Consider the following 57671-nt stretch of genomic DNA (forward strand, 5'->3'; position numbering starts at 1 on the left):
TCTGCATACCCGAAACTTGCAGCCGCTTATCCGTCAGGCGTGATCCCTGATATGCGTGGCTGGACGATTAAGGGCAAACCTGCCAGTGGTCGGGCCGTATTGTCTCAGGAACAGGACGGCATTAAATCGCATACCCACAGCGCCAGCGCATCCAGTACGGATTTGGGGACGAAAACCACATCGTCGTTTGATTACGGCACTAAATCCACGAATAACACTGGTGCGCATACCCATAGTTTAAGTGGCAGCACGAATGCAGCTGGTAATCACAGCCATAGAGATGGCCGTCGATTTAACCCCAGTGTTTTTAAAGATACTTATCAATATGGTTATACAAGCTCAGGTCAAAATACCTGGGGTGTACAAGGCTCAGTAGGTATGTCTACGGGGTGGTTAGCGAATACCAGTACAGATGGTAATCATAGCCATTCACTGTCCGGCACAGCAGCATCTGCAGGTGCACACGCGCATACTGTCGGTATTGGTGCTCATACGCACTCCGTTGCGATTGGTTCACATGGACACACCATCACCGTTAACGCTGCTGGTAACGCGGAAAACACCGTCAAAAACATCGCATTTAACTATATTGTGAGGCTTGCATGATTACGCTCATTCTTTCTGCACCAGTAACAGAAATGGCTGAAGCATTTAAGCGGGTATTCGCAAATGCAGATAATGTGAATATTGTCGGAAAGCCATTTGAAACAATCAGGGAATTTGACTGCATGGTAAGTGCGGCAAACAGTTTCGGCCTGATGGATGGCGGTGTTGATGCCGCCATTACCGCATTCTTCGGTACTCAGTTACAGTCCCGCGTTCAGAATCATATTCTTCGTGAATATCTCGGCGAGCAGCCTGTAGGTTCTGCATTTGTTATTGAAACGGGGCATAATCATCATCCCTGGCTGGTACATGCGCCAACAATGCGTGTTCCGCTGACAATTGACGGAACAGACGCTGTATATAACGCAACCTGGGCCGCTCTGCTTGCCATCTTTCAGCACAATAAACACGCAACGACAGACAGGAAAATAAAAACGGTGGTATTCCCTGCAATGGGAGCCGGATGTGGTCAGGTGCCGTTTGAAAGTGTTGCCCGGCAGATGAAGCAGGCATGGGATAACTTTAATAAAAAAACAGAATCAATTAACTGGGAATACGCACAATCCCGCCAGTCGGCAGTATTTGGCACATATGCATACTGTCCGGGTAATTCTGTTTGCCGTTATGCGGATACTAAATATATTGGATGCGGCGATTATCGGACGTATTGCTCACGTTCCGGGCAGGTCTGTATTAACCCTGAACATCAGGCTGATGATGTACTGATACAACATCAGGCTAATAACCGGTTTCGCCCTGGTTCGCATATACACCGGATTAATCCAGAAAATCCCGTAGGTAATGTCATCTCTGGCGCACATAGCCACGGAAGTAGCATCGTTATTGGTGCTCACACCCATACGCTCAATAAACAATATTCTGTCTCTGATATTAAGTAGAGGTGAACATGGATTTCAGAATGAGTGAACAACCACGGACTATAACAATTTATAATCTGCTGGCCGGAACTAATGAATTTATTGGTGAAGGTGACGCATACATTCCGCCTCATACAGGTCTGCCAGCAAACAGTACCAATATTTCACCGCCAGATATTCCGGCTGGCTTCGTGGCTGTTTTCAACAGTGATGAGGCATCGTGGCATCTTGTTGAAGACCATCGGGGTAAAACAGTTTATGACGTGGTATCAGGGGACGCGTTATTTATTTCTGAACTCGGTCCGTTACCGGAAAATGTTACCTGGTTATCGCCGGAAGGGGAATATCAGAAGTGGAACGGCACAGCCTGGGTGAAAGATGCAGAAGCAGAAAAACTATTCCGGATCCGGGAAGCGGAAGAAACAAAAAACAGCTTGATGCAGGTAGCCAGTGAGCATATAGCGCCGCTTCAGGATGCTGTAGATCTGGAGATCGCAACGGAGGAAGAAAACTCGTTGCTGGAAGCCTGGAAGAAGTATCGGGTGTTGCTGAACCGTGTTGATACATCAACTGCACCTGATATTGAGTGGCCGGAAGAACCAGACACAATGTAAGCGAAAAAGAAAAACCGCAGACACGACGTATGCAGGACGTGCTGCGGTTGGCTGGTGAACTTTCGATAGTGCGAGTATTGAATGATTTCCAGCCGTTACCGATTTTACGTGTTTATTAGTGAACAAACCACTCGTCAGCAGACTCCCAGGTATCTTTCAGAGTCTCCTGAACAAATGTTTTTGCAGAATCTTTATCTGCGGTGCGTGTAACAGAAAGCCCATCGTTGCTGGTGGCTTTTACGATCACCTCTACATCGTCATAACGTTTACTGATGCGTCGGGTTAATTCTTCCTTTAACGCATCCACAGCACCGTTTGGCATTTTAGTCATTTTTTCTTTGGCTATGCAGATCTCAATACGCATAAAAGTCCCTCTATACTGTGTTTGTATACAGTATTATTTTTAACTGTATGGATAAACAGTGTCAAGAGGTCTTATTTCTGCTCCTTTGGAGCTCTTCAAAACGATTATGTAAAGATTTCGGATACAGTTCGGTATATACCTGCCATAGCACGTTTAATGAACGATGCCCTGTAACCTGAGCGACTTCCTCAATACTAAAACCAGCCTCAAATAAGCGACTTGCCCCTTCTCTACGCAAATCATGGTATCGCAGATCTTTAATACCTAATTTGCTTCTTACCCTCTGAAATCCTGCAGTAACAGAAGTGCTGTTATATGGAAAAATGAATTCCGATTTTTTGGGCTGTCGTTGGACGATATCCCAGGCTTCCCCAAGCAAGGCTACTTTCATGTGGTTGCCTTCCTTTTTGCGTGGATCTTTCCTGTCTCTTACGAGTATAGATTTTTGTTCCTGGTCGAGATCTTCCCATCGTAACCGGCATACTTCTCCGATCCGCATACAGGACCACACAGAAAATTTGAGGATATCAACGAACGGAATTTTTGAGCATTTATGAGTAGATCGTTGTTGAAGGCCTTCAATGAGCATGTCCAGTTCATCAGATGCTGGTCTACGATTACGACGGTTTGATTTACCAATCAAACCAAGTTTAAGTAGATATGGGCGAGCGCTTTTCGCTGGGTTTGATGTGTAATTAATTCCATATACAGGTTTGGCAGCATCCAGAACACTGCCAAGATAACTAACATCGTGGCTAACTGTAGCTGGACCTGCACCAGCGTTGTTTCTTAGCCTGCAATGTTCAATTACGTCATTTTCTGTCAGTTCAGATAGTTTGATCGCGGAGATGTCACTATCCATAAGCAGTTCCAGCACATATCTTTTAGTACGGCCTGCTTTACCTCCGGCATTTGGGTCATTTAAATATTTGTGTAGTAAGTCACGGACTGTAAGTCCGTCGACTGCATTTGATGATGGAATGCCATATAGATCTAATTCCATCACTTTCTGTGTGCCCCATGTTTTGGCATGAGCATGTTTAGGGAATGTTTTGCTTTCCCTGTAAGTGATAACACCTTTTTCTTTGATAATCACATTACAGCGATAGCGTGGTGTGCCATCGGATTTTAGTCGTTTCTCTATGTTATAGTACGCCATTACACGACCTCGTTATTTCGGGTTCCCATAAAACGTGGGAACCTGTGCGGGAACCTAACGCGAGAAAAATAGCCTGAAATGTTCAAAAATGCACGATAATCATGAAACACAAAAAATTAATCAAACCAGCGTGATGCCTGAAAAAACTGGTGTTTACTGGAATTCTCGGTTTAGCATTGCTCCTATGCTCGACTGGACGGACAGGCACTGCCGTTATTTCCTGCGTCTGCTTTCCCGCAATACGTTGCTGTATACAGAAATGGTGACCACAGGGGCGATTATTCACGGTAAAGGTGATTACCTGGCGTACAGTGAAGAAGAACATCCGGTAGCGTTGCAACTGGGCGGTAGCGATCCGGCGGCGCTGGCGCAGTGTGCGAAGCTGGCAGAAACGCGCGGATATGATGAGATCAACCTGAATGTCGGCTGCCCGTCTGACCGGGTACAGAACGGCATGTTTGGTGCGTGCCTGATGGGCAATGCGCAGCTGGTTGCCGACTGCGTGAAAGCGATGCGCGATGTCGTATCGATTCCGGTGACGGTGAAAACGCGTATTGGCATTGACGACCTGGACAGCTATGAATTTCTCTGCGATTTCATCAACACCGTTTCCGGTAAAGGCGAGTGTGAGATGTTCATCATCCACGCACGTAAAGCCTGGCTTTCTGGGTTAAGCCCGAAAGAAAACCGTGAAATCCCGCCGCTCGATTATCCGCGCGTTTATCAACTGAAGCGTGACTTTCCGCATCTGACGATGTCGATTAACGGTGGCATCAAGTCGCTGGAAGAGGCTAAAGCACATTTGCAACATATGGATGGCGTGATGGTCGGGCGCGAAGCGTATCAGAATCCAGGCATTCTGGCGGCGGTAGACCGAGAGATCTTTGGTTCTTCGGATACCGATGCCGATCCGGTGGCGGTGGTGCGTGCCATGTATCCGTACATTGAGCGTGAACTCAGCCAGGGGACGTATCTCGGCCATATTACCCGGCATATGCTGGGCTTGTTCCAGGGTATTCCTGGCGCGCGGCAGTGGCGGCGTTATTTAAGTGAAAATGCCCATAAAGCGGGTGCTGACATTAACGTGCTGGAACACGCGCTCAAACTGGTGGCAGATAAGCGTTAACTTTTCACCAAAAAGTAGTCAAATTGACCACGCCCTGCGCACCGTCGCGGGGCGTTTTGCTGTTAAATCAATAGATTATTTTTGGCATGATTCTTGTAATGCCAGCAAGAGATTTCATATTTGGGAGAGCATCATGCTGGAACTACTTTTTGTGATTGGCTTTTTTGTCATGCTGATGGTCACCGGCGTTTCGTTGCTGGGTATTATCGCTGCGCTGGTTGTGGCGACGGCCATTATGTTCCTCGGCGGTATGCTGGCATTGATGATTAAGTTGCTGCCGTGGCTGTTATTGGCGATTGCGGTGGTGTGGGTTATTAAGGCGATTAAAGCACCAAAAGTGCCGAAATATCAGCGCTATGACCGTTGGCGTTACTAAGGGATTGTGCGGACGATCACAACCTAAGGTTTTATCCTTAGAACAAAATAGGAATTGATAATCAAATCTGTCACTATTGCGCCTCTAACAGATTCATCGTGCTGTACCCTACATACAGCCGAACTATAAAAAGAAAGGGCTTCCCAAGTGGAAGCCCTATTTCTTTTATGGAATCAACAGGCTGGAGCCTTGCGTCGCCCGGCTTTCCAGAATCGCATGCGCACGCTGTGCATCCTTAAGCGGATATTTCTGCTGCTCGGTGACATCGACCTTAATCACACCGCTGGCAATCAAAGAGAACAGTTCATTACTGGCCTCGGTTAATTCCTCCCGCGTGGTGATATAGCCTTGCAGGGAAGGGCGTGTCACATACAACGAGCCTTTCTGATTGAGAATGCCTAAGTTCACACCGGTAACCGCACCTGATGAGTTGCCAAAACTGACCATTAAGCCGCGGCGTTGCAGGCAATCCAGCGACCGTTCCCAGGTGTCTCTGCCCACGGAATCGTACACCACGCGCACTTTCTTGCCACCGGTGATCTCTTTTAACCGCTCGACCAGATTCTCTTCGCGATAGTTAATAACCTGCCATGCGCCCGCTTTTAGCGCACTCTGCGCTTTTTGCGCGGTTCCCACGGTGCCGATAAGTTTCGCCCCAAGGGCTTTTGCCCACTGGCAGGCAATTAAGCCAACGCCGCCAGCCGCTGCGTGGAACAGGAACTGCTCATCAGGTTTAATTTCATAGGTTTTGCGCAGCAGATAATAAACCGTTAAGCCTTTCAGGAATGATGCCGCCGCTTGCTCAAAAGAAATTGCCGCGGGCAGAATCGCCGCTTTATCGGCATTGACGTTATGCACAGAGCTGTAAGCGCCTAATGCCGACTGTGCATAGACTACGCGATCGCCTGCCTTAATATGCTTTACACCACTGCCGACTTTACTCACGATGCCTGCCGCTTCGGTACCTAATCCGCTGGGTAGCGATGGCGGCGGATAAAGGCCGCTGCGGATATACGTGTCGATAAAATTGATGCCGATGGCTTTATTTTCGACCTGGATTTCATTTTCCGCCGGATCGGCAGGAGTGAACTCTACGGCTTGAAGTACTTCCGGGCCACCGTGCTTAAGAAATTCAATTCGTGTTGCCATGTGTCCTCCAGAACGTATCGTCAGGGTCTGCTTCATATGGTAAAGTTTCGACCCATTCTTTATCTCGGTAACTCCATTCACTATGGCAGGAAATAAACCCTTCAACAAACAGCAGGCTGAACCCCGCGAACGCGATCCACAAGTTGCCGGGCTGAAAGTGCCTCCGCACTCGATCGAAGCGGAGCAGTCGGTGTTGGGCGGTTTAATGCTGGATAACGAACGCTGGGACGATGTAGCCGAGCGTGTGGTGGCAGACGATTTTTACACCCGCCCACACCGTCATATCTTTACCGAAATGGCGCGTTTGCAGGAAAGCGGTAGTCCTATCGATCTGATTACCCTTGCGGAATCGCTGGAACGTCAGGGACAACTCGACAGCGTTGGTGGTTTTGCTTACCTGGCAGAGTTGTCAAAAAATACGCCAAGTGCGGCGAACATCAGTGCCTATGCGGACATCGTGCGTGAACGTGCCGTTGTCCGTGAGATGATCTCGGTTGCGAATGAGATTGCCGAAGCCGGTTTTGATCCACAGGGGCGAACCAGCGAAGATCTATTGGACCTGGCTGAATCCCGCGTCTTTAAAATTGCCGAAAGCCGTGCAAACAAAGACGAAGGGCCGAAGAACATCGCCGATGTGCTCGACGCAACCGTGGCGCGTATTGAGCAGTTGTTTCAGCAGCCACACGATGGCGTTACCGGGGTAAACACCGGTTATGACGATCTCAACAAAAAAACCGCTGGTTTGCAGCCGTCGGATTTGATCATCGTCGCAGCGCGTCCGTCGATGGGTAAAACGACATTTGCGATGAACCTCGTCGAAAACGCGGCGATGTTGCAAGATAAACCGGTACTTATCTTCTCTCTTGAGATGCCATCAGAACAGATTATGATGCGTTCTCTGGCGTCGCTGTCGCGTGTTGACCAGACTAAAATCCGTACCGGGCAGCTGGATGATGAAGACTGGGCGCGTATTTCCGGCACCATGGGTATTTTGCTCGAAAAACGCAATATCTATATTGATGATTCCTCCGGCCTGACACCAACGGAAGTGCGCTCCCGCGCGCGGCGAATTGCCCGCGAACATGGCGGCATTGGGCTTATCATGATCGACTACCTGCAACTGATGCGCGTACCGGCGCTTTCCGATAACCGTACGCTGGAAATTGCAGAAATCTCCCGCTCGCTGAAAGCACTGGCGAAAGAACTGAACGTGCCGGTGGTGGCGCTGTCCCAGTTGAACCGTTCTCTGGAACAACGTGCCGACAAACGCCCGGTCAACTCCGACCTGCGTGAATCTGGTTCTATCGAGCAGGATGCGGACTTGATCATGTTTATCTATCGTGATGAGGTGTATCACGAAAACAGTGATTTAAAAGGCATCGCGGAAATTATTATCGGTAAACAACGTAACGGCCCAATCGGGACGGTACGCCTGACCTTTAACGGTCAATGGTCGCGCTTCGACAACTATGCGGGGCCGCAGTACGACGACGAATAATAATTATTTTATGAATTAGGTAATTAAAGCAAACACTTATCAAGGAACACAAATGCAAGCGGCAACTGTTGTGATTAACCGCCGCGCTCTGCGACACAACCTGCAACGTCTTCGTGAACTGGCACCTGCCAGTAAAATGGTTGCGGTGGTGAAAGCGAACGCTTATGGTCACGGTCTTCTTGAGACCGCGCGAACGCTCCCCGATGCTGACGCCTTTGGCGTAGCCCGTCTCGAAGAAGCTCTGCGACTGCGTGCGGGGGGAATCACCAAACCTGTACTGTTACTCGAAGGCTTTTTTGATGCCAGAGATCTACCGACGATTTCTGCGCAACATTTTCATACCGCCGTGCATAACGAAGAACAGCTTGCTGCGCTGGAAGAGGCCAGCCTGGACGAGCCGGTTACCGTCTGGATGAAACTCGATACCGGTATGCACCGTCTGGGCGTAAGGCCGGAACAGGCTGAGACGTTTTATCATCGCCTGACCCAGTGCAAAAACGTTCGTCAGCCGGTGAATATCGTCAGCCATTTTGCGCGCGCGGATGAACCAAAATGTGGCGCAACCGAGAAACAACTCGCTATCTTTAATACCTTTTGTGAAGGCAAACCAGGTCAACGTTCCATTGCCGCGTCGGGTGGCATTCTGCTGTGGCCACAGTCGCATTTTGACTGGGTGCGCCCGGGCATCATTCTTTATGGCGTCTCGCCGCTGGAAGATCGCTCCACCGGTGCCGATTTTGGCTGTCAGCCAGTGATGTCACTAACCTCCAGCCTGATTGCCGTGCGTGAGCATAAAGCCGGAGAGCCTGTCGGTTATGGTGGAACCTGGGTAAGCGAACGTAATACCCGTCTTGGCGTAGTCGCTATGGGTTATGGCGATGGTTATCCGCGCGCCGCGCCGTCCGGTACGCCAGTGCTGGTGAACGGTCGCGAAGTGCCGATTGTCGGGCGAGTCGCGATGGATATGATCTGCGTCGACTTAGGTCCACAGGCGCAGGATAAAGCTGGGGACCCGGTCATTTTATGGGGCGAAGGTTTGCCCGTAGAACGTATCGCTGAAATGACGAAAGTGAGCGCTTACGAACTTATCACGCGCCTGACTTCAAGGGTCGCGATGAAATACGTGGATTAATCGTTCTGTAATATCTGATTATCTGTGCCGGATGTGGTATGAATGCCTATCCGGCTAATAAAATCTTACTAATTCAATAAATTGATATTATTTCATGCTGTTATAAAGGTCGTGCCTCTGGCGAATGTGCGTTTGTCATTGGTCACTTTTTGTTGCTAATTGTCGTTCACCCCTGAACATCCTCTCGATCTTCCCCACCTTCCGGTTTATTGTGGTTTAACCACCTGCCCGTAAACCTGGAGAACCATCGCGTGTTTCAAAAAGTTGACGCCTACGCTGGCGACCCGATTCTTACGCTTATGGAGCGTTTCAAAGAAGACCCTCGCAGCGACAAAGTGAATTTAAGTATCGGTCTGTACTACAACGAAGACGGAATTATTCCCCAACTGAAAGCCGTGGCGGATGCGGAAGCGCGCCTGAATGCGCAGCCTCATGGCGCTTCGCTTTATTTACCGATGGAAGGGCTTAATAGCTATCGCCATGCCATTGCGCCGCTGCTGTTTGGTGCGGACCATCCGGTACTGCAACAACAGCGCGTAGCAACCATTCAAACCCTTGGCGGCTCAGGGGCATTGAAAGTGGGCGCAGATTTCCTGAAACGCTACTTCCCGGAATCAGGCGTCTGGGTCAGCGATCCCACCTGGGAAAACCACTTAGCAATATTCGCCGGGGCTGGATTCGAAGTGAGTACTTACCCCTGGTATGACGAAGCGACTAACGGCGTGCGCTTTAATGACCTGTTGGCGACGCTAAAAACATTACCTGCCCGCAGTATTGTGTTGCTGCACCCATGTTGCCACAACCCAACGGGTGCCGATCTCACTAATGACCAGTGGGATGCGGTGATTGAAATTCTCAAAGCCCGCGAGCTTATCCCATTCCTCGATATTGCCTATCAAGGATTTGGTGCCGGTATGGAAGAAGATGCCTACGCCATTCGCGCCATTGCCAGCGCTGGATTACCCGCTCTGGTGAGCAATTCGTTCTCGAAAATTTTCTCCCTTTACGGCGAGCGCGTCGGCGGACTTTCTGTGCTGTGTGAAGATGCCGAAGCCGCAGGCCGCGTACTGGGGCAATTGAAAGCAACAGTTCGCCGCAACTACTCCAGCCCGCCGAATTTTGGTGCGCAGGTGGTGGCTGCGGTGCTGAATGACGAGGCATTGAAAGCCAGCTGGCTGGCGGAAGTAGAAGAGATGCGTACTCGCATTCTGGCGATGCGTCAGGAACTGGTGAAGGTATTGAGCACAGAAATGCCAGAACGCAATTTCGATTATCTGCTTAATCAGCGCGGTATGTTCAGTTATACCGGTTTAAGTGCCGCTCAGGTTGACCGACTACGTGAAGAATTTGGTGTCTATCTCATCGCCAGCGGTCGCATGTGTGTCGCCGGGTTAAATACGGCAAATGTACAACGTGTGGCAAAGGCGTTTGCTGCGGTGATGTAATGTCGTTGGCAGGCGGATGAACAGCCGCCTGCTCAATCATCAATAAGTGGGTATACGTATTTTTTCGGCTAATCGTACAAAGGAATGGGTTCTGATAATCGATATTTCCTACTGAGAAAATAGAAGTTTTTATATCCGAATATTTTTACACGATAGAGAGCCATTAAGTTATTAAATACAACAAACATAGTCTGATCGCATGTGATCCTGCTCCCTTTCTTAACAAAAGCCGTAGATAACCCTTTTATTCCCTGGCAGCTGGCGTTATGGTCAGATGGTTTTTGCAACAAATCTCATAATAAAACGTTTCAATAGACTGACTATTTAGGGAAAAATATGCGCAAGATCACACAGGCTTTGAGTGCCGTTTGCTTATTGTTCGCTCTAAACAGTTCCGCTGTTGCCCTTGCCTCGTCACCTTCACCGCTTAATCCTGGTACTAACGTTGCCAGACTTGCAGAGCAGGCTCCTGTTCATTGGGTTTCAGTCACACAAATAGAAAATAGCCTCGCAGGACGTCCGCCAATGGCGGTGGGGTTTGATATCGATGACACGGTACTTTTTTCCAGTCCGGGGTTCTGGCGCGGCAAAAAAACCTTCTCGCCAGAAAGCGAAGATTATCTGAAAAATCCTGTGTTCTGGGAAAAAATGAACAATGGCTGGGATGAATTCAGCATTCCAAAAGAGGTCGCTCGCCAGCTGATTGATATGCATGTACGCCGCGGTGACGCGATCTTCTTTGTGACTGGTCGTAGCCCGACCAAAACAGAAACGGTGTCAAAAACGCTGGCGGATAATTTTCACATTCCTGCCACCAACATGAATCCGGTAATTTTTGCAGGCGATAAACCAGGTCAAAATACAAAATCGCAATGGCTACAGGATAAAAATATCCGAATTTTTTATGGCGATTCCGATAACGATATTACCGCCGCACGCGAAGTCGGCGCTCGTGTTATCCGCATTCTGCGCGCCTCCAACTCTACCTACAAACCCTTGCCACAAGCGGGTGCGTTTGGTGAAGAGGTGATCGTCAATTCAGAATACTGACAGAGCGGGAGAGCGTGACACTCTCCCGAATGCTGTTTTTTTAATCACACCTTTATCCTTTCGCTGTCTTGCTGCAAACTGATTAAGAGAGTTTTATCAAGGAGCAGCACATGTGGTATCAAAAGACGCTCACGCTTAGCGCCAAATCTCGTGGATTTCATCTGGTAACGGATGAAATACTGCATCAGCTGGCTGATATGCCGCGCGTTAACATCGGTTTACTGCATCTGTTGCTGCAACATACCTCCGCCTCTCTGACACTTAATGAGAACTGCGATCCCACCGTACGCCACGACATGGAGCGTTTTTTCCTCCGTACCGTTCCCGATAACGGAAATTATGAGCATGACTATGAGGGAGCAGACGATATGCCTTCTCATATCAAATCCTCAATGCTGGGAACATCGCTTGTATTGCCGGTGCATAAAGGGCGTATTCAGACCGGCACCTGGCAAGGCATCTGGCTGGGGGAACATCGCATCCACGGCGGATCGCGTCGCATCATCGCGACACTACAAGGGGAGTAAAAAATGACCATTTCGGAGTTGCTACAATATTGCATGGCAAAACCAGGCGCAGAACAGAGCGTGCATAACGACTGGAAAGCGACGCAGATCAAAGTGGAAGATGTACTGTTTGCGATGGTGAAAGAAGTAGAAAATCGCCCAGCTGTTTCGCTGAAAACCAGCCCGGAGCTGGCGGAGCTGCTACGTCAGCAGCACAGCGATGTGCGTCCAAGCCGCCATCTGAATAAAGCGCACTGGAGCACCGTGTATCTCGACGGTTCGCTGCCAGATTCGCAAATCTATTATCTGGTGGATGCGTCTTATCAGCAGGCGGTGAATTTACTGCCGGAAGAAAAACGTAAATTGCTGGTGCAACTCTGAAAGAAAAAGGCCGCTCAGAAAGCGGCCTTTGCGATTACAGCATCGGCTTAAGGAAGCGTGCCGTGTGTGATGCTGCGCACTCCGCGACGGTTTCTGGTGTACCGGAGACGAGGATCTCGCCGCCGCCACTGCCGCCTTCCGGTCCCAGGTCGACAATCCAGTCAGCGGTTTTGATCACGTCGAGATTGTGCTCAATCACCACAATGGTGTTGCCCTGATCGCGCAGTTTATGCAGTACGTCGAGCAGTTGCTGAATATCGGCGAAGTGCAGACCGGTGGTCGGCTCATCAAGAATATACAGCGTCTGCCCGGTGCCGCGTTTTGACAGCTCACGCGCCAGCTTCACGCGCTGGGCTTCACCACCAGAAAGTGTGGTTGCGGACTGCCCCAGGCGAATGTACGTCAGACCAACGTCCATCAACGTTTGCAGCTTACGCGCCAGAGTTGGCACCGCATCAAAGAACTCACGCGCCTCTTCGATGGTCATATCCAGCACTTCGTGGATGGTTTTGCCTTTGTACTTAATCTCCAGCGTTTCACGGTTATAGCGTTTACCTTTGCACTGGTCGCACGGTACGTAAATGTCCGGCAGGAAGTGCATCTCCACTTTGATCACGCCGTCGCCCTGACAGGCTTCGCAGCGTCCGCCACGGACGTTAAAGCTGAAACGTCCTGGCGTATAACCGCGCGCACGGGATTCCGGTACGCCCGCAAACAGTTCGCGCACAGGCGTAAACACGCCGGTATAGGTCGCCGGGTTAGAACGCGGAGTACGACCAATTGGGCTTTGGTCGATATCGATCACTTTATCGAAATGCTCCAGCCCCTGAATATCGCGATAAGGTGCCGGTTCGGCGATGGTCGCACCATTCAACTGGCGTTGGGCAATCGGGAACAGTGTGTCGTTAATCAGCGTCGATTTACCGGAACCTGAAACCCCTGTGATGCAGGTAAACAGACCGACTGGCAGCGTCAGCGTCACGTCTTTCAGGTTATTACCACGTGCGCCTGTCAGCTTCAGCACTTTTTCCGGATTCGCCGGAACGCGTTTCTTCGGCACTTCAATCTTGCGTTTGCCGCTCATGTACTGCCCGGTTAACGACTCAGGCACCGCCATAATCGCTTCCAGGGGACCTTCCGCGACTACTTCACCGCCGTGTACACCTGCGCCCGGGCCAATGTCGATCACATGGTCAGCGGCGCGAATTGCGTCTTCGTCGTGCTCCACCACAATCACGGTATTACCAAGATCGCGCAGATGGATAAGCGTACCCAACAGGCGCTCGTTATCGCGCTGGTGCAGGCCTATAGACGGCTCGTCCAGTACATACATCACGCCAACCAGGCCCGCACCAATCTGGCTCGCCAGACGAATACGCTGGGCTTCACCGCCAGAAAGCGTTTCTGCCGAGCGGGAAAGTGTCAGGTAATTCAGGCCGACGTTAACGAGGAATTTCAGGCGATCACCAATCTCTTTAAGAATTTTTTCCGCAATCTTCGCCCGCTGACCTGCGAGTTTGAGATTGGTGAAGAATTCCATCGCATGCCCAATGCTCATGTCGGAGATTGCAGGCAGCGGCGTATTCTCGACATACACGTGGCGCGCTTCCCGACGCAGACGCGTCCCTTCGCAGCTGGCGCACGGGCGATTGCTGATAAACTTGGCTAATTCTTCACGTACCGCACTGGATTCCGTCTCTTTATAACGGCGCTCCATATTGTGCAGCACGCCTTCGAACGGATGACGACGAATGGAGGTATCGCCACGATCGTTCATGTATTTGAATTCAATGTTTTCTTTGCCAGAACCGTACAACACCACTTTATGCACATTCGCGCTCAGGCTGCCCCACGGCGCTTCGACGTCGAACTTATAGTGATCTGCCAGCGATTTCAGCATCTGGAAGTAATAGAAGTTGCGGCGATCCCAGCCTCGGATCGCACCGCCAGCCAGCGATAGTTCCGGGTTTTGGATCACGCGATCAGGATCGAAATATTGCTGTACGCCAAGGCCGTCACAGGTCGGGCAGGCACCCGCCGGGTTGTTAAACGAAAACAGGCGTGGTTCCAGTTCACGCATACTGTAGCCGCAAATTGGGCAGGCGAAGTTGGCGGAAAATAGCAGCTCTTCCGCTTTTGGATCGTCCATATCGGCAACTACCGCGGTACCACCGGAAAGCTCTAGCGCGGTTTCAAACGACTCTGCCAGACGTTGGGTGAGATCGTCACGCACCTTGAAGCGATCAACCACCACTTCAATGGTATGTTTCTTTTGCAGTTCCAGTTTCGGCGGATCGGAAAGATCGCAGACTTCGCCATCAATACGAGCACGGATGTAACCCTGGCTTGCCAGATTTTCCAGCGTTTTGGTGTGTTCGCCTTTGCGCTCTTTAATGATTGGCGCGAGCAGCATCAGACGCTTGCCTTCCGGCTGCGACAGCACGTTATCCACCATCTGGCTGACGGTTTGCGCCGCCAGCGGTACATCGTGGTCCGGGCAGCGCGGCTCACCGACGCGGGCGAACAACAAACGCAAATAGTCGTGGATTTCGGTGATTGTCCCCACCGTAGAACGCGGGTTATGAGACGTCGATTTCTGCTCAATCGAGATGGCAGGAGAAAGCCCTTCAATATGATCGACGTCCGGCTTTTCCATCAGTGACAGAAACTGCCGCGCGTAGGCGGAAAGGGATTCAACGTAACGGCGCTGCCCTTCGGCATATAAGGTGTCGAAAGCGAGCGAGGATTTGCCAGAACCCGAAAGCCCGGTCACGACAATGAGCTTGTCGCGGGGGATAACGAGGTTGATGTTTTTGAGATTATGGGTGCGGGCGCCCCGAACTTCGATCTTATCCATTCACCTTTCCCGGATTAAACGCTTTTTTGCCCGGTGGCATGGTGCTACCGGCGATCACAAACGGTTAATTATGACACAAATTGACCTGAATGAATATACAGTATTGGAATGCATTACCCGGAGTGTTGTGTAACAATGTCTGGCCAGGTTTGTTTCCCTGAACCGAGGTCACAACATAGTAAAAGCGCTATTGGTAATGGTACAATCGCGCGTTTACACTTATTCAGAACGATTTTTTTTCAGGAGACACGAACATGGCCAGCAGAGGCGTAAACAAGGTTATTCTCGTTGGTAATCTGGGTCAGGACCCGGAAGTACGCTACATGCCAAATGGTGGCGCAGTTGCCAACATTACGCTGGCTACTTCCGAATCCTGGCGTGATAAAGCGACCGGCGAGATGAAAGAGCAGACTGAATGGCACCGCGTTGTGCTGTTCGGCAAACTGGCAGAAGTGGCCAGCGAATATCTGCGTAAAGGTTCTCAGGTTTATATCGAAGGTCAGCTGCGTACCCGCAAATGGACCGATCAATCCGGTCAAGATCGCTACACCACTGAAGTTGTGGTAAACGTTGGCGGCACCATGCAGATGCTGGGCGGCCGTCAGGGCGGTGGCGCACCTGCAGGTGGCAATATCGGTGGTGGTCAGCCGCAGGGCGGTTGGGGTCAGCCTCAGCAGCCGCAGGGTGGTAATCAGTTCAGCGGCGGCGCGCAGTCTCGCCCGCAGCAGTCCGCTCCGGCAGCGCCGTCTAACGAGCCGCCGATGGACTTTGATGACGACATTCCGTTCTGATTTGTCATTAAACCAATAGGTTATATTGTTTTAAGGTGGATGATTAAAGCATCTGCCAGCCATAAAAAAAGAAGCCTCCGTTATGGAGGCTTCTACATATCAAGTCAAAATCATTGGCCATTGTGGCGGTGTCTGATTCATCTCTTCTATCATCACCGACTCGATGTTGTGCCAGATGGCGGTGATGTCCGCCATTGTGATGCCAAGCAACCCCATTGCGAACCAACAGGCGGAAACCACGCCCAGACCGCTGCTGATCACTGCAAGCCCGACATAATCAGACCGACGAAAACGGATGTTGAGCGTGCTGGCCAGAAACATCATTACGGCACTAAGAAGTTGCCAGCGAAGAAGAACCACGCCAGTGGTGAGGGTAGCCATCAAACAATTCCTCTGAAAAGAGCCGATGCCCTGGACAGCGCGGCGTTGTTCACGGGAGGCGTGATACAATCTGGCTATCGCGGGGCTTGCAGAACACAAAAAAGAAACACTCTGTTTGTTTCATTAATTTTGTGAACTATATCACAATTGATTGTTTGTTAGCCAGATTAGGCCGTGACTTTTATTGCCGTACAGATTATGTGTTTTTTCAGCGGCATTAAGGGCATATCTTCCCGCCGCCTCTGCATTCCTGTAGGAAATTAATTTTGAATATCAATGAATTATTTTTATTCAGGTGACGATTAAAAAGGTATCAATTTCAAATCAGGCAAAAGTGCTATTTATACCGTAAGATTTATCTAAAGACGTCGATAACCAGGGTTCTCGCCTTGCAATGACCGGGTATAAACAGGCAGGAAATTGATAGCAATGAGTCATCATGCACGACACCAATTACTGGCGTTGCCGGGCATTATCTTTTTAGTTCTCTTTCCCATCATTCTGTCGCTATGGATTGCCTTCCTTTGGGCAAAATCAGAAGTGAATAGTCAGCTCCAAACTTTTGCTCAGCTGGCGCTGGATAAATCCGAGCTGGTCATTCGCCAGGCAGATTTAGTGAGCGATGCAGCAGAACGCTATCAGGGGCAAGTTTGCACTCCGGCCCATCAAAAGCGAATGTTGAATATTATTCGTGGCTATCTTTATATTAATGAATTGATCTATGCCCGTGATAACCATTTTTTATGCTCATCGCTGATAGCGCCTGTAAACGGTTATACGATTGCACCGGCCGATTATAAGCGTGAACCTAACGTTTCTATCTATTATTACCGCGATACGCCTTTTTTCTCTGGCTATAAAATGACCTATATGCAGCGGGGAAATTATGTGGCGGTCATCAACCCTCTATTCTGGAGTGAAGTGATGTCTGATGATCCGACATTGCAATGGGGTGTGTATGATACGGTAACGAAAACCTTTTTCTCGTTAAGCAACGAGGCCTCGGCAGCAACGTTTTCTCCGCTGATTCATTTGAATGATTTAACCGTACAAAGAAATGGCTATTTATATGCGACAGTTTATTCGACAAAACGCCCAATTGCAGCCATTGTTGCGACTTCATATCAACGTCTTATAGCGCATTTTTATAATCATCTTATTTTTGCGTTACCCGCCGGTATTTTGGGGAGTCTTGTTCTGTTATTACTCTGGCTACGTATTCGACAAAACTATTTGTCTCCCAAACGCAAATTGCAACGCGCCCTCGAAAAACATCAACTTTGCCTTTATTACCAGCCAATAATCGATATCAAAACAGAAAAATGTATCGGCGCTGAAGCATTGTTACGTTGGCCTGGTGAGCAGGGGCAAGTAATGAATCCGGCAGAGTTTATTCCGCTGGCAGAAAAGGAGGGAATGATCGGACAGGTAACTGATTATGTTATTGATAATGTCTTCCGCGATCTGGGCGCGTACCTGGCAACACATGCCGATCGCTATGTTTCTATTAACCTGTCGGCCTCCGATTTTCATACGTCACGGTTGATAGCGCGAACCAATCAGAAAACAGAGCAATACGCGGTGCGTCCACAGCAAATTAAATTTGAAGTGACTGAACATGCATTTCTTGATGTCGACAAAATGACACCAATTATTCTGGCTTTCCGCCAGGCTGGTTACGAAGTGGCAATTGATGATTTTGGTATTGGCTACTCTAACTTGCATAACCTTAAATCATTGAATGTCGATATTTTGAAAATCGATAAATCGTTTGTTGAGACGCTGACCACCCATAAAACCAGTCATTTGATTGCGGAACACATCATCGAGCTGGCGCACAGTCTGGGGTTAAAAACGATCGCTGAAGGCGTCGAAACTAAGGAGCAGGTTAACTGGCTGCGCAAACGCGGCGTGCGTTATTGCCAGGGATGGTTCTTTGCGAAGGCGATGCCGCCGCAGGTGTTTATGCAATGGATGGAGCAATTACCCGCGCGGGGGGTAACGCGCGGGCAATAAAACTACAGGCGGTGGCGATAATCGCTGGGAGTGCGATCAAACTGCCGACGGAAAACGCGGGAGAAGGTCTGCTGCGAGACATAACCCAGGTCCATTGCGATATCAAAAATCGGACGCTCGGTGGTGCGCAACTCAACGGCGGCCAGTAACAGGCGGCGTTGGCGAATGTAATCACCAAGTGTCTGATGCGTCACCGTGCGGAACATCCGCTGTAAGTACCACTTTGAATAGCCTGATTTTTTTGCGACGACATCAATGTTAAGCGGCTGGTCAATATGCTCGTCAATCCATGCGATAAGATCCTGAATAATTTTCTGATGGGACATAAATCTGCCTCTTTTCAGTGTTCAGTTCGTTAATTCATCTGTTGGGAAGTATAATTCCTCAAGTTAACTTGAGGTAAAGCGATTTATGGAAAAGAAATTACCCCGCATTAAAGCGCTGCTAACCCCCGGCGAAGTGGCAAAACGCAGCGGTGTGGCGGTATCGGCGCTGCATTTCTATGAAAGCAAAGGGTTGATTAGCAGTATCCGTAATAGTGGCAATCAGCGGCGATATAAACGTGATGTGTTGCGATATGTCGCAATCATCAAAATTGCTCAGCGTATTGGCATTCCGCTGGCGACCATTCGTGAAGCGTTTGGCGTGTTGCCCGAAGGGCATACATTAAGTGCGAAAGAGTGGAAACAGCTTTCGTCCCAATGGCGAGAAGAGTTGGATCGGCGCATTCATACCTTAGTGGCGCTGCGTGACGAACTGGACGGATGTATTGGTTGTGGCTGCCTTTCGCGCAGTGATTGCCCATTGCGTAACCCGGGCGACCGCTTAGGAGAAGAAGGCACAGGCGCACGCTTGCTGGAAGATGAACAAAACTAAAGCGCCACAAGGGCGCTTTAGTTTGTTTTCCGGTCTTTGTCTTTCTCTCTATCCCGCTGGTACACAGGAGGGTTTCCCCCGACGTCAACACACCTCATTCGAGCACGTGGTGGAGGTTCCGGTTGGTGTTGATGCTTTAATTGTATGTCACCGGCGTTTCTTCGCCAGTGTAAAAGGACGCTTTTTAGCCGCAATATTTTTGTCATCTCAGACGATTTTTTATCGCAATCCTGAACGGTATGCGGCTCGATAACGCTGCAATCTTGCGCATCGACGATAACGTTTGCGCATCAATTGCCTGGTTTTTCATCGTCAAGACCATAAAAGAGAAAAAAGCAGCAAACTTCGGTTGAAAAAGCCGCTATGATCGCCGGATAATCGTTTGCTTTTTTTTACCATCCGTTTTGTATGCGCGGAGCTAAACGTTTGCTTTTTTGCGACGCACCAAATTGTCGCAAACCTGGAGCAGGAAGATAACGTTTCGCTGGCAGGGGAATGTCCGCCACGCATCTTGACGAAAATTAAACTCTCAGGGGATGTTTTCTTATGTCTACGCCATCAGCGCGTACCGGCGGTTCACTCGACGCCTGGTTTAAAATTTCACAACGTGGAAGCTCTGTCCGTCAGGAAGTGGTTGCCGGGTTAACAACGTTTCTGGCGATGGTCTACTCGGTTATCGTCGTTCCAGGCATGTTGGGTAAAGCGGGCTTTCCGCCAGCGGCAGTTTTCGTTGCAACCTGTCTGGTTGCTGGACTCGGTTCTATCGTGATGGGGCTGTGGGCTAATCTGCCGCTGGCGATTGGTTGCGCTATCTCCCTGACGGCGTTTACCGCATTCAGCCTGGTACTGGGGCAACATATTAGTGTACCTGTCGCGCTGGGTGCCGTGTTCCTGATGGGTGTATTGTTTACGGTAATTTCTGCCACGGGTATTCGTAGCTGGATTTTGCGCAACTTGCCGCACGGTGTGGCGCACGGCACGGGGATCGGTATCGGTCTGTTCCTGCTGCTGATTGCTGCTAATGGTGTCGGTCTGGTGATTAAAAACCCGCTTGATGGTCTGCCTGTTGCGCTGGGTGATTTCGCGACCTTCCCGGTGATTATGTCACTGGTAGGTCTGGCTGTGATCATCGGCTTGGAAAAACTGAAAGTCCCCGGTGGCATTCTGCTGACCATTATCGGTATCTCAATTGTCGGTTTGATCTTCGATCCTAACGTCCACTTCTCTGGCGTTTTCGCCATGCCTTCATTGAGCGATGAAAACGGCAATTCACTGATTGGCAGCCTGGACATTATGGGCGCGCTGAACCCTGTGGTTCTGCCGAGCGTGCTGGCACTGGTGATGACTGCTGTTTTCGATGCCACCGGAACCATCCGGGCCGTCGCGGGCCAGGCAAACCTGCTGGATAAAGACGGGCAAATTATCGACGGCGGGAAAGCACTGACCACCGACTCCATGAGCAGTGTTTTCTCTGGTCTGGTGGGGGCAGCTCCGGCAGCGGTATACATCGAGTCTGCGGCGGGTACAGCGGCGGGCGGAAAAACCGGTCTGACGGCTATCACCGTTGGCGTGTTGTTCCTGCTGATTCTGTTCCTCTCTCCACTCTCTTACCTCGTTCCGGGTTACGCAACGGCTCCGGCGCTGATGTACGTTGGCCTGCTGATGCTGAGTAATGTGGCGAAAATTGACTTTGCTGATTTTGTTGATGCGATGGCGGGTCTGGTAACAGCAGTATTCATCGTACTGACCTGTAACATCGTAACGGGTATTATGATCGGCTTCGCGACTCTGGTGATTGGTCGTCTGGTTTCCGGAGAATGGCGCAAGTTGAACATCGGTACGGTCGTCATTGCCGTGGCGCTGGTGACCTTCTATGCGGGCGGCTGGGCTATCTAAGCTTTAATAAGATTCTGAAAACGGGTGGCAATGGCTGCCCGTTTTTATTTTCTCCGCACATTGTGTGAGCTTTTGCGATATTCTGAAAAAATGAGAATTCAGGCATAACGCCTTTCTCAGATCATAAAAAAACATCGCAAACAGGGAACGCATGGAAATCTTCTTCACCATACTGATAATGACCCTCGTGGTCTCGCTGTCCGGGGTGGTCACTCGTGTCATGCCCTTTCAGATCCCGCTTCCGCTTATGCAAATCGCCATCGGTGCGCTACTGGCGTGGCCGACGTTTGGTTTGCATGTGGAGTTTGATCCTGAACTCTTTTTAGTCTTGTTTATCCCGCCGTTGCTGTTCGCAGATGGCTGGAAAACGCCGACCCGTGAATTTCTCGAACATGGTCGGGAGATTTTCGGCCTCGCGCTGGCGCTGGTGGTGGTCACCGTGGTTGGCATTGGCTTCCTTATTTACTGGGTGGTGCCGGGCATTCCGCTGATTCCCGCCTTTGCGCTGGCGGCGGTGCTTTCTCCGACCGATGCTGTGGCGCTTTCCGGTATTGTTGGCGAAGGGCGCATCCCGAAAAAAATCATGGGTATTTTGCAGGGCGAAGCGTTGATGAATGACGCCTCCGGCCTGGTGTCATTAAAGTTTGCTGTGGCAGTGGCGATGGGGACGATGATCTTCACCGTCGGCGGTGCAACGGTGGAATTTATGAAAGTGGCAATAGGCGGTATTCTCGCCGGTTTTGTGGTGAGCTGGCTGTATGGTCGTTCGCTGCGATTCCTCAGCCGCTGGGGCGGTGATGAACCCGCGACGCAGATTGTACTGCTGTTCCTGCTGCCATTCGCTTCTTATCTGATTGCCGAACATATTGGCGTTTCCGGTATTCTTGCTGCGGTTGCCGCCGGGATGACCATCACCCGCTCCGGTGTAATGCGCCGTGCGCCGCTGGCGATGCGCCTGCGCGCAAACAGCACCTGGGCGATGCTGGAATTTGTCTTCAACGGCATGGTATTCCTGCTGTTAGGTCTGCAGTTGCCGGGTATTCTGGAGACGTCGCTGATGGCGGCAGAAATCGACCCTAACGTCGAAATCTGGATGCTGTTTACCGATATCATTCTGATTTATGCGGCGCTGATGCTGGTCCGTTTTGGCTGGCTGTGGACGATGAAAAAGTTCAGCAACCGTTTTCTGAAGAAGAAGCCGATGGAGTTTGGTTCGTGGACCACACGAGAAATCCTGATTGCGTCTTTTGCCGGGGTGCGTGGGGCGATCACACTAGCCGGTGTGCTCTCTATCCCGCTGCTCTTGCCGGATGGCAACGTCTTCCCGGCGCGCTATGAGTTGGTGTTCCTTGCGGCTGGCGTCATTCTCTTTTCGCTGTTTGTCGGCGTGGTGATGTTGCCCATTCTGCTACAACACATTGAAGTCGCGGACCATTCGCAACAATTGAAAGAGGAACGTATTGCGCGAGCGGCAACGGCAGAAGTGGCGATTGTGGCGATCCAGAAAATGGAGGAGCGTCTGGCGGCGGATACCGAAGAGAATATCGATAACCAGCTGCTCACGGAGGTCAGTTCTCGCGTCATTGGTAACCTGCGTCGTCGCGCCGATGGACGTAACGACGTTGAAAGTTCCGTGCAGGAAGAGAATCTGGAGCGTCGCTTCCGTCTGGCAGCATTGCGTTCTGAACGAGCTGAACTTTACCACCTGCGCGCCACGCGGGAGATCAGTAACGAAACGCTGCAAAAATTATTGCACGATCTCGATTTGCTTGAAGCGTTGTTGATTGAGGAAAATCAGTAAGCCGAAAGCGACGTAACCAGGCCCGAGGTAATCTGAAAAAGGTGCAATCTTTTGCACCTTTTTCAGATTACCTCGGGCTAACATTCATGATTCTAAAATAAATAAGTCAGAAGTCCGTGAGTATCTCTCTTTTAAAGTCAATTCATTGGCTATTCTTCGGCTTAATCTCAATCTGCGTATTGCATAGTATCTTCAGTGGTATTCATAGACACTTCCTGAATATTATGCTCAGTTTGTGACATGCCAGTATGAGTGGCACAATCCTCTTCAAAGAGTTGCTGTAGTGTTATCAGGATATCACTATTAATGGGAATATTATCCTCCCCACGGAGAATGGATATGCCCATTCCCTGGACGATAGCCTCATCGAAATTAACCCGATAGAAACGGGTATTAAACATCCAGGCTTTTGTTAAAATAGAACAGTTGAAATGGCAATTGCTTAAATTGGCATTATTAAAATTAGCATTAGCCATATTAGAATCGGTACATATAACCATTTCGAGGAACGTATTTGTCAGCCGCGTAAAAAAGAGTTTGCTATTAATTAAGTTTATATTCTGGAGGATTGCTTTGTTCAGGTTGACGCGAGAAAGATTAGCATGTTCAAAGTTAATTAAATCGAGTTTAGAGAAACTAAGGTCGGCTCTAAATAAATTAACATAAGGCGCTATTACTTTATAAATATTCACCTCAGCCATGTACGCCATATAAAAATTTGAATGGTCAAGGAAGGTATTTTTAATTTTAGCTCTAATCATTGTTGCATTGAAGAATTCAACATGCATAGCGGAGCATGCATTTAGAGTTCCGTCAGTCATTTTTATCTGAGCGAAATTTGAGTCATCGAGAATACAATTATCAAAAATTATTTTTTCCATTATGGCGAAATTAAAATTCGCTTGATACATATTACAGCCCTGGAAAATAGCATTTTGTAGTCTGCAACCTGCAAAATCCGAATTGGATAAATCTTCATCTTTAATCCTGATACCTTTCAGGCTAAGGTGTGAAAAATCGTAACCACCATTTACTGTCTGTGGGATTTCGATAGTATTATTATGGACAGTAACATTATTTATAAAATACACTACCTTAATTGACACTTCCTTATCTTTATTAAGGTAAACTCTTCTCGTAATTCTATCGTCATATTTATTACTTGCATATAAAGCTATATCTATAAAATATTTATGAATTTTCCTGTCAGTTTCTTTAGTGATTTTTCCTGATGGTAAAGTATCATAAGTTCTTTTCATTTTCTGAATCAAGCCTATCACTTTTTCATGATCATCCATTTTGAAAAGAGAGAGGGCTTTATTGTCAATTAACGTGTCTTTATGATGTTTGCTATAATTATCTGATTTTGTTTTCTTTGTATGTGATGGACTTGTGACAGAGTGGTTATCGTTAATCAGGCAAAGAGGGAAAAACATATTATTTAAACCATTATAGCGCATAAAATATCCTTATAATTAACAAGAAAGAAAAGGCATATTCTCTGCATTATCATTTTCTACGACTGTCAAAAATCGCTCATTTTTTATTGAGTTTATTTGTTTAATATTATGGGAAAAGATGATGCATATTGGAGAGGAAGAGTATTCCCCGATCAAGCGACCGGGGAAGGGTAGAGATTAATGCGCGCGGCCTTGCTCAACGCCAAAGCCGGTCTGGGAGCGGATAAACTGTGCACGGAACAGTTCACGCTCGCGCGCACCTTCCGCTGAATTATCCGTTGCCGAGAAGAACCAGATGCCGAGGAATGCCACACTGATAGAGAACAGCGCCGGGTATTCGTACGGGAAGATGGCTTTTTCGTGACCGAGGATCTGTACCCAAATGGTAGGGCCGAGAATCATCAGTACCACTGCGGTAATCAGCCCCAGCCAGCCTCCCATCATCGCGCCACGGGTGGTCAGTTTCGACCAGTACATGGAAAGCAGAATGATCGGGAAGTTACAGCTCGCCGCGATGGCAAACGCCAGGCCCACCATAAAGGCGATGTTCTGATTCTCAAACAGCACGCCGAGGATAATCGCAATCACGCCCAAAATCAGGACGGTGATTTTCGAGACTCGCAGTTCTTCACGCTCGGTTGCGCCTTTTTTGAAGACGTTAGCGTACAGGTCATGCGAAACCGCGGAAGCACCCGCCAGCGTCAGTCCCGCAACCACCGCAAGAATGGTGGCGAAAGCAACCGCTGAAATAAAGCCGAGGAACAGGTTACCGCCCACGGCATTGGCCAGGTGAACTGCCGCCATGTTGTTACCACCAATCAGATGGCCCGCCGCGTCTTTATATTCCGGATTCGCACCGACCAGCATGATTGCGCCAAAGCCGATAATAAAGGTCAGGATATAGAAGTAACCCATAAATCCGGTGGCGTAGAACACGCTCTTACGCGCTTCGCGGGCATCGCTGACCGTAAAGAAGCGCATCAGAATATGCGGCAAGCCCGCCGTACCAAACATCAGCCCCAGACCCAGCGACAGCGCAGAGATTGGATCTTTCACCAGTCCGCCCGGCTTCATGATATCGACACCTTTCGGGTGTACCGCCATCGCTTCGCTGAACAGATTGTTGAAGCTAAAGCCGACGTGTTTCATCACCATAAAGGCCATAAAGCTGGCACCAAACAGTAACAGCACAGCTTTGATAATCTGTACCCAGGTGGTCGCCAGCATGCCGCCGAACAGGACGTACATCATCATCAGCACGCCGACCAGCACTACCGCAATGTGATAGTTAAGGCCAAACAGCAGCTCGATGAGTTTACCAGCCCCCACCATCTGGGCGATAAGGTAAAGCGCCACCACCACCAGAGAACCACAGGCCGAAAGAATACGGATTGGCCCCTGTTTCAGGCGGTAAGAGGCTACATCGGCAAAGGTGTAGCGACCGAGGTTACGCAGACGTTCGGCAATCAGGAACAGAATGATCGGCCAGCCCACCAGGAAGCCCAGCGAGTAAATTAAACCATCATAGCCGGAGGTAAACACCAGCGCGGAGATACCCAAAAATGAGGCGGCAGACATATAGTCCCCGGCAATCGCCAGCCCGTTCTGGAAACCGGTGATATTGCCGCCTGCGGTGTAGTAGTCATTACGCGAACGTACGCGTTTTGACGCCCAGTAGGTAATGCCGAGCGTAAACACGACGAAAATCAGGAACATAATAATTGCCTGCCAGTTCGTTGGCTGGCGCTCTACGGCCCCGCTAATAGCATCCGCGGCGTTAGCTGCGAAAGGGAGTGTGGCGGCAAGCGCCGTCAGAACTCTTTTCATGATGCTTGTACCTCATGCAGGACTTCATTATTAAGACGGTCGAATTCGCCGTTCGCCCGCCAGATGTAGATACCAGTGAGAACAAAGGAGATCACAATTACTCCAACACCAATCGGAATACCGCGTGTGACGCTGGTGTTCGGATTCAGCGGAGTGCCCAGCCAGCCGGGCGCGAAGGCGATCAGTAAAATAAAGCCGATATAAACTGCCAGCATAATAATCGACAGGATGGTGGCAAACCGTTGCCGTTTTTCGACTAACTCCCTGAAATGCGCATTGTCTTCTATCCGCTGATAAATAGTGCCATTCATCACAGATTCTCCAGAGGTAATGTAGGGATTGTTTTAATTCCCGCGCCCTTATGGGAGCGGGTTAACGCCCAGGTAACCCTCGCCGAATGTAGGCTGGATAAGGCGTTATACGCCGCATCCGGCAATCAATGCCTGATGCGACGCTGTCGCGTCTTATCAGGCCTACAAATCGTTTCCGACTTGTTGCCCGGCTCGCATCCGGCAATTGAGAGTTACGAGGGCATCGCGATAGCCTGCTTCTCTTCAAGCAGCTTCTCGACAACGCCAGGATCGGCAAGCGTCGAGGTATCGCCCAGGTTGCTGGTATCGCCCGCCGCTATTTTGCGCAGAATACGGCGCATAATTTTGCCGGAGCGGGTTTTTGGCAGGGAGTCGGTCCAGTGCAGCACGTCTGGCGTTGCCAGCGGGCCAATCTCTTTACGCACCCAGTTGCGGACTTCTGCGTACAGTTCTGGTGACGGTTCCTCCCCGTGATTAAGCGTGACGTAGGCGTAGATCGCCTGACCTTTAATATTGTGCGGAATACCGACGACAGCGGCTTCGGCAATCTTCGGATGTGCCACCAGCGCCGACTCAATCTCCGCTGTTCCCAGACGATGACCGGAGACGTTCAGCACGTCGTCCACACGCCCGGTGATCCAGTAATAGCCATCTTCATCACGTCGCGCGCCGTCGCCGCTGAAATACATATTTTTGAAGGTGGAGAAGTAGGTCTGTTCAAAGCGTTCGTGATCGCCAAACAATGTACGCGCCTGACCAGGCCAGGAGTCGGTGATCACCAGGCTGCCTTCGGTAGCCCCTTCCAGCGGGTTACCTTCGTTATCGACCAGCGCCGGTTGCACGCCGAAGAACGGACGCGTTGCGGAACCTGCTTTTAGCTCGGTAGCACCAGGCAGTGGTGTGATCATGAAACCGCCGGTTTCGGTCTGCCACCAGGTATCGACCACCGGACATTTCTCGTTGCCGATCTTCTTCCAGTACCACTCCCACGCTTCCGGGTTGATTGGCTCGCCTACGGAACCGAGAATGCGCAGCGACGAACGGTCAGTGCCTTCGATCGCTTTATCGCCTTCTGCCATCAGCGCGCGGATCGCCGTGGGCGCGGTATAGAGAATATTGACCTGATGCTTGTCCACCACCTGGGCCATACGGGCAGGCGTCGGCCAGTTCGGTACGCCTTCAAACATCAACGTGGTCGCGCCGCAGGCCAGCGGGCCATACAGCAAATAACTGTGTCCGGTAACCCAGCCCACATCGGCGGTGCACCAGTAGATATCGCCAGGATGATAATCAAAGACATATTTAAAGGTCAGCGCCGCGTACACCAGATAACCGCCGGTAGTGTGCAGCACGCCTTTCGGCTTACCGGTAGAACCGGAGGTATAGAGAATAAACAGCGGATCTTCGGCGTTCATCTCTTGCGCCTGGTGCTGATCGCTCGCTTGCTCAATCAGATCGTGCCACCACAGATCGCGCCCTTCCTGCCAGTCAATTTTTCCGCCAGTACGCTTCAGTACCACCACATGCTCAACGCTAGTGACATTCGGATTTTTTAGCGCGTCATCGACGTTTTTCTTCAGCGGAATACTGCGCCCAGCGCGCACACCTTCGTCAGAAGTGATCACCAACCGTGAGTTGGAATCGATAATGCGTCCGGCAACGGCCTCTGGTGAGAAGCCGCCGAAAATCACCGAATGCACCGCGCCAATGCGGGCGCAGGCCAGCATTGCGACCGCAGCTTCCGGCACCATCGGCATATAAATCGCCACTACATCACCTTTTTTAATGCCCAGCTCGAGCAGGGTATTGGCAAAGCGGCAAACATCGCGATGCAGCTCTTTATAGCTGATATGTTTGCTCTGGCTGGCGTCGTCGCCTTCCCAGATGATGGCGGTGCGATCGCCGTTTTCTTGCAGATGGCGGTCAAGGCAGTTCGCCGCCAGATTCAGCGTGCCGTCCTCGTACCATTTAATGGACACATTACCCGGGGCAAAGGAGGTGTTTTTCACCTTCTGGTACGGTTTGATCCAGTCGAGAATTTTTCCCTGTTCGCCCCAGAAGGTATCTGGTGCGTTAATAGATTGTTGATACATCGCCTCGTACTGCTGAGGGTTTATCAGGCAACGGTCTGCGATGTTGGCAGGAATGGTGTGTTTGTGAATTTGACTCATGCTTTTGTTCTCCTTGTAGGATGTTAATAATATGTGGCATAAGCGTTAAATGTAGGGGTATTGGCAGTTTTGTTTAGTATTTGGGCGACAGATCACGCAAAAGTAGAATTGTGCAAATAAACGGCAGGGTAATTTTTGAAGGTCAGCAACAAAAGTTGATTAATTCTTTGAGGAACATGCAGTTATGCATGCCGTTGAAAAAGAGGAAAATACTGACTAACTCTAAAGTGGTATTTTACATGCACTTACAATTGATTAAAGACAACATTCACAGTGTGGTTATTTGTTACACATAGGAGCGAGCAATGTCATGGCAGTGTAGGTGCGGTTACTGTCGTGAAAAACAATAAAAACCGCCATTGCAACAATGGCGCAATTCGGATGAAGCCCCTATGACAAGGATAAAAATAAACGCACGCCGTATCTTCAGCTTATTGATTCCTTTTTTCTTTTTCACTTCTGTTCACGCTGAACAAACGGCTGCTCCCGCAAAACCTGTAACTGTGGAAGCGAAGAATGAAACCTTTGCCCCGCAGCATCCCGATCAATATCTCTCCTGGAAAGCCACCTCGGAACAGTCAGAGCGTGTTGACGCCCTGGCGGAAGATCCACGACTGGTGATTCTGTGGGCGGGGTATCCTTTCTCGCGCGATTACAACAAGCCGCGCGGACATGCCTTTGCGGTAACCGATGTTCGTGAAACCCTGCGTACCGGTGCGCCGAAAAACGCTGAAGATGGTCCGCTACCGATGGCATGCTGGAGTTGTAAAAGCCCGGATGTGGCGCGTCTGATCCAGAAAGACGGCGAAGATGGCTACTTCCACGGTAAATGGGCGCGTGGCGGCCCGGAAATCGTCAACAACTTAGGTTGTGCCGACTGCCATAACACCGCCTCACCAGAGTTCGCCAAAGGCAAACCGGAATTAACCCTTTCCCGTCCGTATGCGGCTCGCGCGATGGAAGCCATTGGTAAACCTTTTGAGAAAGCCGGACGCTTCGACCAGCAATCGATGGTTTGCGGTCAGTGCCATGTGGAATATTACTTCGACGGCAAAAACAAAGCCGTTAAATTCCCGTGGGATGATGGTATGAAAGTCGAAAATATGGAGCAGTATTACGACAAAATTGCCTTCTCTGACTGGACTAACTCCCTGTCGAAAACACCAATGCTGAAAGCGCAGCACCCGGAATATGAAACCTGGACAGCGGGCATTCACGGTAAAAACAACGTGACCTGTATCGACTGCCATATGCCAAAAGTGCAGAACGCCGAAGGCAAACTCTACACCGACCATAAAATTGGTAATCCGTTTGATAACTTCGCCCAGACTTGTGCCAACTGCCATACCCAGGACAAAGCTGCCTTGCAAAAAGTGGTCGCGGAACGTAAGCAGTCGATTAACGACCTGAAAATCAAGGTTGAAGATCAACTGGTTCACGCTCACTTCGAAGCGAAAGCGGCGCTGGACGCAGGCGCGACAGAAGCCGAAATGAAGCCCATTCAGGACGATATTCGTCATGCCCAGTGGCGTTGGGATCTGGCGATCGCTTCCCACGGCATTCATATGCACGCACCGGAAGAAGGTCTGAGGATGCTCGGTACGGCGATGGATAAAGCGGCGGATGCGCGCACCAAACTGGCGCGCCTGCTGGCGACCAAAGGCATCACCCATGAAATCCAGATCCCGGATATCTCAACCAAAGAGAAAGCCCAGCAGGCCATTGGCCTGAACATGGAACAAATCAAGGCTGAGAAGCAGGACTTTATCAAAACGGTGATCCCGCAGTGGGAAGAGCAGGCACGTAAAAACGGTCTGTTAAGCCAATAACCCCGTTCCGCCTCGCAAGGGGCGGAAAACACAATGGAGTGAATATGAGCGTATTACGTTCGTTATTAACTGCCGGGGTGCTGGCGTCGGGCCTGTTGTGGAGCCTGAACGGAATTACCGCTACCCCTGCGTCGCAGGCATCTGGTGATCGCTACGAAGTTACCCAGCAGCGTAACCCGGATGCCGCCTGTCTGGACTGTCATAAACCAGATACCGAAGGTATGCATGGCAAACATGCTTCCGTTATCAACCCGAATAACAAACTGCCGGTCACCTGCACCAACTGTCACGGCCAGCCATCACCGCAACACCGCGAAGGGGTGAAAGATGTGATGCGCTTTAACGAGCCGATGTACAAGGTTGGAGAGCAGAACAGCGTCTGTATGTCCTGCCATCTGCCGGAACAGTTGCAAAAAGCGTTCTGGCCGCACGATGTCCACGTAACCAAAGTGGCGTGCGCCAGCTGCCATTCCCTGCATCCACAGCAAGATACGATGCAGACGTTAAGTGACAAAGGACGGATTAAGATTTGCGTCGATTGCCACAGCGATCAGCGCACCAATCCGAACTTTAACCCGGCGTCTGTTCCGTTGCTTAAGGAGCAGCCATGACCTGGTCTCGTCGCCAGTTTCTCACCGGCGTCGGCGTGCTGGCAGCCGTCAGCGGCACCGCAGGACGCGTGGTGGCGAAAACGTTGAATATCAATGGGGTGCGTTACGGCATGGTGCATGACGAGTCGTTATGCATCGGCTGTACTGCCTGTATGGATGCTTGTCGGGAAGCGAACAATGTGCCGGAAGGCGTCTCGCGCCTGACAATTATTCGTAGCGAGCCGCAGGGCGAATTTCCTGATGTGAAATATCGCTTCTTTCGTAAGTCTTGCCAGCACTGCGACCATGCACCGTGCGTTGACGTCTGCCCAACGGGTGCGTCTTTTCGCGATGCTGCCAGCGGGATTGTCGATGTTAACCCGGATCTCTGCGTCGGTTGTCAGTACTGCATCGCCGCCTGTCCGTACCGCGTGCGCTTTATCCATCCGGTCACGAAGACGGCGGACAAATGCGATTTCTGCCGTAAGACCAATTTGCAGGCCGGTAAGTTGCCCGCGTGCGTTGAGGCTTGCCCAACGAAGGCGCTGACGTTTGGCAATCTGGACGATCCCAACAGTGAGATTTCGCAACTGCTACGCCAGAAGCCCACTTACCGTTACAAGCTGGCGCTGGGAACCAAACCGAAGCTGTACCGCGTACCGTTTAAATACGGGGAGGTGAGCCAATGACGCAGACTTCCGCATTTCATTTTGAATCGCTGGTGTGGGACTGGCCGATTGCCATCTATCTGTTTTTGATTGGTATTTCTGCCGGTCTGGTGACACTGGCCGTGCTGTTACGTCGCTTCTACCCGCAGGCGGGTGGTGCAGACAGTACGTTGCTGCGAACCACGCTGATTGTCGGGCCTGGCGCGGTGATCCTCGGTCTGTTGATTCTCGTCTTCCACCTGACAAGACCGTGGACCTTCTGGAAGCTGATGTTCCATTACAGTTTTACCTCGGTGATGTCGATGGGGGTGATGCTGTTTCAGCTCTACATGGTGGTGCTGGTGTTGTGGCTGGCGAAAATCTTTGAACATGATTTGCTTGCCCTGCAACAACGCTGGTTGCCGAAGCTGGGAATTGTGCAAAAGGTTCTGAGCCTGCTGACGCCCGTTCACCGCGGATTGGAAACGCTGATGTTGGTGCTGGCGGTGTTGCTGGGGGCTTATACCGGCTTTCTGCTGTCTGCGCTGAAATCATATCCGTTCCTCAATAATCCGATTTTACCGGTGCTGTTCCTCTTCTCCGGCATTTCGTCCGGTGCGGCGGTGGCGTTGATCGCTATGGCGATACGCCAGCGCAGTAATCCGCACTCCACGGAAGCGCACTTTGTTCACCGTATGGAAATCCCTGTGGTATGGGGCGAAATCTTCCTGCTGGTGGCGTTTTTTGTTGGACTGGCGCTGGGCGATGACGGCAAAGTGCGTGCGCTGGTGGCAGCATTGGGCGGTGGTTTCTGGACGTGGTGGTTCTGGCTTGGTGTCGCCGGGCTGGGGCTGATTGTGCCAATGTTGCTCAAACCGTGGGTGAATCGTAGTTCCGGCATTACTGCCGTGCTGGCGGCGTGTGGAGCCAGCCTGGTCGGGGTGTTGATGCTGCGCTTTTTCATTCTCTACGCCGGGCAGTTAACGGTGGCGTAAGCCAGAACAGAGGTGGTTTCTGGACGTATTCCTTCCTGAAGTCGGTTTTCTGGCGTTGTTGTTAAGTCTCGGGGTCAACGTGTTGACCCCGTTGACGGCCTTCGCGGGAGTGCGGTTGCGCTGGCTTGCCATGATGCGACTCACTTGCATCGGCATTCTGGCGCAGTTCGCGCTCCTGCTGCTCGCCTTTGGCGTACTGACGTATTGTTTTCTCATCAGCGATTTCTCGGTCATTTATGTCGCCCAACATAGCTACAGCCTGCTGTCGTGGGAACTCAAACTGGCGGCAGTGTGGGGAGGGCATGAAGGTTCGTTGCTACTTTGGGTGCTACTCCTTTCCGCGTGGAGTGCGCTGTTTGCCTGGCATTATCGGCAGCAAACCGATCCGCTATTTCCGCTGACATTAGCCGTTTTATCTCTCATGCTCGCCGCACTGTTGCTGTTTGTGGTGCTGTGGTCCGATCCGTTTGCGCGGATATTTCCGCCAGCAATCGAAGGCCGCGATCTCAATCCGATGCTGCAACATCCCGGTCTTATATTCCATCCGCCGCTGCTTTACCTTGGCTATGGCGGTTTGATGGTAGCGGCGAGCGTGGCGCTGGCGAGTCTACTGCGCGGCGAATTTGATGGTGTCAGCGCCCGAATTTGCTGGCGTTGGGCACTACCTGGCTGGAGCGCATTAACGGCGGGGATCATCCTTGGTTCCTGGTGGGCCTATTGCGAACTGGGCTGGGGCGGCTGGTGGTTCTGGGACCCGGTGGAAAACGCCTCTTTATTACCCTGGCTTTCTGCCACTGCGCTGCTGCACAGTTTGTCCCTGACACGCCAGCGGGGGATTTTCCGCCACTGGTCGCTGTTACTGGCGATAGTTACTCTGATGCTGTCATTGCTGGGCACCTTAATTGTCCGTTCTGGCATTCTGGTTTCGGTTCATGCGTTCGCGCTGGATAACGTCCGCGCCGTGCCGTTGTTCAGCCTGTTTGCACTGATTAGCCTTGCGTCTCTGGCTCTGTATGGCTGGCGAGCGCGGGACGGTGGCCCGGCGGTGCGTTGTTCGGGGTTATCGCGGGAAATGTTAATCCTCGCTACGCTGTTGCTGTTTTGCGCAGTGCTACTGATCGTGCTGGTGGGAACGCTTTATCCGATGATTTACGGCCTGCTGGGCTGGGGACGCCTCTCCGTTGGTGCGCCATATTTTAACCGCGCAACGTTACCGTTTGGTCTGTTGATGCTGGTGGTGATTGTGCTGGCGACGTTTGTCTCTGGCAAACGCGTGCAGCTTCCGGCGCTGCTGGCGCATGCGGGTGTGCTGTTATTTGCCGCGGGGATCGTGGTTTCAAGCGTCAGCCGTCAGGAGATCAGCCTGAATTTACAGCCGGGTCAGCAGGTGACGCTGGCAGGATATACCTTCCGTTTTGAGCGCCTCGATCTGCAAGCCAAAGGTAATTACACCAGCGAAAAAGCGATAGTGGCGCTGTTTGACCATCAGCAACGCATTGGTGAACTGACGCCGGAGCGGCGTTTTTACGAAGCACGTCGTCAGCAAATGATGGAACCGGCAATTCGCTGGAACGGCATCCATGACTGGTATGCGGTCATGGGCGAGAAAACCGGAGCGGATCGTTACGCTTTTCGTTTGTATGTACAACGCGGTGTGCGCTGGATCTGGGGGGGAGGATTGTTGATGATTGCGGGCGCATTGTTAAGCGGATGGCGGGGGAGGAAGCGCGATGAATAAAGGGCTTCTCACGCTACTGCTGTTATTTACCTGTTTTGCGCGCGCTCAGGTTGTAGACACCTGGCAATTCGCCAATCCGCAACAACAGGAACAGGCGTTAACTATTGCCAGCCAGTTACGCTGCCCGCAGTGCCAGAATCAGAACTTACTGGAATCCAATGCGCCGGTGGCAGTCAGTATGCGCCATCAGGTTTACAGCATGGTGGCGGAGGGGAAAAGTGAAGTCGAAATCATTGGCTGGATGACCGAACGCTACGGAGATTTTGTTCGCTATAACCCACCGTTAACCGGTCAGACGCTGGTGTTGTGGGCGCTGCCAGTGGTGTTGTTACTGCTGATGGCACTGATCCTCTGGCGGGTAAGGGCGAAGCGATGAAACAGCCTCAAATACCGGTGAAAATGCTGACAACACTCACGATATTAATGGTATTTCTCTGTATCGGCAGTTATCTGTTAAGCCCAAAATGGCAGGCGGTACGTGCGGAGTATCAGCGTCAGCGCGATCCGCTACATCAGTTTGCCAGCCAGCAAACCCCGGAAGCGCAGCTTCAGGCATTGCAGGATAAAATCCGCGCTAATCCACAAAACAGCGAACAATGGGCGTTACTGGGCGAGTATTATCTGTGGCAAAACGATTACAGCAATTCGCTGCTGGCGTACCGTCAGGCGTTGCAACTACGTGGTGAGAACGCTGAACTGTATGCGGCGCTGGCGACGGTACTTTATTACCAGGCCAGCCAGCATATGACCGCCCAGACTCGCGCAATGATCGACAAAGCCCTCGCGCTGGACTCTAACGAAATCACCGCTCTGATGCTGCTGGCTTCCGATGCGTTTATGCAGGCGAATTACGCGCAAGCCATCGAACTATGGCAAAAAGTGATGGATCTCAACTCACCCCGGATCAACCGGACACAGCTGGTCGAGTCGATTAATTTGGCGAAACTGTTGCAGCGGAGATCAGATTAATCATCTGGTGATGAAGATTATGTTATTGAGCTGCATAAAAAATAATCGAATGAACATATGCCCAAAATAATCACTAATCAGTATTATTGCAGGTTAAACAAATAAAAATCTTTCCATAACAAATGGTTATTCATTAATCCTACCATAAACTCGCGTTATTATGCATTAATGCAGCGAAAAGCTCTGTTGTTAAAGGGTTGCGCAACATACCGCGCAAATGATACTGATTATAAGCGTTAAAAAAATCTACAAACCAACGCAACACAATTCATGCCCTGGCAGTATGTCACGTTCTCGCGTTTCTGAACGGGAACGGCGCTCCATTGAGGAAGTTATTCTGATGAAAAATATAAAATTCAGCCTGGCCTGGCAGATTTTGTTTGCTATGGTGCTGGGCATTCTCCTGGGAAGCTACCTGCACTACCATAGCGACAGCCGCGACTGGCTGGTCGTCAATTTGCTCTCTCCGGCGGGTGATATCTTCATCCATCTGATCAAAATGATTGTTGTGCCGATTGTTATTTCCACGCTGGTGGTGGGTATTGCGGGTGTTGGTGATGCCAAACAGCTCGGGCGTATTGGCGCGAAAACCATTATCTATTTCGAGGTGATCACCACTGTCGCCATCATTCTGGGGATCACCCTGGCGAACGTCTTCCAGCCCGGTGCCGGGGTGGATATGTCGCAGCTGGCAACCGTCGATATCTCGAAATATCAGAGCACTACAGAAGCGGTACAGAGCAGTTCCCACGGTATTATGGGCACGATTTTGTCTCTGGTGCCGACGAATATTGTGGCGTCGATGGCGAAAGGCGAAATGCTGCCGATCATCTTCTTCTCGGTGCTGTTTGGTCTGGGGCTTTCCTCCCTGCCCGCGACGCATCGTGAACCGCTGGTGACCGTGTTCCGCTCCATCTCTGAAACCATGTTTAAAGTGACTCATATGGTGATGCGTTATGCGCCGGTGGGTGTGTTTGCGCTGATTGCGGTGACGGTGGCTAACTTTGGTTTCTCGTCTCTGTGGCCACTGGCGAAACTGGTGCTGCTGGTGCATTTCGCCATTCTGTTCTTCGCGCTGGTAGTGCTGGGAATTGTGGCGCGCCTGTGCGGGTTAAGCGTCTGGATCCTGATTCGTATTCTGAAAGATGAGCTGATTCTGGCGTACTCCACTGCCAGTTCTGAAAGCGTGCTGCCGCGAATTATTGAGAAGATGGAAGCCTACGGTGCACCGGCGTCGATCACCAGTTTCGTGGTGCCGACCGGTTACTCTTTTAACCTTGATGGTTCAACGCTATATCAAAGTATTGCCGCTATCTTCATCGCTCAACTGTATGGTATTGACCTGTCCATCTGGCAGGAAATCATTCTGGTGCTGACGCTGATGGTGACCTCGAAAGGGATTGCTGGCGTGCCGGGCGTGTCGTTTGTGGTGTTGCTGGCAACGCTGGGCAGCGTAGGGATCCCGCTGGAAGGTCTGGCGTTTATTGCCGGTGTTGACCGTATCCTCGACATGGCGCGTACTGCGCTGAACGTGGTGGGTAATGCGCTGGCGGTGCTGGTGATTGCCAAGTGGGAACACAAATTTGACCGTAAGAAAGCGCTGGCTTATGAGCGCGAAGTGCTGGGCAAATTTGATAAAACTGCGGATCAATAATTGAGGATTGCCGGGGACATACACCCGGCAATGTGTGGATGCCTGATGCGACGCTTGCCGCGTCTTATCAGGCCTACGCCAGACAGCGCAATAGCTTGATTTAGGGTGATTTTGTAGGTCGGATAAGGCGTTTACGCCGCATCCGACATCAATATCTGATGCGACGCTTACCGCGTCTTATCAGGCCTACGCCAGACTGCGCAATAGCCTGATTTAGCGTGATTTTGTAGGTCGGATAAGGCGTTTACGCCGCATCCGACATCAATGCCTGATGCGACGCTTGCCGCGTCTTATCAGGCCTACATTAACCGTTAGTTAATTTTTCAAACTCTTCACACCCGGTATCAAACCCTTCCATACAGCTCAGGTTCAGCCAGTGCAGCGCCTTCTGTTTGTTCTTCTCGATAAAACCTTCTTCACCATTTAAGAACATCATTCCCGCCCAGTACTCGGAATAACCGGTTCGGGAAATCGCAGAGCTGCGTTTGAAATACCAGGTTGCCTTGTCATCGTCGGCCTTAATGCCCACGCCGTTGGCGTAAATCAAACCAAGCAGCATTTGGGCATCGACGGCGGAGTCGTTCTCCAGATCTTCCGAGGCGTTTTCTAACAGCGAAATCGCCTTTGGATAATCCGCTTTACCCGCTTGCGTATTTACCAGAATATGCGCCAGCGTTACTTCACCTTCTTTACTGCCCGCTTGCGCCGCTTTCTCTGCAAGAACTTTTGCTTGTGGATAGTCCAGACTGACCGGATTGGTGATTTTGATCTGCGCCAACAGCGCGCAGGCATCAGCATCACCGCTGTCGGCGGCTTTCTGTGCCCAATATTCGGCTTTGCTCAAATCGCCGGAGCTAAACCAGCTGTCGGCAAGAAAATATTGTGCGCGTCGGTCTCCAGCCTCTGCAGCCTTGAGATACTGACTGCCAGGCTCGGAGCCGTTCGCGTGGGCAAAGAATGTCAAAAACAACATCAATGCGATAATTTTTTTCATTTTGATAATACGATTGGGTAGGGAGTAACCAGTATAAAGAGTTCGAATGGATAAAAAAACAGCCTCCGAAAGGAGGCTGTAGAAAGGACTGTATTACGCCAGTGCCGCTTCGCGCAGGCGAGTTTTCAACTTGTTGTACTCGTCAATCACGTACTGCTCGGCGGCGCGCTGATCGGCGATCGGCTCGACGCGCACGGCGCAGTATTTGTATTCCGGCGTTTTCGTAATCGGGCTTAAGTTTTCGGTAACCAGCTCGTTACAGGCACCAATCCACCACTGGTAGGTCATGTAAATCGCCCCTTTGTTCGGACGATCGCTGACCTGCGCACGGGTGATAATTTTGCCTTTACGCGAGTGCACCCAAACCAATGCCTCATCTTCAATACCCAGACGTTTGGCGTCTTCGGTATTGATTTGTGCGTAGCCAGGTTCATCAGCCAGCGCCGCCAGTGCCGCACAGTTACCGGTCATCGAACGGCAAGAGTAGTGACCGACTTCACGCACCGTTGACAGTACCATCGGATACTCGTCGGTGAGTTTGTCGATTGGCGCTACCCAGTCGCAGGTGAAGAACTGCGCCAGACCGTTCGGAGTATCAAACTTCTCTTTAAACAGATAAGAAGTCCCCTGATCGGCATCTGAAGTATCGCGACAAGGCCACTGAATGAAGCCCAGTTCGCCCATTTTCTCGTAAGTCGCACCGTAGAAATCCGGGCACAGATGACGCAACTCATCCCAGATCTCCTGGGTGTTGTTGTAGTGCATCGGATAACCCATACGGGTGGCGATTTCACTGATAATCTGCCAGTCCGTTTTCAGATCCCATTTCGGTTCAACTGCTTTGAAGAAACGCTGGAAGCCACGGTCAGCCGCAGTAAACACGCCTTCATGCTCGCCCCACGACGTTGACGGTAAAATGACATCCGCCGCCGACGCGGTTTTGGTCATAAAGATGTCCTGAACGATGACCAGTTCCAGATCTTCAAAGGCTTTACGTACTGCCGACAGCTCCGCGTCAGTTTGTAGCGGATCTTCGCCCATAATGTACGCGGCACGCACTTCACCATGCGCTGCGCGGTGCGGCAGCTCGCTGATGCGATAACCGGTATGAGCAGGCAGGCTTTCCACGCCCCAGGCTTTGGCGAATTTCTCGCGGTTAGCCGGATCTTTCACATACTGGTAGCCAGGGTAAGTATCTGGCAGTGCGCCCATATCGCAGGCACCCTGCACGTTGTTTTGCCCACGAACCGGGTTTACACCCGCATGCGGCTTACCGAGGTTACCGGTCAGCATCGCGAGGCTGGTCAGAGAACGCACGGTTTCCACGCCCTGGTAGAACTGGGTTACACCCATGCCCCACAGGATGGCGGCGCTTTTCGCCTGGGCATACATCCGCGCCGCCTGACGAATCTCACTGGCGCTGACGCCGGTGATATCTTCAACCGACTCCGGCGTGTAGCCTTCAACGATTTTACGATACTCTTCAAAGCCTTCTGTACGGGAAGCGACGAACGCTTTGTCGTACAGATTTTCTTCAATAATGACATGGCCCATTGCATTCAACAGCGCGATGTTCGAGCCGTTTTTCAGTGCAATGTGCATGTCAGCAATGCGCGCAGTTTCAATTTTGCGCGGATCGCAGACGATAATTTTCGCCCCGTTACGTTTAGCGTTAATTACGTGATTCGCCACGATAGGGTGGGAATCCGCCGGGTTGTACCCGAAAACGAACACTAAGTCGGTATTATCAATTTCGTTAATAGCATTGCTCATTGCGCCATTACCGACCGATTGGTGCAGACCTGCAACCGATGGGCCGTGTCAGACACGAGCGCAGCAATCAACGTTATTGGTACCAATAACGGCGCGCGCAAATTTTTGCATTACATAGTTGGTTTCGTTACCCGTACCACGCGAGGAGCCGGTCGTCTGGATGGCATCCGGACCGTACTTCTCTTTGATGGCGCTCAGGCGCTCGGCAACGTAATTCAGTGCCTCATCCCAGGAAACAGGTTCGAGTTTGCCGCCACGCTGGCGACGAATCATGGGGGTTTTCAGGCGCGGGGTCAGGATCTGGGTATCGTTAATGAAATCCCAGCCATAATACCCCTTCAGACACAGGGTACCCTGGTTGGTTTTGCCCTGCGCTGCCTCCGCCCGGACGATTTTGCCGTTATCGACGACCAGGTTGATTTTGCAACCTGATGCGCAATAGGGGCAAACCGTGACGACTTTTTTCATCGGTCTCGCTCCAGTTAATCAAATCACGCATACGCGCTCTCGACTACAGTATGCATCTTTTATGCCACATTTTATTTGGGGTCATTCCCTGATATTACGGGCACTATTTGTTCAAAACTCTGACGAAAAACAGGCTGTCGTCAGTTTTGACGTGACGAAACGAAATACCGCGTGACAGCCATCACGCGGCTGACATTTTATTTTTTCTCGACGACGGGACCTGCCTGATACCCGCCGCCCAGCGATTTCATCAACTGAATGCTTTGGATCACCCGGCGGCTGTCCAGCATCAGTAATGACATCTCCTCGGCAAGCACAGGCAACCGGGCTTCGGTGGCCTGTAAGCGGCTGGTTAAGCCGCGTTGATAGGCGGCCTCGGCAGCGCGCTGGGTGAAGCGCGTTGCTTCTACGCGTTCTGCCTGCATCTCCCGCTCGTCGTTGAGCGTTTGCAGACGCGTGCCGTTGACTGCAACGTCGCGCACCGCATTCAGTACTGACTGGTTGTAACGTTCAATCATCATGTTGCTGGCGGCGCGCGTGCCTTCGAGATTGGCATTCAACCGTCCACCATCAAACAGCGGTAATTTCAGACCAGGAATGAAATTGAACTGGCGACTGGTTTTTTTGAATAAGGTATCCAGGTGGATGGCATCAAGGCCGAAAAATGCTTTGATATCAAAGCTCGGGTAGAACAGCGCCCGCGCGGAATCCACCTGGTCTAATGACGCCTGAACATACCAGCGCATGGCTTGCAGATCCGGGCGTCTGGCGAGCAACTCATAAGAGAGTGTCGCCGGAATACCGGTCTGGACTTGCGGTAATGCCACCGCTTTGATCTCCGGCATATCGCTGGCTCCTGCGCCAATCAATGCACGCAGAGATTCTCGCGTTTCGGTGATTTGCCCTTTAACGGCAGCAATTTGTTTATCGACCGCCAGAATCTGTGCCCGCGCGCCGTGGAAAGGCACTTGCGCTTCCAGACCGTGCGCCACTTTACTCTGGTGCGCTTTCACCGCGTAATCAATCACACTGCGGGTTTGTTCCAACAGATCGAGCATCTGATAGCTGGCCTGCATACTGTAATAAAGCTGCGCCACGCCCGTTGTAAGCGATAACTCCACCGCTGCGGTTTCTGCCAGCGCTGCATTATGCGCGCCAATGGCGGCGGCAACCGCTGAGCGATGCACACCCCACAAATCAAGATCCAGTCCGGCAAACAAACCGACTGTGGCTTCCGTATAGTACGGCCCGTCCATACCCAGTGCTGGCGCATCCATAGCATAAGGGCTTAAAAAGCCGTTCGCCGAGACACGTTGGCGGTTGAGCATCCCTAACGCTGCGACCTGTAATTGTGAACCGGCATCTAACAAATCGGCCTGCGACTGCGCTTTTTCTTCCCGCAGTTTCGCTTCGGCGAGGGTGTGTGAACCACTTAGCGTCCGTTGGATCAAAGCATCCAACTGCGGGTCATTGAGTTGTTTCCACCACTGCGCCTGCGGCCAGCCGGAGCTGGCAAGATGAATATCATCGGCCAGTTTGATTTGTTCCGGTTTGAGCTGTTGATGAGGCGCAGAATCCTTACGTACCAGGGCACAGCCGGAAATCAGCGTCGTGCTGCCGAGAATGCTGCATAACAGCAGGCGTGAAAGTTGACGATTGATCATTGCGTGGCTCCTTGTGCCTGTTCCGTGGCGGGCGTTAATGCCGGGGCTGTCCAGTCTGGCAAGCGGGCGAAAAGCTGGCAGACGTGTTGCTCCTGTTTTAATAAGGTCGGCAGGATGGCCTGCGAGGCGGGTGTTTCTTCAAGCGTTATTTGAGGAGAACGACTGAGTGCGGTTGCCAGACCGGCGGCGTATTTCTCCAGTGCGTCGGCAAACAGGCCTGCTCTGTCCGGCTGTAGTGCGTTATCCAGCGCCTGCGCCGAGTTCCAGGTTGCATCCCAGGCGTGAAGAATATCGCGGCCCTGACGAATAACCGTTTGCGAACGTTCAATCAGTAACGCGCGTTCTTCGCTATCCAGTTGACGCTCCAGCGCCACGCGTTGGCACATCTCTTCACAGGCATTAAACGCCGCATGCAGACCTATGCGAATTTGCAGATAAGTGCGCAGAGCCGTGACTTCCTGCTGGCGTGGGATCCGCATTACTTTACTTAACATCCCCAGCGCGCCAGCCAGTTTTTGCGGCAGCGTACGCGCTTCACTTTCAGGCCAGACAAAGGTGTAAATCACCGCGGACACCACGGTACCAATAATGATACCCAGGGCGCGATCGCGAATTTCCACCAGGTCGTACACCGGGCCAAAAACGTTTTCGAGCGTGGCGAGTGCGAAGGTGACCACCATCTGTGTGCCGATATAAGAAGAACGTTCAGAGCTGGTGGCAATCCATGCGCCTAACAGGAAAATCGGTGCCAGCACAAATAGCAATTCGACAATATTGTCCAGCCAGGGCATGACCAGTAACGTGAATAACAGCGCCAGAATTGCACCGCAGAAGGCACCGCCAAAACGCAGCGCCATTTTCTGATACGACGAACCAACATTCGGGTTAGCGACGATCACGCAGGTCAGCATACAGGTGTGAATGCCTTCCCAGTCCACGCCGCTGTAGAAGGTGTAACAGATCAAACAGGCGAGCAGCGTTTTTACCGCGTAGCGCATATAGTCTGGATTGGTAAAAGCATCGGCGACCATTGATGGCGGTTTGGCGGCGGGCGTTGGCGGCGTATTTGGGTCCATCTGACCCAGTTGCAACAATGTCTGGCAGATATTCTCCAGGTTACATTCCCGTGCCGCCATCGCTTCACTTTCAGTGATCCGCCAGTCGCTTTGCCAGCACTGACCTTCGGCAATGGCATGCTGCAGTTTGTTGATTTCTGAGGCTAATTTTTGCCGAAATTCAATAATTGCCTGAGAATCAGCAAAAGAGGTGGGATCGTAGCGATTCAGCGTCGAGTAAATGTAGGTTACCGTTGCCACGCAGCTTTGCCACCATGCGCTCTGAGTTCGCCAGTTGGCATCGTCCGCGAGGCAAAAGACATTGAGTTTTTGCAGCGCCAGCGCCTCTCTTTCAATCCGCGTTTCGGGTAGCGGTGCGAGGCTGTCCGTCAGGTGGCTAATGGCATCATCAAGCCGATCATTAAGCACCTGATGCATCTGCGTGATAGCGCGGCTGGGAAACCACAGCACGCCGATTAACGTCATCAATAACGTCGGGTAGAGGCCGACAACGATACACCACAGGGTTAAGCGCACGACCACTTCCGGATAGTCGAGCATGGCGGGGAATGTTTGCCCGTAAATGGCGACAATGGCGACGGCGAAAAAAACCAGCCCCAACCGATGGGTGCGCATCAAAAACATACAGCCCATCAGGATCGGTCCGGCAATGATCAATCGGATCAACGGTTCGCCATATGACCATTTGTAGATCAAAAACAGGCTGGCGATTTCCAGCATCGTGGCGACCACAAACAAGATCGCGACAAATTTGGTGTAAAACGCGTTCGACTGAATACCGTAAAACAGCACTGCCAGTGATAACGCCACAAAAGGGATCTCAAAAGTCATCGAGATCAGAATCACCAGCAAGCAGCCTACCCAGAGTTGCATAGTCTGCGGCACGCGGCCTGGTCGCCGCTCGCTTAACTCTTCATGAAAGAACGCCAGCAGCCTGACCACTGGTAATGGCAGGGAGTTGAGCGCGCTCATTATTGCGGCTCAAGATTAGCGACTGCCGAAGCGCCGATGCGGAACATTTCCGGGTCAGGTTTTTCAACCATGATTTTGACCGGAAAACGCTGGGCAACGCGGACCCAGTTAATAGAACGAGACACTTTCGGCAGGCCGCCCAGCACCAGGCCGCCGTCATCCGGTAGCACGCCGTAGCCAATCGAATCCACTTTACCTGCGAAGGTTTTGCCGCTGTCGCTCATCAGGCGAATCGTTGCGGGTGTACCCGAGCGAATATTTTTCAGATCGGTTTCGCGGAAGTTGGCGATCACGTACCAGTGACGGGTGTCGATTAGGGTGAAAATAGGGCGCATGGCAGAAGCAAATTGCCCAACCGAGGTTTTGAGGGAAATGACTCGGCCATCAAACGGCGCGCGAACGGTTGCCATTTCCAGATGCAACTTGGTCAGGGCGATATCCGCTTCAACAGCTGCACGTTGGGCAACGAGTGCATCAACGCCGCTGACAGCGCTGGCGGCTGATTGCGCCTGTAACAATACGGCATTAAGATCTGCTTCTGCCGCACGCTGTGCGGTTCTTGCGCGGTCAACGTCTTCCGCTGAGACAAAACCTTCTTTCAGTAATGGCTCGGTGCGGCGTAATGTTTCGCTGGCCTGTTTCGCGGCGGCACGGGCTTTTTCTACCGTGGCATTAACCGAGTCGGCACCAAACTGTTGTGCGTCAACGCTACGCTGGGTGAGCATAATTTGCTTATCCAGCGCCGCGAGGGAGGCTTCGGCTTTCGCCAGATTGGCTTCGTACGGGCGCGGGTCGATGCGGAACAGCAAATCGCCCTGTTTCACCGCCTGGTTGTCGGTGACCGCCAGTTCTACAATGCGACCGCTGACTTCCGGCACCACATCAATGGTATCTGCTGACGCGTAGGCGTCATTAGTTGATGGCGCACTGTCTACGCGCCAGATAACGAAAACAAGGGCAATCAGCGCCAACGCAACCACTAACAGAGCAGGGAATTTACTGCGAGGAGCTTTTTTCGGCGTACTTTCCATGAGCGCGTCTCAAATAGATTAGAAAAATGCCAGCCAGAACAGCATGGCGTAGAGAGCAAAAAGGGCGGTATAAATAATTCCGACAAATGCCAGATTGATATTTGCCCGCTGAATAATTCGCCTCGTGATGAGCGTCAAAATAAGGCTGGCAATGGCGCAGAAAAACCAGCTGGGATAATAAGCGCCGATCACCGGGATTGCCGGAGATAATGAGCATCCCGAAACCATGAAGACGGGAATTATCCAGGCTGTTTTTTTGAGTTGCATCGCCATGCGAGAGAGAACTGTTGGCATATTAAATACATCCTGTCTGCTGCGAACAATATCTGTAGTGAATATCAATATCCATTGAAGGCGTCAGTATGGCTATTTTCTCGATGAATAAAAATAGCTTTATTCAGCCACCGCATTCATAACTTATATATTTTATGTATTAATTGGTTGTATGTATTTTTAAAATAAATACTTTTGGGGGCTTAAGCGCCCCCAAAAGTGAGTGGCATTAATTTGGGGTTACGATATTCACCCACAAATCGAAATTATCCAGACAGGCAATAATTTCTTCCAGTTTCGCGCCATTGCCAATAATTTTGGCTTTCTTCGCTTTTACCAGATCGGCCATTTTGGCTTGTCCGGTCAGCACGGCGTGAAGATCTTCACGGCTGATGTAGAAAGAGGCGTTGGCTTCAGGTTGCAGCGTTTTACGGTAGTTAAGCACGCTATCGTTCAGCGTCAGGTTGAGGTTATCGCCGTTACTCATATTGAAGTTCAGGCTGATGTTTTTGCCCGCGGCTTTTTCGCTGTCGAGACGAACGGCCATAAAGTCGAACAGCATTTCGACCGACATCCCGCGAAGGGTGTCCGGAGAACCGGTGGTGCCGTGGCTGAACTTATGCACCCCTTCGCGCAGCTCTTTTGCGCCGGTCAGGTAGAAACCGCGCCAGGTGGCGGACTCGGCCTGATAACCCAACTGTTCAAAGTTATTTGCTTGCAGATTCTTCGCCACCTGGTCACCCGGATTGGCGGCAATCACCTGTTTCAGCAACTCTGCTGACCAGCGGTAATCCCCTTGCTTGTTCGCTTCTTGCGCCAGGTTGATGACACGGGCGGAACCGCCCAGCGCTTTCACGTAACGTTTGCCCATCTCCACCTGACCGTACGGATGTAGGTTAGCTGGATTGCCGTCATAATAGCCGAGATAAAAGTTATATACTGCACGGGCGTTGTGGCTAACAGAACCGTAATAGCCGCGGCTGGCCCAGTTATTGGCAAGCGCAGGTGGCAGCTTAATCATGTCGCCAATTTCATTCATGGTGTAACCCTGGTTCGCCAGGTGCAGGGTCTGGTCGTGAATGTATTTGATAGTATCGCGATATTTACCAATATAATCATTGATATGCTTATTGCCCCAGACCGGCCAGGTGTGCGGCATAAACAGTACTTCCGCGTCGTTACCCCACATATCCAGCGTTTCGTTCAGATACTCGGTCCACTTGCTGGTGTCGCGGGTTTTCGCGCCGCGCAGAGTGTAGAAGTTGTGCAGGGTATGCGTGGCGTTTTCGGCGGTACACAGAGCTTTCAGGGCCGGAATATAGAAGTGCATTTCGGCTGGAGCTTCGCTACCCGGAGTCATCAGAAAGTCAAACTCCAGACCGTCGATAACCATCTTCTCGCCAGTTCTGACGATAGTTTTGGTTGGCGCAATAATGCTCGGGTCGCCCGTTGCCAGCGTCACGCCAAGCCCGTTGCCCACGTTACCTTGCGCGTTGTGCGGCAGTAACAGGCCGTAAGAGTAAAGTGCACGGCGGCTCATGATGTTACCCGCCAGCACGTTTTCACTGATGGCTTCGTCCATAAAGCCTGCCGGAGCGATCACCTGCACTTTGCCGGATTTCACATCAGCTTCAGAGATAATGCCTTTCACGCCGCCATAGTGGTCGGTGTGGCTGTGAGTATAAATAACAGCAACAATCGGTTTTTGTGGACGATGTTGATAATAGAGGTCAAGTGCGGCTTTTGCGGCAGGCGGCGTTACCAGCGGGTCGATAACAATAATGCCTTTCTCGCCTTCCACGAATGTAATGTTAGAGATATCCTGGCCGCGCACCTGATACATTTTATCGGTGACTTTGAACAGACCAGAAATGCCGTTGATCTGCGACTGACGCCACAGGCTGGGGTTTACGGTTTCCGGCGCAGCGGCATTAATATCAAATTTGTAATCATCCGCGCGGTAGTAAATTTTGCCATTCGCATCACGCAGAATACCTTCATCCAGCAGCGGAGCGATAAATCCACGCTGGGCATCGTCAAAATCCTGACGATCGCTAAACGGTAATGATTTGGCGTAATTCTGATTAACCTGTTGGGTATATTGAGTGGCGGCTTTCGCTTCATCTGTTGCGTGAGCGGTATTTACCATCATGCCGCTGGCGGCAGTTAACGCAATAACAATCCTGCTCAAACGGAATAACCGAGAGTTATTCATATAAATCTCCATTTATCATTTGTGTCGTAAATATGTAATCCATGCAAAATACGTCATTTAAAGCTGGCGTTATCATAATTGGGAAATTGCGATTTTAATAAGTGGAAGTGTGAGCGGAACGAGCCATTTTATTAGGCATTTGTGCTGAAGAGGGAAAAGTACGCGAATTTATTATCTCTGTAAATAATATGAGATGTTTTATATATTTATTATATATATTGTACTTCGGCAAATACTGAGCACAATTAATCAATGCAACCGGTGTTTCTTATTAAAAAACGTACCGGAGCAATGGGCGGTCATGTCGTTGGCACCGCAGGATTCTGCGTTGCTGTGCCAGCCTTTTATTCATGGTCAATGAGTGAGGGGATTGATAAAGAAACCAGGTCGTCAGAGCGCACTGATTATCCGCATTACGCCAGTGAAGTTGCACTGGCTTTTGGTTCACGAGCGGTTGGCCTCGAACTGGCAAAAATGATTGTGGATGCGTGGCTGGGCGCGCAGTACGAAGGCGGTCGTCATCAACAAAGCGTGGAGGCGATTACGGCAATAGAGCAGCGGAAAAATTGAGATTCATCCACTACTTGCATGGATGAGTAATGACTAATGTGGATAGAGTTTCTTTTTGAGGTTGGCTAATGAAACGTTTTCCGCTATTTCTTTTATTCACCCTGCTCACCCTGCTCACGCTGTCCACTGTTCCGGCCCAGGCCGATATTATCGACGACACCATTGGCAATATTCAGCAGGCGATTAACGATGCTTATAACCCTGACCGTGGGCGAGACTATGAAGATTCGCGCGACGACGGCTGGCAGCGTGAAGTGAACGACGATCGGCGCAGACAATATGACGATCGCCGCCGCCAGTTTGAAGATCGCCGCAGGCAGCTGGACGATCGCCAGCGCCAGCTGGATCAGGAGCGTCGGCAGCTAGAAGATGAAGAGCGGAGAATGGAAGATGAGTATGGGCGGTGATGTTGAGTTTAGAGCAGGCATCGCCCCTCACCCATCACGCCACCCCAATCACCATCCCATCAAACCCCGCCTCAACCCCCGATGGCAGCGCATTTTCCATCAGCCACGCATCAAACTGGTGGCTGATGTGCGTCAGAACCACGCGCGGCGAGCGGATAACTTCATTCAGCGCCAGCACGGTGTTTAAATCACAGTGATTGCGTGGCGAATTCGCGCGCGGTGGGTGGCTGCAATCAATCACCATTACCTGTGGCTGATTATTGCATAAAAATTTCACCGTTTTTTCCGGCAGGCCTGCGGTGTCAGACAGCCACGCCACCCGGCTATGTGCCGTTTCCAGTAGATAGCCGAAAGTGAGTTTCGAATGGTTGAGCGGCAGCGGCGTGACCTGTAATCCCTGCAAATCAAACATCACAAATGGCTCCACCGTGTGGCTGAAATCAAGCAGGCCCGGATGTTTAAACAGATCGTCGCAGCCCTGTTCATCCGGCGGGCCGTAGACCGGGATCGAATCGCCCACGCCCCAGCGCAGCGGAAACAGCCCCTGCACGTGATCCATATGGTAGTGCGTCAGCAAAAACTGCTGGAACGATCCGGGCGACCAGCGATCGGCGAGATCGTGCAGCCCGGCGTCGATCAGGGTGATCGCGTCGTTAAACTTCACGACGCCGCTGCATGGCTGGCGGCGATACTGCGGTGAGCGCCGCGCTCTGGCGCAGGCCGCGCACTCACAGCCCCATGCGGGAACACTCTGTGCGCCGCCAGTGCCAGTAAGTGTGAGGGTCAGGCTCATGTTACAGCGCCTTGGTGAAGCGGAAGTGGCTCTGCTCGTAGCCTTCGCGCAGATAGAAACGGTGTGCGTCGTGGCGCTTGACGTTGGTGGAAAGCTCAGTCATTTCGGCCCCGGCCTGTCGGGCTTCTTCTTCGGCCCATGCCAGTAATTTACTGCCGACGTTCAGACCGCGCGCCTGCGGCATCACCACCAGTTCCTGAATTTCGCCGATCCAGTTGACATGATGCAGATGAAACTGCAAATGCAGGCCGGTCATGCCGACAACTTCGCCATCCAGCAGCGCCAGATGGTAGCGCATGTTCGGGTCGCGCAGATTGGCGTTAAACCCCACGCGAAACGCGTGGTGGTCAAACTCCGCCTGTTTTAGCTCACAAATCAGCGCGTAAACTGCGTCGGTGTCGTACTGCGTAGCCGGGCGAAGCTCACAAGCAGGCATGGTGTTTCTCCTTCTGATGAATCAGCGTCAGCAGCGTGTCGACCGACTGGCGCAGGCTGCCGTCATTATTGAGCGTATGGCAATCCTGTGGAGTATAGCGGGCGGCGCGCGCGAGTCGGGCGTTAATTTCTGTCGCGTTTTCACGGCCACGGTTTTCCAGGCGCTGGCGCAGGATCTCTGGCGAAACCTGTAAACAGATGGGCAGCAGCGCCGATTGATAGCGCGCCCGCGCCTGCGGCAGATGGGCGCGTGAACCGTTGACCACCACGTCGAATCCGGCGTGCAGCCAGAGGTCAATCTCGACGCCGATGCCATAATACAGGCCGTTGGCGTGCCAGCTTAAGGCCAGAAGGTTCTGCCCCGCGCGGGTAAAAAACTCCTGCTCGCTCAGGGCGATATGGTTTTCACTTCCGGCGCTGGCGGCGCGCGTGATGTAGCGATGCGCTACCAGTAGCTGAGTTTGTTCCCGCTGGCGGAGTTCCGTCAACAGACTGTCTTTTCCGGAGCCAGAGGCCCCCATTAACCAAATCAGTTTTCCCGTCATCAGAACACCCTTTTACCCTGACGCCAGACGTGATCGATATGAATGTGGTTGCCCTTGCGATGCGCCAGCACCAGGTCGGCGCGTTTGCCCTCGCCAATCACCCCGCGATCCTGAAGATTAAGCGCCTGCGCCGGATTTTTGGTCACCAGCTTCACCGCCTGCGACAGCGTAAAGCGGTTGCTCTCGTCATCGGCGACGCGAAATGCCGCATCGAGCAGGCTGGCGGGGTAGTAGTCGGAAGAGAGGATATCCAGCAGGCCAAGCTGTGCCAGTTCGCTTGCCGCCACGTTGCCGGAGTGCGAACCGCCGCGCACAATATTCGGCGCGCCCATCAATACATTCATGCCATGCTTGCGCGAAGCTTCCGCCGCTTCGAACGTGGTGGGAAATTCGGCGATTACGCTGCCAAGCTGGTAGGATTCGGCAACGTGCGCGTGCGTAGCATCATCGTGGCTGGCGAGGGCAATTTGTCGCGCGCGGCATATTGCGGCGATGGTTTCGCGATTCGGCTGCGACCAGCGTGCGGCAAGCGCCAGTTGTTCCTCTTCATACTGCTGCATCTGCGCATCGGTGAGCGAGTATTTGCCCTGATAATATTCGCGATACTTCTCGCGGTTGGCGAACTGGCGCTGGCCCGGTGAGTGGTCCATCAGCGACACCAGCGTGACCGGCTCGCGCTGCACCAGTTTTTCAAACAGCGGCAGCGTAGTGTGATGCGGCAGTTCGCAGCGCAGGTGCAGGCGGTGCTCGGCGCGGTTGACGCCGCGTTTCTGCGTCTCTTCGATGGCGTTGATCATCTTCTCCAGATTCTCCAGCCGATCGCCGCCGTCGCGCACGTCACCAATCGCCACGGCATCCAGCACGGTGGTGATGCCGCTCGCCACCATCAGCGCGTCGTGGCTGCTCATCGCCGAGTGGGCAGGCCAGTCCACTTTCGGGCGCGGAGTGAAGAATTTATCGAGGTTGTCGGTATGCAGCTCAATCAGCCCCGGCAGCAGCCAGCCGCCTTCGCCGTCCATCGCCTCTGGCAGGCGGCTCTGGCTTTCGGCAAAGGCGCGAATTTCACCATCCTGTACTTCCAGTGAACCGTGCACCACTTCATTTTCCAGCACCAGTTTGACGTTATTGATAATCATGAAGAGACTCCCATTGGGTGGAGGCGGTCGGCGACGTCATTGCGTACGGCTTCGTCGTGGAAGATGCCGACGATGGCTGCGCCGCGGGTTTTAGCTTCGCGGATCAGTTCCACCACCGCGGCGCTGTTTTTGGCGTCCAGCGAGGCAGTAGGTTCGTCGAGCAGCAGAATGGGGTAATCGACGATAAAGCCGCGCGCGATGTTGACGCGCTGCTGTTCGCCGCCGGAGAAGGTCGATGGCGCCAGGTGCCACAGACGTTCCGGCACGTTCAGGCGGGTGAGCAGACGCGCGGCTTTAGCGGCGCAGGCATCACGCGAAACGCCGGTATCGAGCAGCGGCTGCATTACCACTTCCAGTGCCGAAATACGCGGGATGACGCGCAGAAACTGGCTTACCCAGCCGACAGTGGTTTTGCGGATTTCCACCACTTTGCGCGTTGGCGCGGTGACCAGGTCTACCCACTCGTCACCATGTTTGATCTGAATTTGCCCTTCGTCGGGCAGATAGTTGGCGTACAGCGAGCGTAGCAGAGTTGATTTGCCGCTGCCGGAGTGACCGTGGAGCACCACGCATTCGCCCGCGTTGACGGTGAGCGAGGCGCATTGTAAGACGGGCAGGCGCACGCCGTTTTGCTGGTGCAGGATGAAGGTTTTACTGACGTTTTCGACGCGGATCATTTTGGCCTCTTCGTGTTTTTGCCGGATGGCGGCTGCGCCTTATCCGGCCTACAAATGAATCAATATCAACGTATTACGATGGTTTTGTAGGCCTGATAAGCGAAGCGCCATCAGGCGTTGCGGCCTGAAAAGCCGGATAAGGCGTTTACGCCGCATCCGGCACCGGCTCAATTCTGCAAAACCGATGACACCAGCAACTGGGTATACGGGTGATGCGGGTCGTCGAGCACGCGGTCGGTTAAGCCACTCTCCACCACCTGACCCTGTTTCATCACCAGCAAACGGTCTGCCAACAGGCGTGCGACACCCAGATCATGGGTGACAATCACCACTGCCAGATTCAGCTCCACCACCAGGCCACGCAGCAGGTCGAGCAGGCGCGCTTGCACTGATACATCCAGCCCGCCGGTTGGCTCGTCCATAAACACCAGCTTCGGATGCGTCACCAGGTTGCGGGCAATCTGCAAACGCTGCTGCATGCCGCCGGAAAAAGTGGTCGGCAGATCGTCGATACGGTTGGCGGGAATCTCCACCTCTTCCAGCCACTTCTGCGCGGTGGCGCGAATATCGCCGTAATGACGCGCCCCGGTCGCCATCAGCCGTTCGCCGATATTGCCGCCTGCTGACACCTGACGGCGCAGGCCGTCGAGCGGATGCTGATGCACCACGCCCCATTCGGTGCGCAGCAGGCGACGGCGGTCGGCCTCGCTCATGCCATAGAGGGAACGGTTTTCATAGTGAATCTCCCCCTGTTGCGGCGTCAGACGGGCGGAGATTGATTTCAGCAGCGTGGTCTTCCCGGAACCGGATTCCCCGACAATGCCCAGCACTTCCCCCGGCCATAAATCAAAAGAGACATCGCTGAAGCCTTTGCCCGGCGCGTAAAGGTGGGTCAGGTTATTGACCGAAAGTAACGGTTGATTCATTGGCTTTTCGCCTCGCTCTGTTGGCGGCAATAATCGGTATCGGAGCAGACAAACATGCGGTTTCCGGCGTCATCCAGCACCACTTCATCGAGATAGCTGTGGGTCGATCCGCAGATGGCGCAGGGCTCATCCCACTGCTGGACGGTGAACGGGTGATCGTCGAAATCGAGGCTTTCCACGCGGGTAAACGGCGGCACCGCATAAATGCGCTTCTCGCGCCCCGCGCCGAACAGTTGCAGGGCGGGCATCATGTCCATTTTCGGGTTATCAAATTTCGGGATCGGCGATGGGTCCATGACGTAGCGTCCGTTCACCTTCACCGGATAGGCGTAGGTGGTGGCGATATGACCGAAGCGGGCGATATCTTCATACAGTTTCACCTGCATCACGCCGTACTCCTCCAGCGCGTGCATAGTGCGGGTCTCCGTTTCGCGCGGCTCGATAAAGCGCAGCGGTTCGGGGATCGGCACCTGGAAAATAATGATCTGATCTTCGGTCAGCGGCGTTTCGGGGATGCGGTGGCGCGTCTGGATAAGCGTCGCATCGTCCGTACGTTCAGTGGTATTTACCCCGGTCACGCGCTTAAAGAAGTTGCGAATCGACACCGCGTTGGTGGTGTCATCCGCGCCCTGGTCAATCACCTTCAACACGTCGCTTTCACCAATCACGCTGGCAGTAAGCTGTATGCCGCCGGTTCCCCAGCCGTATGGCATCGGCATCTCGCGCCCGCCAAACGGCACCTGATAGCCGGGGATCGCCACCGCTTTTAAGATGGCGCGGCGGATCATGCGTTTGGTCTGCTCGTCGAGGTACGCAAAGTTGTAGCCGCTCAGATTAGCCATGGTTCTGCTCCTGTTGCAGACGTTTGAGTAGCTCCAGCTCGGCCTGGAAATCGACGTAGTGCGGGAGTTTGAGGTGCGAGACAAAGCCTGCGGCTTCGACGTTGTCGGCATGCGCCAGCACGAACTCTTCATCCTGTGCGGGGCCTGTCGCGTGCTCGCCGTATTCCGGGGCCTGCAACGCACGGTCAACCAGCGCCATCGCCATCGCTTTGCGCTCGCTCATGCCAAACACCAGCCCGTAGCCGCGCGTGAAGTGCGGCGGCTCATCCGGCGGGTCGATAAAACCGTTAACCATTTCACACTCGGTCATCAGCAGTTCACCGACGTTCACCGCAAATCCCAGCTCTTCCGGCACAATAGAGACGTCGATATAGCCACTGCGGATTTCGCCTGCGAACGGGTGATTGCGCCCGTAACCACGCTGGGTGGAGTAGGCCAGCGCCAGTAAATAGCCTTCATCGCCGCGCATGAGCTGTTGCAGGCGGGAGGAGCGTGAGCAGGGGTAAACCGGCGGCGTGCGGGTGATGTCATCCGGCTGTGCGCCGCTATCCTCTTCAAACTTCGCCAGCCCCTGACGCGCCAGCAGGCTGAAAACGTGCGGCGATGGGGCTTGCTCGCTGTCGGCGGTGGTCAGCGTCGGCGCTTCGCCATTCGCCAGCAGGGTGAAATCGAGCAGGCGATGGGTGTAGTCGTAGGTCGGGCCAAGCAGCTGGCCGCCAGGAATGTCTTTATAAACGGCGGAGATACGGCGTTCGAGACGCATCTCGGTGGTGTCGAGCGGCTCGCTTACCGCCAGTTTTGCCAGCGTCGTGCGGTAGGCGCGCAGCAGGAAAATTGCTTCAACGTTATCGCCACTGGCCTGTTTCAGCGCCAGTGCGGCCAGTTCGCGGTCGGCAATGCCGCCTTCGGTCATCACGCGATCCACCGCGAGATTAAGCTGCTGTTCAATCTGGGCGACGCTCAGTTCAGGCAAATCGGTATCGCCCCGGCGTCGGCTCTCTTGCAGGGCGTGGGCGGCGTCGATCGCCTTCTCGCCCCCTTTCACGGCAACGTACATCAGCACACCTCCACATGAGTGGTTCGCGGAATAGCCAGCAGGCGCTCGCCGCAGGTCAGGATCAGGTCGATGCCGAGCGGGAACGGGTGCGGGCGCTCGGTGAGTTCGTGCAGAATGCACTCCGGCAGCTGTGGGGCGATCATCCGTTCTTCGGCAATGCCCGCGCCGGTGAGGCGCAGCATGCGTCCGCCGCTCAGGCTGGTGACCTGTAAAATCAACGTCGCACCGGCTTCCGGCGCAACGGCGGTGCCGGTGGAAAGGGCGTTGAGCTGCTCGCTGGCAATCGCCTCATCCGTCACTGCGAAGGTCGCCTGTTCCGGCTGATTGACCAGCGGGGCGTTGGTATGAAAACGCAGGCTCTGGCTGACGATATCGTTACTTAATGGCGCGGAAAGCCACACCGACGTGTCGTTATCGGCCAGCGTGAGCAGCACGCTGGTGGTGGCGATATTCAGCGGCTGCCAGCCGCGTTTGAGCTGATGCAGGGCGACAATCACGCCCGGCTCGCTCATGGCCTTTAACAGGCGACGAAAACTGTGCTGGGCATCCTGCACGGGAAGCATAAAAGCGGTTTCCAGGGTCATGCGTTGTCTCCGCGAACCATCGTAAAGAAGTCGACCCGACTGGCGTTCACTTCGGCCTGGCGTGCGGCAATGCGTGCCATACGGTCAGCGTCCAGCGGGGCAATAAGGGTTTCTGATAAGTTTTGAAAGTGGCGAGATTGCTGCATCAGCGCGTCAATCAGCGCGCAGCGTTCGGCGTGCTGTTTGTCGCGCCCCAGCACCCAGCTGTAGCCGAGCGTGCCGTCAGTCAGGCGTACGGCGGCGCGGGTGAGCGTGGCGTCGCCGGCAAAAAAGCGTTCGCCGGTGCCACCCATCCGCGCCTGAATCTGCACCAGGCCGGTTTCAGCGGCGCGGATCACCTCATAGTCGGCGGTGATGTTCAGCGCCTTCAGGCGGGCTGCCAGTTCAGCCGGTTGGCTGTGCGCCAGCACGGACATCCAGTGCTGGCGGGTCGCGGTATCTGCGTGCATTCAGTGCTCCATAGTGAATTCAATCATGTCGGCGCGCGTCAGGCTGACGGAGTACTCCGCCGGGCTGCTTTCACCGTCACGGTGGTTAAGGGTGCGCACGCACAGCAGCGGCGACATATTCGGGATTTCAAGACGCTGGCACTCTTTGGCCTGGGCGCGGCGGGCGCTGATCCGCGTCTGGCTGCGGCGCAGCGCAATTCCCGTTTGCTCGTGCAAAAAATCGTGCAGCGAGCCGCTGTCGAAGCGTTGCAGCGTCGGCCAGAGAGTGAGGTCCGCAAAGTAGTGGTCGATTAAACAGAGTGCGACGCCGTTGACCCGGCGCAGGGTGCGCAGGTGGATAACGTTCTCGCCCTCGGCGATCCCCAGCGCGTCAGCGACGTGGCCGGACGCGGGGCGCAGCACCGACAGCAGTTTTTCGCTGGTGGGATGGCTGCCCTGGTCCAGCAGGTTCTGGCTAAAACGCGCCTGGGCGTTGAGCGGGTAATCGAACGGGCGCATCAGCACCAGTACGCCGATGCCCTGACGGCGCTGTACCCAGCCTTTTTCCACCAGTTGGTCGATGGCACGGCGCAGGGTGTGGCGATTCACCTCAAAGCGCGCTGCCAGTTGCTGCTCGGCGGGAAGATAGTCGCCGCAGCGGTAGTGTTGACGAAGCTCCTGCTCAAGTTTTGCGGCTATCTCCTGATAGCGTGTTGGGTAGCTGGTCGGATGTGTAGACAAGTGCATAGATATCAATGCCTCGCTTATCAGATAAAGTGCTTACGCAACCGTTGAGAGAGGAAATCCAGCAGGCTGACCGTGACGATAATCAGCACCATCAGGGCACAGGTTTGCTGGAACTGGAAACCGCGAATCGCTTCCCACAGCGTGACGCCGATCCCGCCAGCGCCGACCATGCCAACAACGGTGGCCGAACGGACGTTGGATTCGAAGCGATAGAGGGAGTAGGAGATCAGCAGCGGCATCACCTGCGGCAGCACGCCGTAGAGGATCTCTTCGAGCTTGTTGGCACCGGTGGCGCGAATGCCTTCCACCGGGCCGGGTTCAATCGCTTCCACCGCTTCGGAAAGCAGCTTGGAGAGCACGCCGGTGGTGTGAATAAACAGCGCCAGTACGCCAGCGAACGGACCGAGACCGACGGCGACCACGAACAGCATGGCGAAGACCATTTCGTTAATGGCGCGGCAGGCGTCCATCAGACGGCGCACGGGCTGGTACACCCACCACGGCACCAGGTTTTCGGCGCTCATCAGGCCGAAGGGGATGGAGAGAACGACTGCCAGCGCGGTGCCCCAGACGGCGATTTGCAGCGTGACGGCCATTTCGGTGAGGTAATCCTGCCACTGGCTGAAATCGGGCGGGAAGAAGTCGGCGGCGAACGTCGCCATGTTGCCGCCGTCTTTAATCAGCGTGAGCGGGGCCATTTCCGCGCCCTGCCACGAGACGACCAGCACGGCGAGAACAATGGCCCAGCTCAGAAGCGAGAACCAGCTGCGCTTGGGTGGGGCGATGGTGATGGTTTGCATGTTTGGCTCCGTTTAATGTTTTCTCCCTCTCCCTGTGGGAGAGGGCCGGGGTGAGGGCATCAGCGTGCGTATTTCCCCCCTCACCCTAACCCTCTCCCTCAAGGGAGAGGGGACCGATCGAGCACATTACTGCACCGCTTTACTCACCGAACTCATCGCGCTTAA

Annotated in this window: 55 protein-coding genes and 1 pseudogene (1 of these 56 running past the window's edge); 26 read left to right on the top strand and 30 right to left on the bottom strand. The window is 52.6% G+C overall.

The window, feature by feature from the left end:
- The 3 genes and pseudogenes from ATB02_RS16370 to ATB02_RS16380 form a co-directional block, all read left to right on the top strand.
- A pseudogene (locus ATB02_RS16370) lies at positions 1-606 on the top strand (hypothetical protein); the annotation flags it as partial.
- Positions 603-1505: a macro domain-containing protein gene (locus tag ATB02_RS16375; RefSeq protein ID WP_000631342.1), complete on the top strand. Its 903-nt coding sequence runs from the start codon at positions 603-605 to the stop codon at positions 1503-1505. The pseudogene ATB02_RS16370 and the gene ATB02_RS16375, both read left to right, overlap by 4 nt.
- Positions 1506-1513: 8 nt before the next feature.
- Complete coding sequence (locus ATB02_RS16380; RefSeq protein ID WP_105271896.1) at positions 1514-2098, top strand: tail fiber assembly protein; 585 nt, start codon at positions 1514-1516, stop codon at positions 2096-2098.
- A 115-nt stretch (positions 2099-2213) separates the two neighbouring features.
- On the opposite strand, the gene ATB02_RS16385 is transcribed toward ATB02_RS16380, so the two are convergent.
- Positions 2214-2462: a DinI-like family protein gene (locus tag ATB02_RS16385; RefSeq protein ID WP_001217539.1), complete on the bottom strand. Its 249-nt coding sequence runs from the start codon at positions 2460-2462 to the stop codon at positions 2214-2216.
- A 61-nt stretch (positions 2463-2523) separates the two neighbouring features.
- On the bottom strand, positions 2524-3621 hold the full coding sequence (locus ATB02_RS16390) for a tyrosine-type recombinase/integrase (protein WP_000332271.1): 1098 nt from the start codon (positions 3619-3621) through the stop codon (positions 2524-2526).
- An 88-nt stretch (positions 3622-3709) separates the two neighbouring features.
- On the opposite strand from ATB02_RS16390, the gene dusA reads away from it, so the two are divergent.
- A complete protein-coding gene (dusA, locus tag ATB02_RS16395; RefSeq protein ID WP_105271897.1) occupies positions 3710-4747 on the top strand; it encodes a tRNA dihydrouridine(20/20a) synthase DusA in 1038 nt (345 codons plus the stop codon).
- A 133-nt stretch (positions 4748-4880) separates the two neighbouring features.
- Positions 4881-5123: an envelope stress response protein PspG gene (pspG, locus tag ATB02_RS16400; RefSeq protein ID WP_000891404.1), complete on the top strand. Its 243-nt coding sequence runs from the start codon at positions 4881-4883 to the stop codon at positions 5121-5123.
- Between the two features lie 165 nt (positions 5124-5288).
- Here the strand turns inward: pspG and ATB02_RS16405 are convergent, their stop codons facing one another.
- Entirely contained in the window at positions 5289-6272 is a 984-nt protein-coding gene (locus tag ATB02_RS16405) for a quinone oxidoreductase (RefSeq protein WP_105271898.1), read from the bottom strand.
- 82 nt (positions 6273-6354) lie between these two features.
- Between ATB02_RS16405 and dnaB the strand changes: the two genes are divergently transcribed.
- From dnaB to ATB02_RS16440, 6 genes are all read left to right on the top strand, one after another.
- Complete coding sequence (gene dnaB, locus ATB02_RS16410; protein ID WP_000918363.1) at positions 6355-7770, top strand: replicative DNA helicase; 1416 nt, start codon at positions 6355-6357, stop codon at positions 7768-7770.
- A 52-nt stretch (positions 7771-7822) separates the two neighbouring features.
- Entirely contained in the window at positions 7823-8902 is a 1080-nt protein-coding gene (gene alr / locus ATB02_RS16415) for an alanine racemase (protein ID WP_105271899.1), read from the top strand.
- A gap of 251 nt (positions 8903-9153) precedes the next feature.
- Complete coding sequence (gene tyrB, locus ATB02_RS16420; protein WP_105271900.1) at positions 9154-10347, top strand: aromatic amino acid transaminase; 1194 nt, start codon at positions 9154-9156, stop codon at positions 10345-10347.
- Between the two features lie 336 nt (positions 10348-10683).
- Positions 10684-11397 (top strand): acid phosphatase AphA, encoded by a 714-nt coding sequence (aphA, locus tag ATB02_RS16430; protein WP_105271901.1) that lies wholly within the window; start codon positions 10684-10686, stop codon positions 11395-11397.
- Positions 11398-11507: 110 nt separating this feature from the next.
- Positions 11508-11924 (top strand): secondary thiamine-phosphate synthase enzyme YjbQ, encoded by a 417-nt coding sequence (locus tag ATB02_RS16435; protein WP_000270364.1) that lies wholly within the window; start codon positions 11508-11510, stop codon positions 11922-11924.
- Positions 11925-11927: 3 nt separating this feature from the next.
- Entirely contained in the window at positions 11928-12284 is a 357-nt protein-coding gene (locus ATB02_RS16440; RefSeq protein ID WP_000155657.1) for an MmcQ/YjbR family DNA-binding protein, read from the top strand.
- Between the two features lie 34 nt (positions 12285-12318).
- On the opposite strand, the gene uvrA is transcribed toward ATB02_RS16440, so the two are convergent.
- Positions 12319-15141 carry an excinuclease ABC subunit UvrA gene (uvrA, locus tag ATB02_RS16445; RefSeq protein WP_105271902.1) on the bottom strand — a complete coding sequence of 941 codons (2823 nt, stop codon included), beginning with the start codon at positions 15139-15141 and terminating at the stop codon, positions 12319-12321.
- Positions 15142-15395: 254 nt separating this feature from the next.
- On the opposite strand from uvrA, the gene ssb1 reads away from it, so the two are divergent.
- Complete coding sequence (gene ssb1 / locus ATB02_RS16455; protein ID WP_000168305.1) at positions 15396-15932, top strand: single-stranded DNA-binding protein SSB1; 537 nt, start codon at positions 15396-15398, stop codon at positions 15930-15932.
- A gap of 99 nt (positions 15933-16031) precedes the next feature.
- On the opposite strand, the gene ATB02_RS16460 is transcribed toward ssb1, so the two are convergent.
- Positions 16032-16313, bottom strand: a complete 282-nt coding sequence (locus ATB02_RS16460; RefSeq protein ID WP_001295689.1) for a YjcB family protein — start codon at positions 16311-16313, stop codon at positions 16032-16034.
- A 429-nt stretch (positions 16314-16742) separates the two neighbouring features.
- Here ATB02_RS16460 and pdeC point away from each other — a divergent pair, with 429 nt between their 5' ends.
- Positions 16743-18329 (top strand): c-di-GMP phosphodiesterase PdeC, encoded by a 1587-nt coding sequence (gene pdeC / locus ATB02_RS16470; protein WP_105271903.1) that lies wholly within the window; start codon positions 16743-16745, stop codon positions 18327-18329.
- 2 nt (positions 18330-18331) lie between these two features.
- On the opposite strand, the gene soxS is transcribed toward pdeC, so the two are convergent.
- Positions 18332-18655 (bottom strand): superoxide response transcriptional regulator SoxS, encoded by a 324-nt coding sequence (gene soxS / locus ATB02_RS16475; protein WP_000019358.1) that lies wholly within the window; start codon positions 18653-18655, stop codon positions 18332-18334.
- Between the two features lie 85 nt (positions 18656-18740).
- Between soxS and soxR the strand changes: the two genes are divergently transcribed.
- From soxR to ATB02_RS16505, 3 genes are all read left to right on the top strand, one after another.
- Complete coding sequence (gene soxR / locus ATB02_RS16480; RefSeq protein ID WP_000412424.1) at positions 18741-19205, top strand: redox-sensitive transcriptional activator SoxR; 465 nt, start codon at positions 18741-18743, stop codon at positions 19203-19205.
- Between the two features lie 546 nt (positions 19206-19751).
- Positions 19752-21101, top strand: coding sequence for a guanine/hypoxanthine transporter GhxP (ghxP, locus tag ATB02_RS16500; RefSeq protein WP_032185685.1), 1350 nt, complete (start codon positions 19752-19754; stop codon positions 21099-21101).
- Between the two features lie 151 nt (positions 21102-21252).
- Entirely contained in the window at positions 21253-22902 is a 1650-nt protein-coding gene (locus ATB02_RS16505; protein WP_000402207.1) for a Na+/H+ antiporter, read from the top strand.
- Positions 22903-23069: 167 nt separating this feature from the next.
- Here the strand turns inward: ATB02_RS16505 and ATB02_RS16510 are convergent, their stop codons facing one another.
- From ATB02_RS16510 to acs, 4 genes are all read right to left on the bottom strand, one after another.
- On the bottom strand, positions 23070-24362 hold the full coding sequence (locus tag ATB02_RS16510; RefSeq protein WP_105271904.1) for a pentapeptide repeat-containing protein: 1293 nt from the start codon (positions 24360-24362) through the stop codon (positions 23070-23072).
- Positions 24363-24539: 177 nt separating this feature from the next.
- Positions 24540-26189, bottom strand: a complete 1650-nt coding sequence (gene actP, locus ATB02_RS16515) for a cation/acetate symporter ActP (protein WP_000832550.1) — start codon at positions 26187-26189, stop codon at positions 24540-24542.
- On the bottom strand, positions 26186-26500 hold the full coding sequence (locus ATB02_RS16520; RefSeq protein WP_001014565.1) for a DUF485 domain-containing protein: 315 nt from the start codon (positions 26498-26500) through the stop codon (positions 26186-26188). Before ATB02_RS16520 ends, actP begins: the two co-directional genes overlap by 4 nt.
- Before the next feature lie 212 nt (positions 26501-26712).
- Positions 26713-28671: an acetate--CoA ligase gene (acs, locus tag ATB02_RS16525; RefSeq protein ID WP_000078206.1), complete on the bottom strand. Its 1959-nt coding sequence runs from the start codon at positions 28669-28671 to the stop codon at positions 26713-26715.
- Between the two features lie 392 nt (positions 28672-29063).
- On the opposite strand from acs, the gene nrfA reads away from it, so the two are divergent.
- The 8 genes from nrfA (at position 29064) to gltP (ending at position 37093) form a co-directional block, all read left to right on the top strand.
- Positions 29064-30500 carry an ammonia-forming nitrite reductase cytochrome c552 subunit gene (gene nrfA / locus ATB02_RS16540; protein WP_000196875.1) on the top strand — a complete coding sequence of 479 codons (1437 nt, stop codon included), beginning with the start codon at positions 29064-29066 and terminating at the stop codon, positions 30498-30500.
- Between the two features lie 44 nt (positions 30501-30544).
- A complete protein-coding gene (gene nrfB, locus ATB02_RS16545; protein ID WP_001353532.1) occupies positions 30545-31111 on the top strand; it encodes a cytochrome c nitrite reductase pentaheme subunit in 567 nt (188 codons plus the stop codon).
- Positions 31108-31779, top strand: coding sequence for a cytochrome c nitrite reductase Fe-S protein (gene nrfC, locus ATB02_RS16550; protein WP_032185690.1), 672 nt, complete (start codon positions 31108-31110; stop codon positions 31777-31779). Before nrfB ends, nrfC begins: the two co-directional genes overlap by 4 nt.
- The gene (gene nrfD, locus ATB02_RS16555) at positions 31776-32732 is read left to right on the top strand and encodes a cytochrome c nitrite reductase subunit NrfD (RefSeq protein WP_032185691.1); all 957 of its coding nucleotides are present in this window, start codon (positions 31776-31778) and stop codon (positions 32730-32732) included. Before nrfC ends, nrfD begins: the two co-directional genes overlap by 4 nt.
- Before the next feature lie 19 nt (positions 32733-32751).
- Positions 32752-34470 carry a heme lyase CcmF/NrfE family subunit gene (locus ATB02_RS16560; RefSeq protein WP_105271906.1) on the top strand — a complete coding sequence of 573 codons (1719 nt, stop codon included), beginning with the start codon at positions 32752-32754 and terminating at the stop codon, positions 34468-34470.
- Positions 34463-34846 (top strand): heme lyase NrfEFG subunit NrfF, encoded by a 384-nt coding sequence (gene nrfF / locus ATB02_RS16565; RefSeq protein ID WP_105271907.1) that lies wholly within the window; start codon positions 34463-34465, stop codon positions 34844-34846. Before ATB02_RS16560 ends, nrfF begins: the two co-directional genes overlap by 8 nt.
- Positions 34843-35439 carry a heme lyase NrfEFG subunit NrfG gene (gene nrfG, locus ATB02_RS16570; protein WP_000812977.1) on the top strand — a complete coding sequence of 199 codons (597 nt, stop codon included), beginning with the start codon at positions 34843-34845 and terminating at the stop codon, positions 35437-35439. The genes nrfF and nrfG overlap by 4 nt, the downstream gene beginning before the upstream one ends.
- 340 nt (positions 35440-35779) lie before the next feature.
- The gene (gene gltP / locus ATB02_RS16580; protein WP_000789589.1) at positions 35780-37093 is read left to right on the top strand and encodes a glutamate/aspartate:proton symporter GltP; all 1314 of its coding nucleotides are present in this window, start codon (positions 35780-35782) and stop codon (positions 37091-37093) included.
- Positions 37094-37397: 304 nt separating this feature from the next.
- On the opposite strand, the gene yjcO is transcribed toward gltP, so the two are convergent.
- From yjcO to yjcS, 7 genes are all read right to left on the bottom strand, one after another.
- Positions 37398-38087, bottom strand: a complete 690-nt coding sequence (gene yjcO, locus ATB02_RS16585) for a Sel1 family TPR-like repeat protein YjcO (protein WP_105271908.1) — start codon at positions 38085-38087, stop codon at positions 37398-37400.
- Positions 38088-38180: 93 nt separating this feature from the next.
- A complete protein-coding gene (fdhF, locus tag ATB02_RS16590; RefSeq protein WP_001300547.1) occupies positions 38181-40328 on the bottom strand; it encodes a formate dehydrogenase subunit alpha in 2148 nt (715 codons plus the stop codon).
- A 197-nt stretch (positions 40329-40525) separates the two neighbouring features.
- Complete coding sequence (gene mdtP / locus ATB02_RS16595; protein WP_105271909.1) at positions 40526-41992, bottom strand: multidrug efflux transporter outer membrane subunit MdtP; 1467 nt, start codon at positions 41990-41992, stop codon at positions 40526-40528.
- A complete protein-coding gene (gene mdtO, locus ATB02_RS16600) occupies positions 41989-44040 on the bottom strand; it encodes a multidrug efflux transporter permease subunit MdtO (protein ID WP_032185697.1) in 2052 nt (683 codons plus the stop codon). Before mdtO ends, mdtP begins: the two co-directional genes overlap by 4 nt.
- Positions 44040-45071 (bottom strand): multidrug efflux transporter periplasmic adaptor subunit MdtN, encoded by a 1032-nt coding sequence (gene mdtN / locus ATB02_RS16605; RefSeq protein ID WP_105271910.1) that lies wholly within the window; start codon positions 45069-45071, stop codon positions 44040-44042. Before mdtN ends, mdtO begins: the two co-directional genes overlap by 1 nt.
- Positions 45072-45089: 18 nt before the next feature.
- Entirely contained in the window at positions 45090-45365 is a 276-nt protein-coding gene (locus ATB02_RS16610) for a YtcA family lipoprotein (protein ID WP_001305715.1), read from the bottom strand.
- 208 nt (positions 45366-45573) lie between these two features.
- Positions 45574-47559, bottom strand: a complete 1986-nt coding sequence (gene yjcS / locus ATB02_RS16615; protein ID WP_105271911.1) for an alkyl sulfatase YjcS — start codon at positions 47557-47559, stop codon at positions 45574-45576.
- 252 nt (positions 47560-47811) lie between these two features.
- Here yjcS and ATB02_RS16620 point away from each other — a divergent pair, with 252 nt between their 5' ends.
- Both ATB02_RS16620 and yjdP read left to right on the top strand, forming a co-directional pair.
- Positions 47812-48129: an RpiB/LacA/LacB family sugar-phosphate isomerase gene (locus tag ATB02_RS16620; protein ID WP_105271912.1), complete on the top strand. Its 318-nt coding sequence runs from the start codon at positions 47812-47814 to the stop codon at positions 48127-48129.
- A gap of 68 nt (positions 48130-48197) precedes the next feature.
- Positions 48198-48536 (top strand): DDRRRQL repeat protein YjdP, encoded by a 339-nt coding sequence (gene yjdP / locus ATB02_RS16625; protein WP_105271913.1) that lies wholly within the window; start codon positions 48198-48200, stop codon positions 48534-48536.
- A 34-nt stretch (positions 48537-48570) separates the two neighbouring features.
- Here yjdP and phnP read toward each other — a convergent pair whose 3' ends face one another.
- From phnP to phnD, 13 genes are all read right to left on the bottom strand, one after another.
- Complete coding sequence (gene phnP, locus ATB02_RS16630; RefSeq protein WP_105271914.1) at positions 48571-49329, bottom strand: phosphonate metabolism protein PhnP; 759 nt, start codon at positions 49327-49329, stop codon at positions 48571-48573.
- 1 nt (position 49330) lies between these two features.
- Positions 49331-49765 carry an aminoalkylphosphonate N-acetyltransferase gene (phnO, locus tag ATB02_RS16635; protein WP_105271915.1) on the bottom strand — a complete coding sequence of 145 codons (435 nt, stop codon included), beginning with the start codon at positions 49763-49765 and terminating at the stop codon, positions 49331-49333.
- Positions 49752-50309 (bottom strand): ribose 1,5-bisphosphokinase, encoded by a 558-nt coding sequence (phnN, locus tag ATB02_RS16640; protein WP_105271916.1) that lies wholly within the window; start codon positions 50307-50309, stop codon positions 49752-49754. The genes phnO and phnN overlap by 14 nt, the downstream gene beginning before the upstream one ends.
- Complete coding sequence (gene phnM, locus ATB02_RS16645; protein ID WP_105271917.1) at positions 50309-51445, bottom strand: alpha-D-ribose 1-methylphosphonate 5-triphosphate diphosphatase; 1137 nt, start codon at positions 51443-51445, stop codon at positions 50309-50311. Before phnM ends, phnN begins: the two co-directional genes overlap by 1 nt.
- Positions 51442-52122, bottom strand: a complete 681-nt coding sequence (phnL, locus tag ATB02_RS16650) for a phosphonate C-P lyase system protein PhnL (RefSeq protein ID WP_105271918.1) — start codon at positions 52120-52122, stop codon at positions 51442-51444. Before phnL ends, phnM begins: the two co-directional genes overlap by 4 nt.
- Before the next feature lie 167 nt (positions 52123-52289).
- Positions 52290-53048, bottom strand: a complete 759-nt coding sequence (phnK, locus tag ATB02_RS16655) for a phosphonate C-P lyase system protein PhnK (RefSeq protein WP_001075518.1) — start codon at positions 53046-53048, stop codon at positions 52290-52292.
- Positions 53045-53890, bottom strand: a complete 846-nt coding sequence (gene phnJ, locus ATB02_RS16660; protein ID WP_000002284.1) for an alpha-D-ribose 1-methylphosphonate 5-phosphate C-P-lyase PhnJ — start codon at positions 53888-53890, stop codon at positions 53045-53047. Before phnJ ends, phnK begins: the two co-directional genes overlap by 4 nt.
- Positions 53883-54947: an alpha-D-ribose 1-methylphosphonate 5-triphosphate synthase subunit PhnI gene (phnI, locus tag ATB02_RS16665; protein WP_105271919.1), complete on the bottom strand. Its 1065-nt coding sequence runs from the start codon at positions 54945-54947 to the stop codon at positions 53883-53885. The genes phnJ and phnI overlap by 8 nt, the downstream gene beginning before the upstream one ends.
- The gene (gene phnH, locus ATB02_RS16670) at positions 54947-55531 is read right to left on the bottom strand and encodes a phosphonate C-P lyase system protein PhnH (RefSeq protein WP_105271920.1); all 585 of its coding nucleotides are present in this window, start codon (positions 55529-55531) and stop codon (positions 54947-54949) included. The genes phnI and phnH overlap by 1 nt, the downstream gene beginning before the upstream one ends.
- On the bottom strand, positions 55528-55980 hold the full coding sequence (gene phnG / locus ATB02_RS16675) for a phosphonate C-P lyase system protein PhnG (RefSeq protein ID WP_000542765.1): 453 nt from the start codon (positions 55978-55980) through the stop codon (positions 55528-55530). The genes phnH and phnG overlap by 4 nt, the downstream gene beginning before the upstream one ends.
- On the bottom strand, positions 55981-56706 hold the full coding sequence (gene phnF, locus ATB02_RS16680; RefSeq protein ID WP_105271921.1) for a phosphonate metabolism transcriptional regulator PhnF: 726 nt from the start codon (positions 56704-56706) through the stop codon (positions 55981-55983).
- 20 nt (positions 56707-56726) lie between these two features.
- On the bottom strand, positions 56727-57506 hold the full coding sequence (phnE, locus tag ATB02_RS16685; protein WP_001193496.1) for a phosphonate ABC transporter, permease protein PhnE: 780 nt from the start codon (positions 57504-57506) through the stop codon (positions 56727-56729).
- 126 nt (positions 57507-57632) lie between these two features.
- A protein-coding gene (phnD, locus tag ATB02_RS16690; RefSeq protein WP_105271922.1) for a phosphonate ABC transporter substrate-binding protein crosses the window boundary here: on the bottom strand, positions 57633-57671 show its 3' portion. 978 nt of this gene lie beyond the right edge of the window; the window shows 39 of its 1017 coding nt (coding positions 979-1017); its start codon lies beyond the right edge, outside the window; the stop codon is at positions 57633-57635.

It is taken from the genome of Escherichia sp. MOD1-EC5189 (genome assembly GCF_002966045.1).
GTDB lineage: Bacteria > Pseudomonadota > Gammaproteobacteria > Enterobacterales > Enterobacteriaceae > Escherichia > Escherichia coli_F.

What these genes read in the sequence shown, in the direction of transcription:
- ATB02_RS16375 (WP_000631342.1), top strand. Translation starts at nt 603, where the DNA reads ATGATTACGCTCATTCTTTCTGCACCAGTAACAGAAATGGCTGAAGCA.
- ATB02_RS16380 (WP_105271896.1), top strand. Translation starts at nt 1,514, where the DNA reads ATGGATTTCAGAATGAGTGAACAACCACGGACTATAACAATTTATAAT.
- ATB02_RS16385 (WP_001217539.1), bottom strand. Translation starts at nt 2,462, where the DNA reads ATGCGTATTGAGATCTGCATAGCCAAAGAAAAAATGACTAAAATGCCA.
- ATB02_RS16390 (WP_000332271.1), bottom strand. Translation starts at nt 3,621, where the DNA reads ATGGCGTACTATAACATAGAGAAACGACTAAAATCCGATGGCACACCA.
- dusA (WP_105271897.1), top strand. Translation starts at nt 3,710, where the DNA reads ATGCACGATAATCATGAAACACAAAAAATTAATCAAACCAGCGTGATG.
- pspG (WP_000891404.1), top strand. Translation starts at nt 4,881, where the DNA reads ATGCTGGAACTACTTTTTGTGATTGGCTTTTTTGTCATGCTGATGGTC.
- ATB02_RS16405 (WP_105271898.1), bottom strand. Translation starts at nt 6,272, where the DNA reads ATGGCAACACGAATTGAATTTCTTAAGCACGGTGGCCCGGAAGTACTT.
- dnaB (WP_000918363.1), top strand. Translation starts at nt 6,355, where the DNA reads ATGGCAGGAAATAAACCCTTCAACAAACAGCAGGCTGAACCCCGCGAA.
- alr (WP_105271899.1), top strand. Translation starts at nt 7,823, where the DNA reads ATGCAAGCGGCAACTGTTGTGATTAACCGCCGCGCTCTGCGACACAAC.
- aphA (WP_105271901.1), top strand. Translation starts at nt 10,684, where the DNA reads ATGCGCAAGATCACACAGGCTTTGAGTGCCGTTTGCTTATTGTTCGCT.
- ATB02_RS16435 (WP_000270364.1), top strand. Translation starts at nt 11,508, where the DNA reads ATGTGGTATCAAAAGACGCTCACGCTTAGCGCCAAATCTCGTGGATTT.
- ATB02_RS16440 (WP_000155657.1), top strand. Translation starts at nt 11,928, where the DNA reads ATGACCATTTCGGAGTTGCTACAATATTGCATGGCAAAACCAGGCGCA.
- uvrA (WP_105271902.1), bottom strand. Translation starts at nt 15,141, where the DNA reads ATGGATAAGATCGAAGTTCGGGGCGCCCGCACCCATAATCTCAAAAAC.
- ssb1 (WP_000168305.1), top strand. Translation starts at nt 15,396, where the DNA reads ATGGCCAGCAGAGGCGTAAACAAGGTTATTCTCGTTGGTAATCTGGGT.
- ATB02_RS16460 (WP_001295689.1), bottom strand. Translation starts at nt 16,313, where the DNA reads ATGGCTACCCTCACCACTGGCGTGGTTCTTCTTCGCTGGCAACTTCTT.
- pdeC (WP_105271903.1), top strand. Translation starts at nt 16,743, where the DNA reads ATGAGTCATCATGCACGACACCAATTACTGGCGTTGCCGGGCATTATC.
- soxS (WP_000019358.1), bottom strand. Translation starts at nt 18,655, where the DNA reads ATGTCCCATCAGAAAATTATTCAGGATCTTATCGCATGGATTGACGAG.
- soxR (WP_000412424.1), top strand. Translation starts at nt 18,741, where the DNA reads ATGGAAAAGAAATTACCCCGCATTAAAGCGCTGCTAACCCCCGGCGAA.
- ghxP (WP_032185685.1), top strand. Translation starts at nt 19,752, where the DNA reads ATGTCTACGCCATCAGCGCGTACCGGCGGTTCACTCGACGCCTGGTTT.
- ATB02_RS16505 (WP_000402207.1), top strand. Translation starts at nt 21,253, where the DNA reads ATGGAAATCTTCTTCACCATACTGATAATGACCCTCGTGGTCTCGCTG.
- ATB02_RS16510 (WP_105271904.1), bottom strand. Translation starts at nt 24,362, where the DNA reads ATGCGCTATAATGGTTTAAATAATATGTTTTTCCCTCTTTGCCTGATT.
- actP (WP_000832550.1), bottom strand. Translation starts at nt 26,189, where the DNA reads ATGAAAAGAGTTCTGACGGCGCTTGCCGCCACACTCCCTTTCGCAGCT.
- ATB02_RS16520 (WP_001014565.1), bottom strand. Translation starts at nt 26,500, where the DNA reads ATGAATGGCACTATTTATCAGCGGATAGAAGACAATGCGCATTTCAGG.
- acs (WP_000078206.1), bottom strand. Translation starts at nt 28,671, where the DNA reads ATGAGTCAAATTCACAAACACACCATTCCTGCCAACATCGCAGACCGT.
- nrfA (WP_000196875.1), top strand. Translation starts at nt 29,064, where the DNA reads ATGACAAGGATAAAAATAAACGCACGCCGTATCTTCAGCTTATTGATT.
- nrfB (WP_001353532.1), top strand. Translation starts at nt 30,545, where the DNA reads ATGAGCGTATTACGTTCGTTATTAACTGCCGGGGTGCTGGCGTCGGGC.
- nrfC (WP_032185690.1), top strand. Translation starts at nt 31,108, where the DNA reads ATGACCTGGTCTCGTCGCCAGTTTCTCACCGGCGTCGGCGTGCTGGCA.
- nrfD (WP_032185691.1), top strand. Translation starts at nt 31,776, where the DNA reads ATGACGCAGACTTCCGCATTTCATTTTGAATCGCTGGTGTGGGACTGG.
- nrfF (WP_105271907.1), top strand. Translation starts at nt 34,463, where the DNA reads ATGAATAAAGGGCTTCTCACGCTACTGCTGTTATTTACCTGTTTTGCG.
- nrfG (WP_000812977.1), top strand. Translation starts at nt 34,843, where the DNA reads ATGAAACAGCCTCAAATACCGGTGAAAATGCTGACAACACTCACGATA.
- gltP (WP_000789589.1), top strand. Translation starts at nt 35,780, where the DNA reads ATGAAAAATATAAAATTCAGCCTGGCCTGGCAGATTTTGTTTGCTATG.
- yjcO (WP_105271908.1), bottom strand. Translation starts at nt 38,087, where the DNA reads ATGAAAAAAATTATCGCATTGATGTTGTTTTTGACATTCTTTGCCCAC.
- mdtP (WP_105271909.1), bottom strand. Translation starts at nt 41,992, where the DNA reads ATGATCAATCGTCAACTTTCACGCCTGCTGTTATGCAGCATTCTCGGC.
- mdtO (WP_032185697.1), bottom strand. Translation starts at nt 44,040, where the DNA reads ATGAGCGCGCTCAACTCCCTGCCATTACCAGTGGTCAGGCTGCTGGCG.
- mdtN (WP_105271910.1), bottom strand. Translation starts at nt 45,071, where the DNA reads ATGGAAAGTACGCCGAAAAAAGCTCCTCGCAGTAAATTCCCTGCTCTG.
- ATB02_RS16610 (WP_001305715.1), bottom strand. Translation starts at nt 45,365, where the DNA reads ATGCCAACAGTTCTCTCTCGCATGGCGATGCAACTCAAAAAAACAGCC.
- yjcS (WP_105271911.1), bottom strand. Translation starts at nt 47,559, where the DNA reads ATGAATAACTCTCGGTTATTCCGTTTGAGCAGGATTGTTATTGCGTTA.
- ATB02_RS16620 (WP_105271912.1), top strand. Translation starts at nt 47,812, where the DNA reads ATGCAACCGGTGTTTCTTATTAAAAAACGTACCGGAGCAATGGGCGGT.
- yjdP (WP_105271913.1), top strand. Translation starts at nt 48,198, where the DNA reads ATGAAACGTTTTCCGCTATTTCTTTTATTCACCCTGCTCACCCTGCTC.
- phnP (WP_105271914.1), bottom strand. Translation starts at nt 49,329, where the DNA reads ATGAGCCTGACCCTCACACTTACTGGCACTGGCGGCGCACAGAGTGTT.
- phnO (WP_105271915.1), bottom strand. Translation starts at nt 49,765, where the DNA reads ATGCCTGCTTGTGAGCTTCGCCCGGCTACGCAGTACGACACCGACGCA.
- phnN (WP_105271916.1), bottom strand. Translation starts at nt 50,309, where the DNA reads ATGACGGGAAAACTGATTTGGTTAATGGGGGCCTCTGGCTCCGGAAAA.
- phnM (WP_105271917.1), bottom strand. Translation starts at nt 51,445, where the DNA reads ATGATTATCAATAACGTCAAACTGGTGCTGGAAAATGAAGTGGTGCAC.
- phnL (WP_105271918.1), bottom strand. Translation starts at nt 52,122, where the DNA reads ATGATCCGCGTCGAAAACGTCAGTAAAACCTTCATCCTGCACCAGCAA.
- phnK (WP_001075518.1), bottom strand. Translation starts at nt 53,048, where the DNA reads ATGAATCAACCGTTACTTTCGGTCAATAACCTGACCCACCTTTACGCG.
- phnJ (WP_000002284.1), bottom strand. Translation starts at nt 53,890, where the DNA reads ATGGCTAATCTGAGCGGCTACAACTTTGCGTACCTCGACGAGCAGACC.
- phnI (WP_105271919.1), bottom strand. Translation starts at nt 54,947, where the DNA reads ATGTACGTTGCCGTGAAAGGGGGCGAGAAGGCGATCGACGCCGCCCAC.
- phnH (WP_105271920.1), bottom strand. Translation starts at nt 55,531, where the DNA reads ATGACCCTGGAAACCGCTTTTATGCTTCCCGTGCAGGATGCCCAGCAC.
- phnG (WP_000542765.1), bottom strand. Translation starts at nt 55,980, where the DNA reads ATGCACGCAGATACCGCGACCCGCCAGCACTGGATGTCCGTGCTGGCG.
- phnF (WP_105271921.1), bottom strand. Translation starts at nt 56,706, where the DNA reads ATGCACTTGTCTACACATCCGACCAGCTACCCAACACGCTATCAGGAG.
- phnE (WP_001193496.1), bottom strand. Translation starts at nt 57,506, where the DNA reads ATGCAAACCATCACCATCGCCCCACCCAAGCGCAGCTGGTTCTCGCTT.